At 68.0% G+C, this 47,933-nt stretch carries 47 protein-coding genes and 2 pseudogenes; 17 read left to right on the top strand and 32 right to left on the bottom strand.

Annotated features, from left to right (window positions below; genetic code table 11):
* Positions 1-211 precede the first annotated feature (211 nt).
* From AWC19_RS27825 to AWC19_RS27835, 3 genes and pseudogenes are all read right to left on the bottom strand, one after another.
* Entirely contained in the window at positions 212-859 is a 648-nt protein-coding gene (locus tag AWC19_RS27825) for a S1 family peptidase (RefSeq protein ID WP_085081290.1), read from the bottom strand.
* 179 nt (positions 860-1,038) lie between these two features.
* Positions 1,039-1,909: pseudogene (locus tag AWC19_RS27830) on the bottom strand (alpha/beta fold hydrolase).
* A gap of 60 nt (positions 1,910-1,969) precedes the next feature.
* On the bottom strand, positions 1,970-2,227 hold the full coding sequence (locus AWC19_RS27835; protein WP_142281454.1) for a hypothetical protein: 258 nt from the start codon (positions 2,225-2,227) through the stop codon (positions 1,970-1,972).
* Between the two features lie 132 nt (positions 2,228-2,359).
* Here AWC19_RS27835 and AWC19_RS27840 point away from each other — a divergent pair, with 132 nt between their 5' ends.
* Complete coding sequence (locus tag AWC19_RS27840; protein ID WP_085081292.1) at positions 2,360-2,626, top strand: hypothetical protein; 267 nt, start codon at positions 2,360-2,362, stop codon at positions 2,624-2,626.
* Between the two features lie 407 nt (positions 2,627-3,033).
* Positions 3,034-4,593: an LCP family protein gene (locus AWC19_RS27845; RefSeq protein ID WP_085081293.1), complete on the top strand. Its 1,560-nt coding sequence runs from the start codon at positions 3,034-3,036 to the stop codon at positions 4,591-4,593.
* Positions 4,594-4,613: 20 nt separating this feature from the next.
* Here the strand turns inward: AWC19_RS27845 and AWC19_RS27850 are convergent, their stop codons facing one another.
* Positions 4,614-5,405 carry an SDR family NAD(P)-dependent oxidoreductase gene (locus AWC19_RS27850; RefSeq protein WP_085081294.1) on the bottom strand — a complete coding sequence of 264 codons (792 nt, stop codon included), beginning with the start codon at positions 5,403-5,405 and terminating at the stop codon, positions 4,614-4,616.
* Positions 5,406-5,474: 69 nt separating this feature from the next.
* On the opposite strand from AWC19_RS27850, the gene AWC19_RS27855 reads away from it, so the two are divergent.
* A complete protein-coding gene (locus tag AWC19_RS27855) occupies positions 5,475-6,380 on the top strand; it encodes an NAD(P)-dependent oxidoreductase (protein WP_085081295.1) in 906 nt (301 codons plus the stop codon).
* Here the strand turns inward: AWC19_RS27855 and AWC19_RS27860 are convergent.
* Positions 6,363-7,193, bottom strand: coding sequence for an SDR family oxidoreductase (locus AWC19_RS27860; protein ID WP_085081331.1), 831 nt, complete (start codon positions 7,191-7,193; stop codon positions 6,363-6,365). The two genes, AWC19_RS27855 and AWC19_RS27860, sit on opposite strands and share 18 nt — an antisense overlap.
* 194 nt (positions 7,194-7,387) lie before the next feature.
* On the bottom strand, positions 7,388-8,311 hold the full coding sequence (locus tag AWC19_RS27865; RefSeq protein WP_085081296.1) for an enoyl-CoA hydratase: 924 nt from the start codon (positions 8,309-8,311) through the stop codon (positions 7,388-7,390).
* A gap of 127 nt (positions 8,312-8,438) precedes the next feature.
* Between AWC19_RS27865 and AWC19_RS29490 the strand changes: the two genes are divergently transcribed.
* The 3 genes from AWC19_RS29490 (at position 8,439) to AWC19_RS27875 (ending at position 10,745) form a co-directional block, all read left to right on the top strand.
* Positions 8,439-8,603 (top strand): hypothetical protein, encoded by a 165-nt coding sequence (locus tag AWC19_RS29490; protein ID WP_139830586.1) that lies wholly within the window; start codon positions 8,439-8,441, stop codon positions 8,601-8,603.
* Entirely contained in the window at positions 8,604-10,097 is a 1,494-nt protein-coding gene (locus AWC19_RS27870; RefSeq protein ID WP_085081297.1) for an alpha,alpha-trehalose-phosphate synthase (UDP-forming), read from the top strand.
* 69 nt (positions 10,098-10,166) lie between these two features.
* On the top strand, positions 10,167-10,745 hold the full coding sequence (locus AWC19_RS27875; RefSeq protein ID WP_085081298.1) for a hypothetical protein: 579 nt from the start codon (positions 10,167-10,169) through the stop codon (positions 10,743-10,745).
* Positions 10,746-10,748: 3 nt separating this feature from the next.
* Here the strand turns inward: AWC19_RS27875 and AWC19_RS27880 are convergent.
* The 12 genes and pseudogenes from AWC19_RS27880 to AWC19_RS27935 form a co-directional block, all read right to left on the bottom strand.
* Positions 10,749-11,241, bottom strand: a pseudogene (locus AWC19_RS27880) (mammalian cell entry protein).
* Positions 11,242-11,991: a mammalian cell entry protein gene (locus AWC19_RS27885; RefSeq protein ID WP_085081299.1), complete on the bottom strand. Its 750-nt coding sequence runs from the start codon at positions 11,989-11,991 to the stop codon at positions 11,242-11,244.
* On the bottom strand, positions 11,991-13,712 hold the full coding sequence (locus tag AWC19_RS27890; protein ID WP_085081300.1) for a virulence factor Mce family protein: 1,722 nt from the start codon (positions 13,710-13,712) through the stop codon (positions 11,991-11,993). The genes AWC19_RS27885 and AWC19_RS27890 overlap by 1 nt, the downstream gene beginning before the upstream one ends.
* Before the next feature lie 10 nt (positions 13,713-13,722).
* Positions 13,723-14,886, bottom strand: coding sequence for a virulence factor Mce family protein (locus AWC19_RS27895; RefSeq protein WP_085081301.1), 1,164 nt, complete (start codon positions 14,884-14,886; stop codon positions 13,723-13,725).
* Positions 14,883-16,337, bottom strand: coding sequence for a virulence factor Mce family protein (locus AWC19_RS27900; protein ID WP_085081302.1), 1,455 nt, complete (start codon positions 16,335-16,337; stop codon positions 14,883-14,885). The genes AWC19_RS27895 and AWC19_RS27900 overlap by 4 nt, the downstream gene beginning before the upstream one ends.
* Positions 16,334-17,398, bottom strand: a complete 1,065-nt coding sequence (locus tag AWC19_RS27905; RefSeq protein ID WP_085081303.1) for a virulence factor Mce family protein — start codon at positions 17,396-17,398, stop codon at positions 16,334-16,336. The genes AWC19_RS27900 and AWC19_RS27905 overlap by 4 nt, the downstream gene beginning before the upstream one ends.
* Positions 17,388-18,440 (bottom strand): MCE family protein, encoded by a 1,053-nt coding sequence (locus tag AWC19_RS27910; protein WP_085081304.1) that lies wholly within the window; start codon positions 18,438-18,440, stop codon positions 17,388-17,390. The genes AWC19_RS27905 and AWC19_RS27910 overlap by 11 nt, the downstream gene beginning before the upstream one ends.
* On the bottom strand, positions 18,440-19,642 hold the full coding sequence (locus tag AWC19_RS27915; protein WP_085081305.1) for an MCE family protein: 1,203 nt from the start codon (positions 19,640-19,642) through the stop codon (positions 18,440-18,442). Before AWC19_RS27915 ends, AWC19_RS27910 begins: the two co-directional genes overlap by 1 nt.
* 17 nt (positions 19,643-19,659) lie before the next feature.
* Positions 19,660-20,502 (bottom strand): MlaE family ABC transporter permease, encoded by an 843-nt coding sequence (locus tag AWC19_RS27920; protein ID WP_085081306.1) that lies wholly within the window; start codon positions 20,500-20,502, stop codon positions 19,660-19,662.
* Positions 20,503-20,509: 7 nt separating this feature from the next.
* Entirely contained in the window at positions 20,510-21,274 is a 765-nt protein-coding gene (locus tag AWC19_RS27925) for an MlaE family ABC transporter permease (protein WP_085081307.1), read from the bottom strand.
* A gap of 236 nt (positions 21,275-21,510) precedes the next feature.
* Positions 21,511-22,428: a 3-oxoacyl-ACP reductase gene (locus tag AWC19_RS27930; protein ID WP_085081308.1), complete on the bottom strand. Its 918-nt coding sequence runs from the start codon at positions 22,426-22,428 to the stop codon at positions 21,511-21,513.
* A gap of 23 nt (positions 22,429-22,451) precedes the next feature.
* Positions 22,452-22,643: a ferredoxin gene (locus tag AWC19_RS27935; protein WP_085081332.1), complete on the bottom strand. Its 192-nt coding sequence runs from the start codon at positions 22,641-22,643 to the stop codon at positions 22,452-22,454.
* 201 nt (positions 22,644-22,844) lie between these two features.
* Between AWC19_RS27935 and AWC19_RS27940 the strand changes: the two genes are divergently transcribed.
* From AWC19_RS27940 to AWC19_RS27955, 4 genes are read left to right on the top strand one after another with little or no spacing between them, the layout of a single operon-like run.
* Positions 22,845-24,026, top strand: coding sequence for an acyl-CoA dehydrogenase (locus tag AWC19_RS27940; RefSeq protein WP_085081309.1), 1,182 nt, complete (start codon positions 22,845-22,847; stop codon positions 24,024-24,026).
* A 24-nt stretch (positions 24,027-24,050) separates the two neighbouring features.
* Entirely contained in the window at positions 24,051-25,157 is a 1,107-nt protein-coding gene (locus AWC19_RS27945; protein WP_085081310.1) for an acyl-CoA dehydrogenase family protein, read from the top strand.
* A gap of 30 nt (positions 25,158-25,187) precedes the next feature.
* A complete protein-coding gene (gene fadD17, locus AWC19_RS27950) occupies positions 25,188-26,693 on the top strand; it encodes a long-chain-fatty-acid--CoA ligase FadD17 (protein ID WP_085081333.1) in 1,506 nt (501 codons plus the stop codon).
* A gap of 53 nt (positions 26,694-26,746) precedes the next feature.
* Complete coding sequence (locus AWC19_RS27955) at positions 26,747-27,382, top strand: hypothetical protein (protein WP_245849380.1); 636 nt, start codon at positions 26,747-26,749, stop codon at positions 27,380-27,382.
* Here the strand turns inward: AWC19_RS27955 and AWC19_RS27960 are convergent.
* From AWC19_RS27960 to AWC19_RS27975, 4 genes are read right to left on the bottom strand one after another with little or no spacing between them, the layout of a single operon-like run.
* The gene (locus AWC19_RS27960) at positions 27,368-28,918 is read right to left on the bottom strand and encodes an acetolactate synthase large subunit (RefSeq protein ID WP_085081312.1); all 1,551 of its coding nucleotides are present in this window, start codon (positions 28,916-28,918) and stop codon (positions 27,368-27,370) included. The genes AWC19_RS27955 and AWC19_RS27960 overlap by 15 nt on opposite strands.
* Entirely contained in the window at positions 28,915-29,760 is an 846-nt protein-coding gene (locus tag AWC19_RS27965) for an amidohydrolase family protein (RefSeq protein ID WP_085081313.1), read from the bottom strand. The genes AWC19_RS27960 and AWC19_RS27965 overlap by 4 nt, the downstream gene beginning before the upstream one ends.
* A 57-nt stretch (positions 29,761-29,817) precedes the next feature.
* Complete coding sequence (locus tag AWC19_RS27970; protein WP_085081314.1) at positions 29,818-30,591, bottom strand: fructosamine kinase family protein; 774 nt, start codon at positions 30,589-30,591, stop codon at positions 29,818-29,820.
* Between the two features lie 4 nt (positions 30,592-30,595).
* A complete protein-coding gene (locus AWC19_RS27975) occupies positions 30,596-32,239 on the bottom strand; it encodes an acyl-CoA synthetase (protein WP_085081315.1) in 1,644 nt (547 codons plus the stop codon).
* A gap of 61 nt (positions 32,240-32,300) precedes the next feature.
* Here AWC19_RS27975 and AWC19_RS27980 point away from each other — a divergent pair, with 61 nt between their 5' ends.
* A complete protein-coding gene (locus AWC19_RS27980) occupies positions 32,301-33,113 on the top strand; it encodes a crotonase/enoyl-CoA hydratase family protein (protein ID WP_085081316.1) in 813 nt (270 codons plus the stop codon).
* 71 nt (positions 33,114-33,184) lie between these two features.
* Here the strand turns inward: AWC19_RS27980 and AWC19_RS27985 are convergent, their stop codons facing one another.
* The 4 genes from AWC19_RS27985 to AWC19_RS28000 all read right to left on the bottom strand — a co-directional run bounded on the left by AWC19_RS27985 (position 33,185) and on the right by AWC19_RS28000 (position 37,153).
* Positions 33,185-34,024 (bottom strand): hypothetical protein, encoded by an 840-nt coding sequence (locus tag AWC19_RS27985; RefSeq protein ID WP_085081334.1) that lies wholly within the window; start codon positions 34,022-34,024, stop codon positions 33,185-33,187.
* A 132-nt stretch (positions 34,025-34,156) separates the two neighbouring features.
* Positions 34,157-35,350 (bottom strand): cytochrome P450, encoded by a 1,194-nt coding sequence (locus AWC19_RS27990; protein ID WP_142281456.1) that lies wholly within the window; start codon positions 35,348-35,350, stop codon positions 34,157-34,159.
* Positions 35,351-35,361: 11 nt separating this feature from the next.
* Complete coding sequence (locus AWC19_RS27995) at positions 35,362-36,078, bottom strand: acetoacetate decarboxylase family protein (RefSeq protein ID WP_085081318.1); 717 nt, start codon at positions 36,076-36,078, stop codon at positions 35,362-35,364.
* A gap of 43 nt (positions 36,079-36,121) precedes the next feature.
* Complete coding sequence (locus AWC19_RS28000; RefSeq protein ID WP_085081319.1) at positions 36,122-37,153, bottom strand: LLM class F420-dependent oxidoreductase; 1,032 nt, start codon at positions 37,151-37,153, stop codon at positions 36,122-36,124.
* Positions 37,154-37,217: 64 nt separating this feature from the next.
* On the opposite strand from AWC19_RS28000, the gene AWC19_RS28005 reads away from it, so the two are divergent.
* The 4 genes from AWC19_RS28005 to AWC19_RS28020 are packed head-to-tail and all read left to right on the top strand — an operon-like array spanning position 37,218 to position 40,910.
* The gene (locus AWC19_RS28005) at positions 37,218-38,210 is read left to right on the top strand and encodes a Zn-ribbon domain-containing OB-fold protein (protein ID WP_085081320.1); all 993 of its coding nucleotides are present in this window, start codon (positions 37,218-37,220) and stop codon (positions 38,208-38,210) included.
* A gap of 14 nt (positions 38,211-38,224) precedes the next feature.
* Complete coding sequence (locus AWC19_RS28010) at positions 38,225-39,289, top strand: thiolase domain-containing protein (RefSeq protein WP_085081321.1); 1,065 nt, start codon at positions 38,225-38,227, stop codon at positions 39,287-39,289.
* Positions 39,289-40,482 carry a thiolase domain-containing protein gene (locus AWC19_RS28015; protein WP_085081322.1) on the top strand — a complete coding sequence of 398 codons (1,194 nt, stop codon included), beginning with the start codon at positions 39,289-39,291 and terminating at the stop codon, positions 40,480-40,482. Before AWC19_RS28010 ends, AWC19_RS28015 begins: the two co-directional genes overlap by 1 nt.
* On the top strand, positions 40,479-40,910 hold the full coding sequence (locus tag AWC19_RS28020) for a nuclear transport factor 2 family protein (protein WP_085081323.1): 432 nt from the start codon (positions 40,479-40,481) through the stop codon (positions 40,908-40,910). Before AWC19_RS28015 ends, AWC19_RS28020 begins: the two co-directional genes overlap by 4 nt.
* A gap of 95 nt (positions 40,911-41,005) precedes the next feature.
* Here the strand turns inward: AWC19_RS28020 and AWC19_RS28025 are convergent, their stop codons facing one another.
* Complete coding sequence (locus tag AWC19_RS28025; RefSeq protein ID WP_085081324.1) at positions 41,006-41,530, bottom strand: gamma carbonic anhydrase family protein; 525 nt, start codon at positions 41,528-41,530, stop codon at positions 41,006-41,008.
* A gap of 132 nt (positions 41,531-41,662) precedes the next feature.
* Here AWC19_RS28025 and AWC19_RS28030 point away from each other — a divergent pair, with 132 nt between their 5' ends.
* Together AWC19_RS28030 and AWC19_RS28035 are read left to right on the top strand one after the other, a co-directional pair.
* Positions 41,663-42,826, top strand: coding sequence for a 3-ketosteroid-9-alpha-monooxygenase, oxygenase component (locus AWC19_RS28030; protein ID WP_085081325.1), 1,164 nt, complete (start codon positions 41,663-41,665; stop codon positions 42,824-42,826).
* A gap of 5 nt (positions 42,827-42,831) precedes the next feature.
* Entirely contained in the window at positions 42,832-43,290 is a 459-nt protein-coding gene (locus tag AWC19_RS28035) for a hypothetical protein (RefSeq protein ID WP_085081326.1), read from the top strand.
* 36 nt (positions 43,291-43,326) lie between these two features.
* Here the strand turns inward: AWC19_RS28035 and AWC19_RS28040 are convergent, their stop codons facing one another.
* The 5 genes from AWC19_RS28040 to AWC19_RS28060 form a co-directional block, all read right to left on the bottom strand.
* Positions 43,327-44,472: a sulfotransferase family protein gene (locus tag AWC19_RS28040; RefSeq protein WP_085081327.1), complete on the bottom strand. Its 1,146-nt coding sequence runs from the start codon at positions 44,470-44,472 to the stop codon at positions 43,327-43,329.
* Positions 44,472-45,254 (bottom strand): SDR family oxidoreductase, encoded by a 783-nt coding sequence (locus tag AWC19_RS28045; protein ID WP_085081328.1) that lies wholly within the window; start codon positions 45,252-45,254, stop codon positions 44,472-44,474. Before AWC19_RS28045 ends, AWC19_RS28040 begins: the two co-directional genes overlap by 1 nt.
* 2 nt (positions 45,255-45,256) lie before the next feature.
* Positions 45,257-46,396 (bottom strand): hypothetical protein, encoded by a 1,140-nt coding sequence (locus AWC19_RS28050; RefSeq protein WP_085081329.1) that lies wholly within the window; start codon positions 46,394-46,396, stop codon positions 45,257-45,259.
* A 158-nt stretch (positions 46,397-46,554) separates the two neighbouring features.
* The gene (locus AWC19_RS28055; RefSeq protein WP_085081330.1) at positions 46,555-47,076 is read right to left on the bottom strand and encodes a TNT antitoxin family protein; all 522 of its coding nucleotides are present in this window, start codon (positions 47,074-47,076) and stop codon (positions 46,555-46,557) included.
* Positions 47,073-47,699 (bottom strand): TNT domain-containing protein, encoded by a 627-nt coding sequence (locus AWC19_RS28060; protein WP_245849379.1) that lies wholly within the window; start codon positions 47,697-47,699, stop codon positions 47,073-47,075. Before AWC19_RS28060 ends, AWC19_RS28055 begins: the two co-directional genes overlap by 4 nt.
* Positions 47,700-47,933: the final 234 nt, after the last annotated feature.

Consider the following 47,933-nt stretch of genomic DNA (forward strand, 5'->3'; position numbering starts at 1 on the left):
GCCATGTTGCGCACCCGACAGCCCTACAACCCGGCCGGCAGCACCAACGCGGCTTGACAAACGCATTAGGGAGCCTCGTCAACGTAGCCGACCCCGACACCGGCTCCTGAGGGGGCGGACGCTCACAACGCCGCTCCGGCTGGTACCCGGTGCGGCGGCCGGGCAAACGTCGAGTCGCACGCCGCCGCGGGTGTCGTTGTCGGCGAACCAATCAGGGCAGGATGCGCAGGCCCCACCTGCCGAGCAGCGGGCTCACGAGGGCGAAGTAGGTCGTGTTGTCGTCCCCGTCGGGCGACGACATCAACAGCCCGACCGCGCTGACGGTTCCGTCGGGGTTTTTGACGAAGCCCGGGCTGCCGCTGTCGCCGCCCAGGCTGAAGACGCTGGCTTCGACGACGTCGCCCGCCACGTCTTTGACCGCACCGCACGTCTCGCCGGTGACCGCGCCGATCTTGCAGAACGGCATGCCAACCTGAATCTGTGTCGCGCTCAGCACATCTCGGACCGCGTACCGGCCGCCGAGGTCGCCGGAGGGCGCGCCGACGCTCGGGTCGAGGAGGATGATCGCCGCATCCCTCTTGTCGCCTTCGCGCTCGCTGGCGGTGATCCTGCCGAGCGGGACACTGTCCCCGTAGGTCCACTGCGATCCGTCGTGGCCGTCGCAGTGCCCGCTGGTCATCAGGTAGTAACCACCGTCGTTGTCCTGCGCTGCGAATCCGGCTGTGCACGTGCTTCTTTCGTCCTGGACCTTGATACCGGGCGTGACGCCCGGATTGGCCCGCACCGGGCACGCAACCGCCGTGGCGGCCATGACCGCCGCGCCAACCAGCCCCAACCCTCGCCGCCACGGCATGGTCACGCAGCCCCTCTCGTCTTGTGTAGGGCAGCATGGTAACAGCGCCCGGCGCGCGGTTCAGGCCGTCTCCCGACGGCGCTTGGCGGGCCCGGCAGGTTCCTCGGGGATGGCCGGCCTCCCATGGGGCGGCGGAGCCGAATGACGCGCTAGCGCAGTCGAATCCGGCCGGCCGGAGCCGGGGGTCACCCGCGCCCGACGTGACGGGCGAGGAAATCCAGAACGGCCGTGGCAAAGACGTCGTTGCGGTCGCCGGCAACCATGTGGCCCGCGCGCGTCGGCGAACTCGACCTGCGGGAAGCGCGCGAGGAATTCGTCGGCGCGCTCCTGGCTGACGAGGTCACTCATCTGGCCCCGGATCAACAGCATCGGCACGCCGCCGCGCAGGATCGCCTCGACGGCGGCGTGCATGCGATCGGGGTCGGTGACTTCGAACGGCGGGAAAGCCGCGGTCCCGCTGATGAACTGCGGATCCCAATGCCAATACCAGCGATCGCCGCGGCGGCGCAGGTTGGTCGTCAGGCCCTCCAGGTCGGTGGGGCGGGGCCGATGCGGGTTGTACTTTGCGATCGCGTCGGCGACCTCTTCCAGCGAACCGAACCCCGATTCCACCCGGTCGGACATGAAGGCATGGATCCGGTTGGCGCCGGACTGCTCCATGTTCGGGACGATGTCGACCAGGACGACGGCGCTGGCGATGCCCGGCGCCAGCTCCCCGGCGAGCAGCATCGAGGTGAATCCGCCCAGCGACGCGCCGACCAGCACCGGTCGGGGCGGCAGCGTGCGCAGCACTTCTTCGACGTCACGGGCGAAGCTGACGACCCGATAGTCGCCCTCGCTTGACCAGTCGGATTCTCCGTGGCCGCGCAGGTCGATCGTGACGGCCTGCCACCCGCGTTTTGCGACGGCCCCGGCGGCCTTGGCCCACGACCGGCGGGTCTGCCCGCCGCCGTGCAGGAACACCACCGCGCGGGCGTGGGGATCGCCCTGGCGATCGGCGACGATTCGTACGCCGCCGGTCCCCTCGGTCGAAAACGTCTCGGGTGCGGTCGTCATGAGGTGATCGTAAGACGACGCGACCCCGGCGCCCCTCAGCGAACCGATTGCCCCGGCCGGTTACTCACTGCGAAAGAGCCTGGTGATGCGGCGGACGATCCTGCCGAGGGGGCTTCCCTGGCGTTGGGTGTCCTTGATTTTGCCCAGGGTTTGCTTGCCCTTGGCCGCGTACTCGTTGACCGTTTCGTCGCCTTCTTCGGCGCGCATGTCCTCCTCCTCTCGGCCGTGCGGCTGGCGCTCCGGCGGTTCCTCCGGCGTCAGCCGTTCGGGCGTCTCCCCCGGGGATCCGGGCTCCGGCGCCCGCGTCTCGAACATCATCGATCTCCGATCGGCTCCGGGTTGCGTACCCGTCGCGGGCACGCGCGAAAACGGCAGGGTTCCGGCGGCTTGAGCCACAACGAAGTCGGCTGCCACACGGCCCGGGCGCCGGGGGGCGCTTACACTCCGGTGATGCATCCCGTGCGTACGCACCGGTCGATCAGGGCGCCGCTGGTGGCCGCGATCGCGATCCTGCTGACGATCGGGGTCCTCGCGATACCGGTCAAGCAACGGTGCGGGGCGCCAGGCTACTCGTGCGCGACGGCGGTGGATGCGCGCGGCAACGTCCACTACTACTACGAGGTTGAACCGATGGGCGTATATCTCGCCGAAATTTTCACGGGCTCCAATATTCGCCTTTGCTACACGTCGGGCGAGGACGTCGTGAGGGCGAGCTAGCGTCGAAGGCATTGGCGTGCAGCGCGATTGAGCCGGGTGGAGCCGGTTGGTACCGCGTTAGTCACGCGGGGCGCGCAGGGCGCGTCGAATACCGCTCCCGCGGAACGTCATTCGCGTGCCGGCGTGGCGAAGAGTCGACGTTCGATGGCGAAGAGGTCACAAGTTGGATTCGGGGTGGCTGACCAGCGCACGACCGCGCCCGGGAATCGGCCGCAAAATCGCTGGTGGGCGGCGGATCGAGGCGGGTGAAAGCCGGTGCCGCGCCGGGTGAGGCTGCTTACATCAATGGGCTTTATTGGAGGCTTGACAGCAAGCTACCGCATACTTGTCGTCATGCTGCAAGCGACATCACCGCAAACCGCTCGTGCGGCGATGGGTGATGCGCGGGCGATGGGCTGGGGTTTTTGATGGCACGCTCTGGCGGTGCGCATCACCGCCATCGGGCCGTTCGTCAACCGTCGCGCGTACGCAGGGTCTTGGCGCGCGGCTTCATGGCCGTCGTGTCCACGGCGGCCATCCTGATGACCGGCGCCGGCTACTACGTGGCCCACGGCGCGCTGGGCGGCATCACCGTTTCGGACGCGTTGTCGCCGGAGGATCCGCGGTCGAGCGGCGACAGCATGAACATCTTGCTCATCGGCCTGGACTCGCGCAAAGACCAGGACGGCAACGAACTGCCCTGGTCGATCCTGAAGCATCTGCACGCCGGCGATTCGGACGACGGTGGCTACAACACGAACACGCTGATACTCGTGCATATCGGCGCGGACCAGAAGGTGGTCGCGTTCTCGATCCCGCGCGACGACTGGGTGCCGTTCAACGGCGTCCCCGGCTACAACCACATCAAGATCAAGGAGGCGTACGGCCTCACCAAGCAATACGTCGCCAACAAGCTTGCCAATCAAGGGGTCGCGAACCAGAAGGAGCTCGAGACGCGGGGCCGCGAGGCCGGCAGGGCGGCGACCCTGCGCGCGGTGCGCAGCCTGACCGGCGTCCCGATCGACTACTTCGCCGAGATCAACCTGGCGGGGTTCTACGACCTGGCCCAGACCCTGGGCGGCGTCGAGGTGTGTTTGAACCACCCCGTCTACGACTCCTACTCCGGCGCCGACTTTCCCGCCGGGAGGCAGACGCTGGACGCCGCCCAGGCGCTGGCCTTCGTGCGGCAGCGCCACGGCCTGGAAAACGGTGACCTGGACCGCACACACCGCCAGCAGGCGTTCATTTCCTCGGTCATGCAACAACTGCAGGCATCGGGCACGTTCACCGACATCGACAAGCTCAAGGGCCTGATGGCGGTGGCGCGCAAGGACGTGGTGCTGTCGTCGGGTTGGGACGAGGAGCTGATCCAGCGGCTGGGCGCCTTGGCCTCCAGCGGCAACATCGAGTTCCGCACGCTGCCCGTGGTGCGCTACGACAACATCGACGGCCAGGACGTCAACATCATCGACCCCGCCGCGATCAAGGCCGAGGTCGCCGCGGCCATCGGGGCGCCGCCACCGTCGACCACGCCGGCCACCACGGCCGCCAAGCCCAGCCCCTCAACCGTCGTCGACGTGATCAATTCCGGCAGCATGCCCGGGATGGCCGGCGAGGTGTCGCGGGCCCTGAAAAAGCACGGCTACACCGCCGGTCAGGTGCGGGACCGCAATTCGGGTGAGCCGACGACGACCACGATCGCCTACGGCGCCGGCGCGGAGACCGACGCGGTCAACGTGGCCACCCTGCTCGGCCTCGACGCCCCCAAGCAGCCCGACCCCACCCTGGCGCCCGGCCACATCCGGGTGACGTTGGACACCAACTTTTCGATGCCGGCGCCCGACGACAGCACGACGGACGAAACCACGACCACCACCACGACGTCCACCAAGGCCAAGACGTATTACTACAACGGCACCACGACGACGTATCCGACGCCGGATCAGGGGAAGCCGATCGACGGCGGCGGCGTGCCCTGCGTCAACTAGGCGTCGGTTCCGCCGTCAAGCTAGGCGTGGGTGCCGCCGTCGATGCGGATCTCGGTGCCGGTGATGAAGGCGCCGTCCTCCGACACCAGCATGGCGATCACCCCGGCGACCACCGACGGGTCGGCCATCCCGGTGCCGCTGGACTCAACCGTGGTGGGCAGCACCGGCATCAGGCGCGAAAACAGTGACCAGTCGGCGTCTTTCGGAATGTAGCCGCCCGTGGCGTCGGTGATCCCCGACTTGATGCTGCCCGGCGCCACGCACACCGCGCGCAGGCCGTCGCGCGCGTACTCGACCGCCAAGGAATGGGTGAAGGCCTGGATTCCGCCCTTGCTCGCCGCGTAGGCCGCCATATAGGGGTGGGCAAACGACGCCGACGTCGAGCTGAAGTTCACGATTGAGCTGCGCCGGTTCGCCAGCAGCGCCGGCAGCGCCTCCCGCACCACCAGGAAGGTCCCGGTCAGGTTGACCCCGACGATCTGATTCCACAGCTCGAGGCTGGTCTCGTGGGTGTGGGCGGCGCGCAACATCCCGGCGGCGTTGACCAGCGAATCCAGCCCGCCCAGCGTCTGTGCGGCCCGGCGCACGCCGTCGATCACAGAGTCCTCGTTGCCGACGTCCATCGGCACGGTGGTGAGGCGCTCGGCGGCCGTGGCCTTCTCGGCGCGCGCCCGGGTGGCCTCGAGGCCCTCGACGGAGATGTCGGAGGCCACGACGGTGGCGCCCTCATCCAGCAGCCGCAGCGCCGTGGCCTGGCCGATGCCGGAACCGGCGCCAGTCACCAGGCAACGATTGCCTTCGAGTCGCTTCATTGTGCTTGCTCCCGTCGCTAGGCGTGCCCATCATCGTAGGGAGCGGCCCGCGCAAGGCAGGCTGGATGCATGGACATCGGATTCATCGGCCTGGGAAAGATGGGCCGCGGCATGGCCGCAAACCTGATCGAGGCGGGTCACCGCGTCACCGTCTACAACCGCTCCCCCGGCAAGGCCGAGGCCCTCGTGTCGCGGGGCGCGACCGAGGCGGCCACGATCGCCGAGGCGAGCCGCGGCGAGGTCGTGTTCACGATGCTGGCCGACGACGGCGCCGTCGAGGCGGTGACGTTCGGGGACCCCGAGCGCGGGGACGGCATCATCGCGTCGCTGGCGCCGGGCGCCACGCACGTGTCGTCGAGCACGATCAGCGTCGCCCTGTCGGAGCGCCTCGCGGTCGCCCACGCCGCAGCCGGGCAGCGGTACGCCGCGGCGCCGGTGTTCGGCAGGCCCGAAGCCGCCTCGGCGGCAAAGCTTTTCGTCGTCGCGGCGGGTTTGCCGGACGTGCTGCGGCCGCTGTCGTCGTTGTTCGACGCGATCGGGCAGCGGACCTTCGTCGTCTCGGAGCAGCCCCATGCCGCCAACCTGGTGAAGGTGAGCGGCAATTTCTTGTTGGCATCGGCCATCGAAAGCCTCAGCGAGGCAGCCGCTTTGGTCTCCAAGGGCGGCGTCGACAAGCAGCAGTACATCGACATCCTGACCTCGACGCTGTTCACCGCGCCGGCCTATCAGACCTACGGCGGGCTGATCGCGCGCAAGGAATTCGAGCCGGCCGGCATGGCGGCGTCCCTGGGGCTCAAGGATGTCCGGCTGGTGTTGTCCGCCGCCGAGCAGCTGCAGGTGCCCTTGCCCGTGGCCAGCGTGCTGCGCGACCGCTTGCTCACGCTGGTGGCCACCGGCGGCGGGCAGTTGGACTGGTCGGCGCTGGGCATGCTCGCCGACCGCGACGCCGGCTTGGCCTCAGACGACCCCGCGTAGCCCGTCGGCGCCGAACGCGGGTTCCAGCATCGCCGAGAAGTCGGGGCCGCGTCGCAGGATGTGGCCACCGTCGACGTTGATGCACTGCCCGGTGATCCAGCTGGCCGCGTCGGACAGCAGAAAAATCGCCAGGTTGGCGACGTCCTCGACCTCACCGACCCGCGGCAGCGGGGTGCACATCCGGTAGTCCGCGCTCAACTCCGGCGAGTCGGTAACGGGCGCAACGAGATCCGTGCGGATCAGGCCCGGGCGAATGCTGTTGACCCGCACCCACGAGGGGCCGAGCTCGTCGGCGGCCAGCTGCATCATGTGGTCGACCGCGGACTTGGTGACGCCGTACGCGCCGAACCAGCGGTGGGTGTTGCTGGCCGCGATCGAGGAGATGCCGACGAACGAGCCACCGCCGCCGCGGACCAGCTCGCGCGCGGAGTGCTTGAGCACGTACATGGTGCCGTTGACGTTGAGGTCGACGGTGCGCCGCCAGGCCTCCGAGTCGATCTGGGTGATCGGGCCGATGGTCTGCGACCCGCCCGCGCAGTGCACCACGCCGTGCAGCCGGCCGTGCCACGCCGTCGCGGCGTCCACGGCGCGGGCGGCCTCGTCCTCGTTGGTGATGTCGGCGGGCTCGTAGCGGATGGCGCCGTGGGCCTTGAGCGCCTCGATGTCCTCGACGGCGGCAGCGAGCCGGTCGGGGGTGCGGCCGATGATCATGACCGAGGCGCCGGACGCGACCAGCCCGGCGGCGACGCCCTTGCCGATACCGCTGCCGCCGCCCGTGACCAGGTATGTCCGGTTGTCGAACGAAAGGTGCACGCCGCGTCCCTCCACGCCAGAACTGAAACGGGTTCTAGCATAGGCGAGCTGTCACATGCGCCACATCGGCCTCGCGGTGGACGTGGGAGTGTGCGCTGACGGCGCCGAGTGTGCGCTCAGGGTTGAGAGATCGAGATCGCGCCCCGGATGCACGATGAAAGCCCACGTTTCACACTCGAGGGCGTGACCGGGCGCTAGGGGGTGTCGCGGCGGGCGATCTGCGTGGGCTTGGCGTCGCGCCAGTCCTCGACGTCGGGCGGCAGGCCGACCGCGTACCGGTTCTCGTTGTGGGCCGCCCAGTGCGCATGCCCCAGCTCGTGGATGTGGAACGCGTGGCGCAGCGCCTCGGTGAACCCCATCGCGTCGGAGGCGGCGTTGACCGAGTCCTTGACGAGCAGCGCCGCCATCGTGGGCCGGTCGGCGATGCGCCGCGCGAATTCCAGCGTCTTGTCGGCCAGTTCGTCGACCGGGAACACCTTGGACACCATGCCCAGCCGGTACGCCTCGTCGGCGTCGAGCGCATCCCCGGTCAGCAGCAACTCCTTGGCCTTGCGGGGGCCGAATTCCCAAGGGTGGGCGTAGTATTCGACGCCAGGCATCCCCAGGCGCACCGCGACCACGTCGCTGAACTTCGCGTTGTCGGCGGCCACGATCAGGTCGCACGCCCAGATCAGCATCAAGCCGGCGGAGATCGCGTTGCCCTGCACCTGGGCGATGGTGATCTTGCGCAGGTCCCGCCAGCGGCACGTGTTCTGGAAGAAGTAGTGCCACTCCTGCAGGTAGATCTTCTCCGCGATCGGATCGCGGGTGCCGCCGTTGATGCGGAAGCTCGGAAGCTGGCTGCGCTCGGCGATCGCCAACTCCGAGCCCAGGTCGTGGCCCGCGGAGAAATTGCGGCCGCGCGCCGCCAGGATCACCACGCGCACGGTGTCGTCGGCCTCGGCCCGCAAAAACGCCTCGTCAAGCTGGATCAGCAAACCGCGGCTCTGCGCGTTGTGGGCCTCGGGCCGGTTGAGCCAGATCCGCGCGATGCGGCCGTCGTCGAGGGTTTCATAGGTCACCAGCTCCTCGGCGCCGGCGTCGCTGCTGGCCGCGCCCGCTTGTTCGGAGAGTGTCATTTGCGACCGCCTAACCTTGTCGTCAGATCCGCCTCGTTTACACATTAAGGCCTATCTGTAAGCGGGGCCGCGCCGGGTATCGCGGAGACGTCTGCGCGCGAATAGCGGCGTCACCTACAGTTGTGCTATGCCTACCAAATCTGATCCGGGCGAAATCGGCGACGTGGAGCCCCTGGCCGACAGCACGGCGAGCCAGGCCAGGCGGGTCGTCGCCGCGTACGCCAACGACGCCGACGAGTGCCGCGTCTTCTTGTCGATGCTCGGTATCGGACCAGCCAAGCTCGACACCTAAATGGCTTCCAGGGGAGGCCGGTCGTCGACGAAGGCGTCAAAGTCCACAAACTTCGGGAATTCCGACTTCGTGGTGGTGGCCAACCGGCTGCCCGTGGACCTCGAGCGGCTCCCCGACGGCGGCACGGCGTGGAAGCGCAGTCCGGGGGGATTGGTCACGGCGCTGGAGCCGCTGCTGCGCCGCCGGCAGGGGGCGTGGGTCGGATGGCCTGGAGTGGCCGACGACGACGACGAGCTTGACTACCAGCCCGTTTTGCAGGACGACCTGCACCTGCACCCGCTGCGGCTGACCACCGACGACGTCGCCGAGTACTACGAGGGGTTCTCCAACGCCACGCTGTGGCCCCTGTACCACGACGTCATCGTCAAGCCGATCTACCACCGCGAATGGTGGGAGCGCTACGTCGAGGTGAACCGCCGCTTCGCGGAGGCCACGTCGCGCGCCGCCGCCCGCGGCGCCACCGTGTGGGTGCAGGACTACCAGCTGCAGCTGGTGCCGGCGATGCTGCGCGAACTGCGGCCCGACCTGATCATCGGCTTCTTCCTGCACATCCCGTTTCCGCCCGTCGAGCTGTTCATGCAGCTGCCGTGGCGCACCGAGATCGTCGAGGGGCTGCTGGGCGCGGATTTGGTGGGCTTTCATTTGCCCGGCGGCGCCCAGAACTTCCTGTTTTTGTCCCGGCAGCTGATCGGCGTCAACACCTCCCGCGGATCGGTCGGGGTGCGGTCGCGGTTCGGTGAGGTCGAGCTTGCGGCGCGCACCGTTCGGGTCGGCGCGTTTCCCATCTCGATCGACTCCGCCGCGCTCGATCATGCGGCCCGCGACCGCGACATCAGGCGCCGCGCCCGCGAGATTCGCGCCGAGCTGGGCAACCCCCGCAAGGTCCTGCTGGGCGTCGACCGGCTGGACTACACCAAGGGCATCGACGTGCGGCTCAAGGCGTTCTCGGAGTTGCTCGCCGAGGGCCGCGCCAAGCGTGACGACACCGTCCTGATTCAGCTGGCCACGCCGAGCCGCGAACGTGTGGAGAGCTACCAGATCCTGCGCAACGACATCGAACGCGAGGTCGGCCACATCAACGGCGAATACGCGGAGGTCGGCCATCCGGTGGTGCACTACCTGCACCGCCCCGTGCCCCGCGACGAGCTGGTGGCCTTCTTCGTGGCCAGCGACGTCATGCTGGTGACCCCGCTGCGCGACGGGATGAACCTGGTGGCCAAGGAGTACGTCGCCTGCCGCAGCGACCTGGGCGGCGCGCTCGTCTTGAGCGAATTCACCGGCGCCGCAGCCGAACTCAGGCAGGCATACCTGGTCAACCCGCACGACACCGACGGCGTCAAAGACGCGATCGAGGCGGCGCTCAACCAGCCCGCCGAGGAGGGACGCCGACGCATGCGAGCGCTGCGCCGCCAGGTGCTCGCCCACGACGTGGACCGCTGGGCTCGGTCCTTCCTCGACGCGCTCGCCGAGTCGCACCCCCACGACGAAAGCTAGCCGCCTTCGGCCCATGGTGTCGGCGCCGAAACGCTGTGATACTCATTGCAGCAGGGAAGGGAGGCCACCGTGGACGTCCGTCGCGCCATAGCCGCCGGGGCCGGCATCTTCTCGGCCTCTGCCGTCGGAGTCGCGCTGGTGTCGCAGGCCCCGGCGCACGCGATCGGGCCCCCGGCGGACGGCACGTACACGCTGAACGAGGCCGGCGTGTCGGGGGTGACCTGGACGATCAACGCGCTGTGCGATCAGCCGTCCGGCACCCGCAACATGAACGACTACAACGACCCGATCGTGTTCGCGATGAATTGCGCTCTGAACGTGGTGAGCTCGACCCCCGAGAAGATCTCGCTCAAGGACCAGCAGCAGAACTTCACCGGGCGGGCCCGCATGTCGAGCATGCTGTGGACGTTGTCGGTCGACAAGTCCAACGGCGTCGTCTGCCCGGACGGCACCACCGCCCCGTCCAGCGACACCTACGCGTTCAGCGACGAGACGATGACGGGCACCCACACCTCGGTGCACGGCGCGGTCTGCGGCATGCAGCCGTCGATGAGCAAGCAGCCGTTCTCGCTGCAGCAGAGCGGGCCGCCGCCCAGCCCCGTCCAGCGTTATCCGTTGTACTGCAACGCGATTGCGATGTGCTACTGAGCCCTAAATCGGGGTGATGTAGGAGATCAGCCACTGCTTGCCGATCTTTTTGAAGTCCACCCGCAGCCGGCTGCCGTCGTAGATCGGCTGGCGCGACTTGTCGGTCACCGTGCGGTTCATGTAGACCATCACCGACGCCGAATTCCGCTTGGCCGACATCACGCCCACGCCAACGACATTGGCCTGCACGACCACCTCGCGCTTCTTGGCCTCGGGGATGATCTGCGTGTTGGCGCTCTTCTGGAATTCCCGGCGATAGTCCGGGTGTCAGCAGCGGGTACGCGGCCGTGAGGCTGCGCTCGACGGTCTGGTAGTCGTAGGCGAAGACCTCGGGTATCTCCTTGGCGGCCAGCCCCGGCAACGCCGCCCGCGCCGCCGCCTCGCCGCGGGTCTGCACCCGGTCCCAGTAAACCCAGCCCGCGGCGGCGGACAACCCGACGACCGCGGCGACGAGGAGGGAGCCCGTGACGACGAGGAGCCAGCGCCGCCACCTCACCTAGTTGCCCCCGTCCGGATACTTCAGGTCGTAGCCGGTCATCTTGCCCTGCTCATCCTCGTGCACGATGACGCGCAGCCGATACGGCATCGACGGCTTGTTGACCCCGTCGATGTCGGCGACCGTGACCCGCACCGACACCAGCACCGACGCGTTGTCGGTCACCGAGTCGATGCCCTCCAACGCGGCGCCGTTAACGACGGCCTCCGAGGTGGCATTGGTGGAGCGGAACAGGCCCTTGAGGTTCTCGATGTTGTTGTTGGCGCCCAGCATTCCGCGCAGCGGGCCGCTGGTGCCTTCGTAGAACCGGTTCACGCTCTCGTCGATGTTGTCCTGCTTGTAGCTGAACATGTTGACCACCGTCTGCGTGGCGGTGTCGACGAAGCGTTGGTCGCGGGCCTGCTGCGCCTCGGCGTGCCGCTGCTGGACGACGAGCGCGACCAGGCAGCCGGCCAGCGCGCCGACCGCGAGCACGGCGGCGGTGAAGGCGATCCATCCCACCAGGCGGCGGTGCGGCTGCCGTCGCCGCGGCGGCTTGACCGGCTTCAGGCCCGTGGTCGCCGCGGTCTTCTTAGCCGCCTTGGTTTTTGCCGGTGCCGCCGGCGCCTCGGCGGCATCGACCCGCACCGTCGGGGCCTCGCTCGACTCGGCCTTGGCCGGCCCCGCGGCGCGGTACGCCCGCCGACGAACGCGGCGCGTCGCCGTCTGTTGTTGCGTCGTCGTCTGTTCTTGCGGCACTGCCGATCCCATCACATAGGCCTTGGATCAAGCATCAGGTCAACCCAATTCTCGGCGCTGGATGCGCCGGTCGCGCCGGCCGCGAAGATACCAGTGCCGCCGGCCGGGTCGGCGAAGGCTCCGGTCGTTTGGTCATAGGTGGTGTAGGACGGGCCGGCGGCCTGCGGCTGCGGGCCCTGCGGCGGACCCCACGGCTTCTCCGGCCCCGGGCCCGCCGGCGGCGGATTGACGCCCTCCGGCGGCGGCGGTGGCGGCAGCCACTTCGGGTACGGAAGTATCGGCGGCACCGGCGGAACCCCCGGCGGCTGCCAGGAGGTGAACGGCGGCGGCGGCCCGTTGTCGTTGGGCGGCGCCGGGTCGTAGGCCGGCTGATGGGGCGCCGGCCCGGGGCCGGGCACCACTCCGGGTGGAGGCGGGCCCACGATGGGGGTGCCCGGGTCGGGGTCCGCGCCCGGCGGCACGTACGGGAACTTGTTGGGCGGCAAGGTGTTCAGCCCGTTGGTTACCGGCGTGTCGTAGGGCACGGGCGGCCCGCGCCAGGGGTTGCGCCCGAGGGGCACATAGCCCTTCGGGTCACGACACAGCTGGATGGTCGGGGCCCGCTTGCCGGGGAACTCCTGGCACGGGTAGTTGCGGGCGCCCCGCACGGTGCTGGGATCGTTCTGCGCGACCTTGCAGTACATGTCCTTGGGCAGCTCGCGCAGCGTCTCGTCGGCCGGCGTGCGCATCAGCGGCGGCGGCAAAAAGCCGACGGCGCACGGCGGCGGGTCGTTCAGGTCGAGCTTGAAGTCCAGCTTGGCGCCCTCGTCCTGCGGTGCGCCGCCGGCGGCGGTGGTGATGGCGGCGAACAGCGCCGGCAGGACCACCAGCAGCTGCTCGATCGACTTGTGGTAGATGACACCGACCCGGCCCAGATTGGCCAGGCTGGCGGCCAGCGCGGGAAACGACGGGCGAATACCGGAGAACGCCGTGTTGGCCTCATCGGCGGCGCCGGGCGCGCTGGCCAAGGTCTGGCGAAGCTGCGGGTCGGCGTGGCGCACCTCGGAAGTGAAGCGCGCCAGCCCGTCCGAGAGCGACTTGATGTCGGCGCCGGCGCGGATCTGGGCCTGCAGGAACGGTCCCGCCTGGTCGATCAACTGGGAGACCTGCGGATAGTTCACGTTGGCCTCGTCGACCAGCAAGCGGGCCGACTCGATCAGCCGGGCCAGCTCGGGACCCGAACCGTTGGCCGCGATGAACGTCTCGTGCAGCAGCTCGCGGAGCCGCGTGTCACCCAGGCTGTTGACCAGCGCCTCCGCCCGCTTCAGCAGTTCGGCGACGTCCTGGCCGATGCGGGTGTTCTGTCGTTCGATCCGAGACCCGTTGTGCAGCTTGGCCGGCGACGGATTGCCCGGCGGCACCAGGTCGATGTACTGCTCACCGACGGCCGACACGCTCTTGACGGTGGCGGTGACGTTCGACGGGATGACGGTGCCGCTGTTGAGCCGCATCTCGGCGGTGACGCCGTTGGGGTTCAGCCCCACCGACTCCACCCGGCCGACCGCGACCCCACGGTAGGTGACGTTGGCGTTCTTGTACAGCCCGCCACCCGCGACGAAATCGGCGCTGACGCCGTAGGTGCCCAGGCCGAACGTCGCGGGCAGCCGCAGGTAGAAGATGCCCATGATGGACAGCGTGAGGACGGTGATCACCGAGAAGATGACGAGCTGGATCCGAGTCAGTCTGTCGAGCATGCGCCGTCCCCTATCGCCCCTCAGCACCCGAGGCCGTGCCGGGCGGAATCTTGAACGGGTCGGCCGCCTGACCGGACAGGTTGGCCAGTTCGCCGGTCAAGAAGTCGGGCGGGTTGAGGATCTCGTTCATGTGGGCCATGTTGGGATCGAAATACGCTGTGGTGAAAAACGTTTCACCGATTCGGCGCAAGGTGAGGTCGAAGGTGGTGAACACGTTGAGGTAGTCACCGCGCACGGCCTGCTTGATGCCGAAGTTCGGGAAGGGGAACGTCAGCAGCAGCTGCAGCGAGGTGACGAAGTTCTTCCTGTTGTCGTTGAGCGCCTTGACGACCGAGTACAGGCCCTTGAGGTCCTCGGCGAAGTCCACCTTCGTCTTCGCCAGGACATTGGAGGTGACCATGGCCAGCCTCTTGAGCGCGGCGAAGGCGTCGACGATGTGGCCGCGGTTCTTGTTGAGGACGCGGATCGCCTCGGGCAGCGTGTCCAGCGCCCGGCCCAGGTTGTCCTTGTCGCGCGCCAGGGTCGCGGAGAACCGGTTCAGCCCGTCGATCGCGTCGATAATGTCGTTGACCTGTCGGTTGAGGCCGGCCGTCAGCTCCGCCAGCCGTGGGATCAACCCGACGAACTGGTCCTGCCGGCCGGCGACGGCCTGGTACGTCTCGTCGGTGATCTCTTCCAGCGCACCGAGGTTGCCCTTGTTGACGACGACGCCGAGGGCCGACAGCACCTCTTCGGTGGTGGGGTAGCGCCCGGTGCGGGACTCGGGAATCTTCGAGCCGTCGGTCAGCCGGCCGGTCGCCGGCTTGTCCTTCGGGCGCTCCAGGTCGACGTGCATCGAACCGAGCAACGACGTTTGGGCTACCTTTGCCGTCGCGTTGGCCGGCAGCACCACGTTCTTGTCAAGCGTGAGTTTGACTGCGGCGTAAAAGGATCCGTCGGCGCGCTGCTCGGCCGAGATCCCGGCCACGCTGCCGACGGTGACGTCGTCGACCATGACCGGGGAGTTCTGGGGCAGCGTGGCCACGTCGGGCATCTCGACGGTGATCGAGTAGGCGCCCCCGCCGTGCCCGGCGGTGCCGGGCATCGGCAGGGAGTTCAGCCCGCCGAATTGGCAGCCGGCCAGCACCGCGCTGCTCGCGGTTAACACGCCGCCGCGCAACCAGGTTCGCCTCATTGACCGCCCCCCTGCTCCGGCGGTGGCTCCGCCGGCGGGGGGAGGGGAGCCTGGCCCGGCGGCGGGCCCGGAAGGGGTCCGAACGCCGACCCAGGCGGGGGACCCGGCGCGGGACCGGGGCGCGCGCCGGGCGGCGTCGGCCCTGGAGGGGCGCCGGTCTGCGGTGCCGTCGGGACGAGCAGCGCCTGCAGGTCCGCCGGGTTCTCGGGCGCGGGAGGGTGGGCCCCCCGGGCCGGTACCCAGGTCAGCTGCGGGATGGGGGTCGCCGCCTTGGCCTGGGTTTCCGGAGTGTCGTAGATGATTTGGCCCTTGTAGGCGGTGATCGTGTTGAGCGGGTGGAACATCACCGGCGGGTAGTTCACCGCGAGCCGGCGAAGCACCGGGCCCAGCCGCTCGCGGCACAGCTCGGCGCGCTTGAAGTAGTCGGGAGCCCTTGGGCCACCGGCGGTCTCGAAGGTGCCGCCGCAGATGAACTGCACCGGGTTGGCGAACTCGGGTATCGACAGCAGGCCGCTCAGGGTGCCCTGCGCCGGGTCGTAGATGTTGTAGAAGTTGGCGATGCCCGGCCCGGCGACGTGCAGCACCTGCTCGATGTTGTCGCTCTGGTCGCTCAACGTCTGGGTGAGGTCGCTGAGCTTGTTGACGGTGTCGATCAGCGTCGAGTTGTTCTCGTGCAGGAATCCCCGGATGTCCGACAGCGCCTGGTTGAGCGTGCCCAGGGTGTTGTCGAGATGGCGGGAACTGTCGGCGAGGACCTGCGACACCGATGCGACGTTCCCGGCGAATTGCACGATCTGTTCGTTACTGGCCGACAGCGCGTTGACCAAGACCTGCAGGTTCTTCACCGTGCTGAAGATGTCGGTGCGCGAATCCCCCAGCCGCCCCGCGACCTGGGACAGCTCGCGCAGCGCGTTGTGGAACGACTGCCCGTTGCCGTCGAGCGTGTCGGCGGCCTGGTTGATCGCTGCGCCCAGCGGCCCCTGCATCGATCCCGTCGTGGGGCCCAACTGGACGGCCAGCTGGGTCAGCGCCTCCTTGACCTCGTCCCATTCCACCGGAACCGCGGTGCGGGACAGGTCGATGCTGCCGCCGTCGGGCAGCACGGCGCCGCCGGTGTAGGCGGGGGTGAGCTGAACGAACCGCGCCGCCACCAGGTTTGGCGAGATGATGACGGCCCGGGCGTCCTTGGGAATCTTCAGGTCCTTGGGCACCGACATGACGATCTTGACGTCGGAGGGCCGCGGCTGAATGGTCTCGACCTGGCCCACCGGCACGCCCAGCACGCGGACCTGGTCGCCGGGGTAGAGCCCGACGGCGGACGTGAAGTAGCCGGTGATGATGCGCTTGTTGGCCTGGTTGTTGGCCGCGTACACGCCCCCGATCAGCACCACGATCAGCGCGATGAGGAGGGTATAGCGCAGCGCCCTGCTGCCGGCGGTTCGCTCGATCACGGCGACTTCGGCCTGATTATCCAGCGTTCCTGGATCAGCCCGCGCAGGTAGTCGGCCAGGCTGGCCGGCAGCTTGCCGGGCTGGTAGAAGAAGTCGAACACCATCGCGATCATCGGCGCGGGCAACACGGAGAAGACGTTGACGTTGAATCCGGGTCCGGATCCGACGACTTCGCCCAACTCGGTTGCATAGGTGGGCAGCCGTTTGAGCGCCTCGGTGATGTAGTCGCGGCGTTCGTTGAGGGTGTCCAGCACCGAGTTGAGCTTGCCCAGCGCGGGGCCGAACTCCTTGCGGTTGTCGGCGACGAAGCCCGAAATCTGTTGCGCGAGTGGGCCGATGCCCGCGATCAGCTGACCGATCGCGGCGCGCCGCTCGTCGAGCGCGGCGAACAATTGGTTGCCGTCGTCGACGAGCTTGTTGACCTGCTCGGCGCGCTGCGACAACACCGCCGTCACCGACTTGGCGTGTGCCAGCAGGTTTTGCAGGGCCTCGTCACGCCGGTTCAGGGTGCGCGACAGCGACGTCACACCGTCCAGCGCCCGGCACAGCTCGGGCGTGGCGTCGCGCAGCGTGTCGGTGAGCACGTTCAGGGCCTGCTCGAATTGCGGCTTGTCGAGGTTGTTGGCGTTGTTGCCCAGGTCCTCGAGCGCGCCGGCCAGGGTGTAGGGCGTGGTGGTGCGGCTCAGCGGGATGGTGGTGGCCCTGCCGCTGCCGGCCGGGGTCACCGCGATGGAGCGCTCACCCAGGATGGTGTCGGTGCGGATCGCGGCCAGGGACTGGTCGCCGACGGCGACGTGCCGGTCCACGCTGAAGGTCACCTTGGCGCTGTCGCCGGCCAGGCCGACGGACTGCACCTTGCCGACCTTGAAACCCGATACGTAGACGGCGTTTCCGGGCGTGATGCCCCCGGCGTCGCTGAAGTAGGCGTCGTACGTCTTGCCCTGCGGCCAGAAGGGCAGCCCGGCGTAACCGAACGCGACGAGCACCACACAGATCACCAGCACCACGCCGAAGATGCCGGTGCGCAGCGGGTCGCGCTCCCGCCGTGTGTCACTTGACAAAAGAGCACCTCCCCTTGCTCGGGTCCACCGGGCCGCCGAACGGTATCAGGATGTCGCTGCCGGCCGGCCCGTTGATCTTGATCGTGACTGAGCAGAAGTAGATGTTGAAGAACGCGCCGTAGGCGCCCAGCGCCGACAGCCGCAGGTAGTCCTCGCCCAGCTGCTCGATGTCGTTGGCGACCTCGGCCTTGCGGTTGTCCAGCTCGGTGGCCAGCGGGCGGGTGTTCTCCAGAATGCCCTGCAGCGGCCGGCGCGAATTCTTCAGCAGCTCAGTCAGATCCGTCGTCGTCGACGCCAGCGGCGGGATGGCGCCGGCGATCACGTCCTTGTTGTTGGCCAGCCCGTTGATCAGTTGCTGCAGTTGGTCGACGCTGGCCGAGAACTGCGCGCTCTTCTGGTCGACGGTGCCCAGCACCGTGTTGAGGTTGGTGATCACGTCACCGATGAGCTGATCGCGCTGACCCAGCGCCGAGGAGAACGCGCTGGTGTCGGCCAGCACGTTCGACAACGCCCCACCCTGGCCCTGCAGCAGCTGGATGACCGCGTTGCTGATCGTGTTGACCTTGTCGGCGTCCAGGCCCTTGACAAGCGGCTTCAGCCCGCCCAGCAGCGCGTCGAGATCCAATGCGGGCTGGGTGTGTTCGGAGTTGATGGTGGCGCCCGGCGGCAGCTTACGCAGCTCCCCTGGGCCCGACGTGATCTCCAAAAACCGGTCGCCGACCAGGTTTTCGTAGCGGATCACCGCGCGCGTCGACGAATACAGCTGGTAGCGGCGATCGACCCCGAATTTCACGTCGACGGTGTTGTCCGGGTTGAGCTTGATGCCCGACACCTTGCCGACCGGCACGCCGGCGATGCGGACCTTCTGGCCGGCCTTGAGCCGCGAGGCGTTGGTAAACGTTGCGTGGTAAGTGTTTACGGCACCGAACCGGAAGTCGCCGAAAACCACCACCAAGGCCGCGGCCACCAGCAGCATGGCGACCGTGAAGACGCTGACCTTGATCACCATCGACCGGTGCGACGGCATTCCCGCGGCGGCCATCAGAAGTCGTCCCGTTCGGCGAACGCGCCGTGGAACAGGAACTGCAGCGTCGAGGGGGCGTCGAACTGCAGCTCGGTGAACGGCTCGTACGGAACGTTTGCGTTGTCGGTCACCAGGAACGGCGAGCGGAAGAACGACCCGCCCGTCTGCTTGGTCGGGATGTCCGGCAGCCCACGGCAATTGGGGCCGCCGGAGGCGTTGACGACCGGCAGCGACTCCGGATACGTGTACGACGGCGCGCCCAGCACGAAGCTCGACGACGTGAACAGGCCCGCCTTGCGGACACCGAGCAGGGGGGCGAATTCCTTGATGCCGCGGTCGACCCCGGCGAACAGGCAGCCGAACTCCGGCGAATAGTCGTGGGCCACCTTGATCGGGGCCCGCAGCCGGTTGATGGCGTCGATGAGGTTCTGCTCCGCCGGCTGCAGCGTCTCGTCGGCGTTGTTGGCCAGGCCGATGGTGGCCAGCAGCGTGTCGTTGAGGTTGCGCTGCTGGTCGGCGACGGTCTTGTTGATCGTGGGCAGGTTGTCGACGACGGTCGTCAGGTCCGGCGCGGCGTCCGCGTAGTTGTCGGTCACCACGCCGGCCTTGCGGAAGTCCTCCTGCAGGGCGGGCAGCTTCGGATTGGATTGCCGCGTCAACGTATTCAGGCCCGACAGCAGTGAACCGAAGTCGTCGCCGTGGCCGCGCAGGCCCTCGGCCAGCGCGCTCAGCGTCCCGTTCAGTTCCACCGGGTCGACCTTGTGCAGCAGGTCGATGAGCGACTGAAACAAGGTGTTGACTTCCAGCGACACCGCCGAGGCCGCCACGTGCGCGTCGGGGCGCAGCGACGTGCGCGAAGGAGCCTGCGGCGGAAGGAATTCCACCGACTTGGCTCCGAAAATGGTGTTTCCCCCGATGCGCACCGTCGCGTTGGAGGGGACGAAGTGCATCTGATCGCTGTTGATCGACAGCCTCAGCCGTGCCTGATCACCCGAGTAGCTGATGTCGTCGACCTTGCCGATCTGGATGCCGCGGTACTTGACCTTGGCGCCCTTGTCCATCACCAGCCCGGCGCGCGGCGCCGACACCGTGACGGTGTCGGTGGACGCGAAAGCCGCTGTGTACGAAAGGTAAGTCAGCACCGAGAAGGCCACGATCAAACCGGCCAGCAGCAGCGCCGCCAGCCGGACCGAGGTGCGTCGCGATCTCGTGCCTGCCATGTTTCGTCAGGGGCCCCTTACCCGGAGAGGTTGAAGTTACCGGACGCGCCGTACACCGCCAGCGAGATGAACAACGTGATGACGACCACCACGATCAGCGAGGTCCGCACGGCCTGGCCGACGGCGATGCCGACGCCGATCGGGCCGCCGCTGGCGTTGTAGCCGTAATAGGTATGGACGAGCATCACCGCGATCGACATCACGATGGCCTGCAGGAACGACCACAATAGGTCCGACGGTATGAGGAACGTGTTGAAGTAGTGGTCGTAGAGCCCCTTGGACTGCCCGTTGATATAGACCGTCGTGAAGCGGGCGGCGAAGAACGCGGCGAGCACCGACAGCGAGTACAGCGGGATGATCGCGACCAGGCCGGCGATCAGCCTGGTCGACACCAGGTAGGACACCGAGTGGACCGCCATGCACTCGACGGCGTCGATCTCCTCGGCCACCCGCATGGCGCCCAGCTGGGCGGTGGCGCCGGCGCCGATGGTGGCGGCCAGCGCGATGCCCGCGATCACCGGGGCCACGACGCGCACGTTCAAGAACGCCGACAGGAACCCGGTGAGCGCCTCGATGCCGATGTTGCCCAGCGAGGAGTAGCCCTGCACGGCGATGACGCCCCCGGATGCCAGCGTGAGAAACGCCGCGACCCCGACCGTGCCGCCGATCATGACGAGCGCCCCCGCGCCCATTGTCATCTCGGCGATGTTGCGAATCGTCTCTTTGCGGTAGCGGGTGATCGCGTTGGGGATGTAGCGCAGGGTTTCGCCGTAGAACAGCGCCTGCTCGCCGAAGTCGTCGACCGGGCCCTGCATCCGCGACGCGAGGTTGCGTAGCCGGTACGTGAGGTCGTAGCTCATCGGGCGCTCACTTGGCCGTGACCTTCACGCCGATGGCGGTCATCACCACGTTGATGACGAACAGGCAGATGAACGCGTAGACCACGGTTTCGTTGACGGCATTGCCGACGCCCTTGGGCCCGCCCTTGACCGTCAGACCGCGGTAGCAGCCGACCAGCCCGGCCATGACGCCGAACAACAGCGCCTTGACCTCGGCGAGGACCAGCTCCCGCAGCCCGGTGAGCACGGTAAGGCCGTTGATGAAGGCACCGGGATTGACGCCCTGCAAAAAGACCGAGAACACGTAGCCCCCGGACAGGCCGATGGCGCACACCAAGCCGTTGAGCAGCAGCGCCACCACGGTGGACGCCAAGACGCGGGGCACGACCAGCCGTTGGATCGGGTCGATGCCCAGCACGCGCATCGCGTCGATCTCTTCGCGGATGGTGCGGGCGCCCAGGTCCGCGCAGATGGCGGTGGCGCCGGCACCCGCGACCACCAGCACGGTGACCACCGGGCCAAGCTGGGTGATGGTGCCGAACGCGGTGCCGGCGCCGGATAGGTCGGCCGCGCCGATCTCCCGCAACAGGATGTTCAGCGTGAACGCCACCAGCACCGTGAACGGGATGGAGACCAGCAGCGTCGGGACCAGCGAGACGCGCGCGATCATCCAGGTCTGTTCGAGGAACTCACCGAACTGAAACGGCCGTCGAAAACTCGCACGGCCGGTGTCCATCATCATTTCGAAGAAACCGCCGACGGCACGGGCGGGAACCGCCAGTTGTTCTCTCAACGGGGCACCCCCCTCAGCTGCTCGCGGCGAAGTCTGTCTGTCGCCTTTGCGTCGTCTTCGGTCGCATGCGGCTCGCTGTGAGCCGGATCATATTAACTCAGAGAAACTTCACCGTGTCAATGAACAGGATTGCGCTGTCAGAACCGTTAATTTGTCCTGGTCAGAACGGGTCTTTCGTTATCAATCTGACACGTGTTCTACTTGGCTATTCCCCCCCAGAAAGTCGCCTTAAATCGCTATTCCCCCATCAGGCCAACCGCGGAAAAGTTTCGTTCCGGATCTCGTCCAGCAAAGTATTCCCGAAGCGCGCCGCCGAGTTCGGCGGGGTCCCATGCCGGGCCGTCCGCCCGGAATCTGTGCTCGGCGGTCGGCGCGGCCACCAGCGTCACCTGGGGACCGTAAACGATGAAAACCTGACCGTTGACTTCGGCGGCGGCCGGCGACGACAGAAACTTGACCAGGCTCACCACGTGCTCCGGCGACAGCGGGTCGATGCCGCCTTCTGCCATCTCCGGCGCCGCACCGAAGACCTCGGCCGTCATCGCGGTGCGCGCCCGCGGGCAGATCGCGTTCGCGCAGACGCCGTAGCGGCCCAGGGCCCTCGAGGCCGACAGGGTGAGGGCGATGATGCCCGCCTTCGCCGCGCCGTAGTTGGCCTGCCCGACCGGGCCGACGAGGCCGGCCTCCGAGGAGGTGTTGACCAGGCGCCCGAAGATCTTGCCGCCGTCGGACTCCTTGGCCTTGGCGCGCCAGTAGGTGGCGGCGTTGCGGGTGAGCAGGAAATGCCCGCGCAGGTGCACGGCGATGACCTGGTCCCACTCCTCGTCGGACATGTTGAACAGCATGCGGTCGCGGGTGATCCCGGCGTTGTTGACGACGATGTCCAGGCCGCCGAGCCCGTCGGCGGTGGCGACCAGCTCGTCGGCGGTGGCCCGCTGGCTGATGTCGCCGGCGACGGCGACCGCCTTGGATCCCGAGGCGCTGATCTCGTCGATGACGTCGGCGGCGTCCAGCGCCGGGGCGATGTCGTTGACCACGACGGTGGCCCCGAGCCGGGCCAGCCCGAGCGCCTCGGCGCGGCCCAGGCCCGCGGCCGCGCCGGTGACCACCGCGACCTTTCCGGACAGATCGGTCGCGTTTGTGCTGCTAGTCAATTTATGAATACCTCTAGTTTCAGTTAGTCGCTGCGCGTTAGCGCGGCGCGCGGGCACTCCGCGATCGCCTGTTCGACCAGCTGCTCCCGGTCGGAGGGAATCGGATCGATCTTCACGACGGCGTAGTCCTCGTCGTCCAGTTCGAAGATGTCCGGCGCGATTCCCAAGCACACCGCGTTACCCTCGCACCGGTCACGATCCACGATCACTCGCACGGCATCCTCCTCGAGCCTCGCCATCACCCTGAGCACGCGCCCTTTTGGTTTGTAGCTACACCATAGGGCCCCCGCACGTCGGGGGGAACGGTCGCTGGATTCCAAGACTAGAACGTGTTACAACCGGGGAGAAGAACGGGTTGCCGTTGCCGCGGTCGGGCTTGCGACGTGGCTTGTGTCGAGACAGAAGGACGGCTTGCAATGCGCATCAGTTACACCCCTGAACAGGAGGAGCTGCGACGCGAGCTGCGGTCGTACTTCAGCACGCTCATGACGCCGGAGCGCCGCGAGGCGCTGAACTCGGTCGGCGGCGAGATCGGCGTCGGCAACGTGTACCGCGAGACCGTCGCGCAGATGGGCAAGGACGGGTGGCTGACCCTGAACTGGCCCAAGGAATACGGCGGCCAGGACCGCTCCCCCATGGATTCGCTGATCTTCACCGACGAGGCGGCCATCGCCGGCGCGCCGGTGCCGTTTTTGACGATCAACAGCGTGGCGCCGACGATCATGGCCTACGGCACCGACGAGCAAAAGAAGTTCTTTCTGCCCAAGATCGCGGCCGGCGACCTGCACTTCTCGATCGGCTACTCCGAGCCCGGCGCCGGCACCGACCTGGCCAACCTGCGCACCACCGCCGTCCGCGACGGCGACGACTACGTGATCAACGGCCAGAAGATGTGGACCAGCCTGATCCAGTACGCCGACTACGTCTGGCTGGCGGTCCGCACCAACAGCGAGGCCAAGAAGCACCGCGGCATCTCGGTGCTGATCGTGCCGACGACCGCCGAGGGCTTCTCCTGGACACCGGTGCACACCATGGCCGGCCCCGACACCAGCGCCACCTATTACTCCGATGTACGCGTCCCGGTGAGCAACCGGGTCGGCGAGGAGAACGGCGGCTGGAAGCTGGTGACCAACCAGCTCAACCACGAGCGGGTCGCCCTGGTCTCGCCTGCGCCGATCTTCGTGTGCCTGCGCGAAGTTCGGGAGTGGGCGCAAAACACCAAGGATCCCAGCGGGGCCCGGCTCATCGACTCCGAGTGGGTGCAGCTCAACCTGGCCCGCGTGCACGCCAAGGCCGAAGTGCTCAAGCTGATCAACTGGGAGCTGGCCTCGGCGCACAGCGACTCCCTGGGGCCGGCCGACGCGTCGGCGGCCAAGGTGTTCGGCACCGAGTTGGCCACCGAGGCCTACCGCCTGTTGATGGAGGTGCTGGGCACGGCGGCGACGGTGCGCCAAGACTCCCCCGGCGCGCTGCTGCGCGGCCGCGTCGAGCGGATGCACCGCGCCTGCCTGATCCTGACCTTCGGGGGCGGCACCAACGAGGTGCAGCGCGACATCATCGGGATGGTGGCGCTGGGCCTACCCCGCGCCAACCGCTGAAGCTTTTGCGATTAAGGAACTTTCATGGACTTCACGACAACCGAAGCGGCCCAAGACCTCGGCGGGTTGGTCGACACCATCGTCGACGCGGTGTGCACGCCCGAACACCAGCGCGAGTTGGATGCGCTCGAGCAGCGGTTCGACCGCCAGCTGTGGGACAAGCTCATCGAGGCCGACATCTTGACCAGCGCGGCGCCGTCGGCCCTGGGCGGCGACGGCTTCGGCGTCCTCGAGCAGGTGGCGATCCTGGTGGCGCTGGGCCACCAGCTGGCCGCGGTGCCGTACCTGGAGTCGGTGATGCTGGGCGCCGGGGCGCTGGCGAGGTTCGGCTCGGAGCAACTGCAGCTGGAGTGGGGCGCGCCGGCGGTGCGGGGCGAAAAGATCCTCACCGTCGCCCTCGACGGTGAAATGGGCGAGGGGCCGGTGCAGGCGGTCGGCGGTGAACAGGGCTACCGGCTGACCGGCACCCCCACCCAGGTGGGGTTCGGGCCGGTGGCCGACGCCTTTCTAATCCCGGCCGAAACCGATTCCGGCACGGCCGTTTTCGTGGTGGCCGCTTCCGACCCCGGCGTCTCGGTGGGCGCGATGCAGACCACGGGGCTGGGCAGCGTCGGACACCTGACGCTGGACGGCGTCGCGGTGGATGCGGGGCGCCGGGTCGGCGACGGCACGGACGGCATCGTGGCCGTGTGGCTCGAGACGCTTTCGACCCTCGGGCGCAGCGCCTTCCAGCTCGGGGTCCTCGAGCGGGGCCTGCAGCTGACCGCCCAATACGCGCGCGAGCGCGAGCAGTTCGACCGTCCGATCGGCAGCTTCCAGGCGGTGGCGCAGCGGCTGGCCGACGGCTACATCGACGTCAAGGCGCTGCGGCTCACGCTGACCCAGGCGGCCTGGCGGGTGTCGGAGGACATCCCCGCCGAGATCGACGTGGCCAGCGCGGCGTTCTGGGCCGCCGACGCCGGGCACCGGGTGGCGCACACCGTCGTGCACGTGCACGGCGGCGTCGGCGTCGACACCGATCACCCGGTGCACCGGTACTTCCTGGCCGCCAAGGAGATCGAGTTCGCGCTGCGCGGGGCCACCGGGCAGCTGCGCCGGATCGGCCGCGAGCTGGCGGAAACCCCGGCCTAGTCTCGCGGGCCCTTGAACGCGCCATTCAACCTGCCGCCCGATCCGACGGTCACCAAGCTGCTGGCGCCACTGGCCGAGATCGACGACCGGGGCGTCCATTTCGAAGGCTCGTTCACCAGTTGGCGCGATCACATCCGCCACGGCGCGGCCATCGCGGCGGCCCTGCGCTCGCGCCTGGACCCCTCGAAGCCCCCGCACGTCGGGGTGCTGCTGGAAAACACCCCCTTCTTCTCGGCGATGCTGGTGGCGGCGGGGATGTCCGGGATCGTCCCGGTCGGGCTCAACCCGGTGCGCCGCGGCGACGCGCTGGCCCGCGACATCGCCCACGCCGACTGCCAAGTCGTGCTTGCCGACACGAATTCGGCTGCGTCGCTTGGCGATATCCCGCACGTCAACGTCGACGACGCCTCGTGGGGCTCGGAGGTGGCCGCACACCGCGGCGCCCCGCCGTCGTTCCGGGCGGCGTCGGCTTCCGATTTGTTCATGCTGATCTTCACCTCGGGCACCAGCGGTGAGCCGAAGGCGGTGAAGTGCAGCCACGGCAAGGTCGCGATCGCCGGCCTGACCATGACGCAGCGATTCGACCTCGGCCCCTCCGACGTCTGTTACGTGTCGATGCCGCTGTTTCACTCCAACGCCGTGCTGGTCGGCTGGGCGGTGGCCGCGGCGTGCCGGGGTTCGATGGTGTTGCGGCGCAAGTTCTCCGCAACGGGCTTTCTGGTCGACGTGCGCCGCTACGGCGCCACCTACGCCAACTATGTGGGCAAGCCGTTGTCGTATGTGCTCGCCACGCCCGAGCGGCCCGACGACGCCGACAACCCGCTGCGCGCGGTGTACGGCAACGAGGGCGTCCCCGACGACATCGAGCGCTTTGGCCGCAGGTTCGGCTGCGTGGTCCAGGACGGATTCGGCTCTACCGAGGGCGGGATCGCGATCGCCCGCACCCCGGACACGCCGCCGGGCGCGTTGGGCCCGCTGCCCGAGGGGGTCGAGATCGTCGACCCCGACAGCGGCGAGCCGTGCCCGGTGGGGGTGGTCGGCGAGCTGGTGAACACCGCCGGCCCGGGCCGCTTCGAGGGGTACTACAACGACCCCGCCGCCGAGGCGGAGCGGATGGCCGGCGGCGTGTACCACAGCGGCGACCTGGCCTACCGCGACGCGGATGGCTACGCGTATTTCGCCGGACGCCTGGGCGATTGGATGCGGGTCGACGGCGAGAACCTGGGCGCCGCCCCGATCGAGCGGGTCCTGCTGCGCTATCCCGACGCCGCCGAGGTGGCGGTGTACGCGGTGCCCGACCCGGTCGTCGGCGACCAGGTGATGGCCGCGCTGGTGCTGGCGCCCGGCGCGGAGTTCGACGCCGAAAAGTTCCGCGCCTTCCTGGCCGAGCAGCCCGACCTGGGGCCCAAGCAGTGGCCGTCGTACGTGCGGGTCAGCGCCGAGCTGCCGCGGACGGTGACGTTCAAGGTCCTCAAGCGCCAGTTGTCGGCGCAGGGTGTGGACTGCGAAGATCCGGTGTGGCCAATTCGCCGGTAGCTGCGAGCTTCGAGGAGCTGGCGGCCGACGTCGCGCCGGGCGCGACCGTCGGCATGGCGATCGCCCGACCGGATGGGACCGAACCGGTTGCCCTGGGCCGCTGGTCGTCCGGGGTGGCGTGGTCGACGATCAAGGTGCCATTGGCCCTCGCGGCGTTGCGGCGCGACCCGGCGCGTGCCGAGCGGCTGGTTTTGACGGCGATCACGTCGTCCGACAACCAGGCGTCGGAGCGTCTGTGGTCTTTGTTGGGTTCGCCCGGTGCAGCGGCGCGGCAGGTGCAGGCCGTCATCGAGGAGTGCGGGGACGCCGAGACCGTGGTCGAATCGCGGCGACTGCGCCGCGGCTACACCGCGTTCGGCCAGACACGGTGGACTTTGTGCCGGCAGGCGGGTTTCGCCGCCCGGCTACCGACGCTCGAGGATGCGGCGCCGGTCGTCGCGCTGATGCGAGACCTCACCCCCGCCCAGCGCTGGGGGCTGGCCGCGAAAGGCTTTGCCGCCAAAGGTGGTTGGGGCCCCGGGGTGCGCGGCGACTATTTGGTCCGCCAATTCGGCGTCGTGCCAACGCCGTCGGGCAGCGTGGGCGTGGCGCTGGCCGCGCAGGCGCACGCGTTCGAGGGCGGGGTCTGCACGCTCGATGCGATGGCGGACTGGCTCGTCGCCCACCTGCCGGCGCTAACCGAGCAGTGACGGCACCACCGCGTCGATCAGGTGCGGGCCGGGTTCGGCGAACGCGGCCCGCAGGGCGTCGGCGAATTCCTCGGCGGTGCTGACGCGCCGCGCCGGAACGCCCATGCCCTCGGCGATCCTGACGAAATCCATGGCGGGCCTGGACAAGTCGAGGAGGTCCTGCGCCTTGGGGCCGGGGGCCGATCCGGCGCCGACGCGTTGCAGCTCGACCCGCAGGATGTCGTAGGCGCCGTTGTCGTAGACCACGGTGGTGACGTCGAGGTTCTCGCGCGCCTGGGTCCACAACCCGGAAATGGTGTACATCGCCGACCCGTCGGACTCCAGGCACAGCACCGGACGATCGGGCGCGGCGACCGCGGCGCCCACCGCGGCGGGGATGCCATAGCCGATCGCACCGCCGGTCAGCGTCAGCCAGTCGTGCGCCGGTGCGCCGGCGGTGGCCTGCGGCAGCAGCAGCCCGGAGGTGTTGGCCTCGTCGACGACGATCGCCCGTTCGGGCAGCAGCGCCCCGATCACGTCGGCCGCCGACGCGGACGTCAGCGCGCCCGTCGGCAGCTGCGGGCGCGACGCCGGCGCCACCGGCGCTTCGGTGCCGGGCGCGAGCTCGTCGGCTAGCGCGACGAGGGCCGCCGCGGCGCCTGGGTTTCCGGCGAGGGTGTGCACGTCGCAGCCCGCCGGCACCAGGTCGCTGGGGATGCCCGGGTAGGCGAAGAACGACACCGGCGACTTGGCACCCGCGAGCACCAGGTGCTTGGCGCCGTCGAGTTGGGCCGCGGCGGCCTCGGCGAAGTACGCGAGCCGCTCGACGGGGGGTACGCCCGCGCCGCGCTCCAGCCGCGTCGGGAACGTCTCGCACAACACCCGGGCGCCGGTGGCCTGCGCGATGCGCGCGGCCGCCGCCAGGCCGTCGCGGCGAGTGGCGTCGCCACCGACCATCAGGACCGTCGGCTCCCCCGAGCGCAATGCCCCCTTTACCTCCGGCGCATCGGATTGTTGGGCTTGGGCCGCATCGGTTTTCGGCGTGTCGGCGGGTTTGGCGCCGTCGGACCAGGACACGTCGGCGGGAAGGATCAGCGTGGCGATCTGCGAGCCGGACCGGCTCGCGGCGATCGCGTCGGCGGCGTCGGCCGCGACGGCGGCGCTGTCATGGCTGCGGCGCAGCCAACCCGAGACGGTTCCCGCCAGCGCGTCAATGTCGGATTCCAGTGGGGCGTCGTACTTTTTGTGATAGGTGGCGTGGTCGCCGACCACGACGACCATTGGCACCCGGGCGCGCCGGGCGTTGTGCAGGTTGGCCAGGCCGTTACCCAGCCCGGGGCCCAGGTGCAGCAGCACCGCGGCCGGGCGATCGGCGATGCGGGCGTAGCCGTCGGCCGCCCCGGTGGCCACCCCCTCGAAAAGCGCCAGCACGCCCCGCATTTGGGGAACGGCGTCCAGCGCGGCCACGAAGTGCATCTCCGACGTGCCCGGGTTCGAGAAGCACACGTCGACGCCGCCGTCGACCAGGGTGTTGATCAGGGCCTGGGCGCCGTTCACGGCGTCGCCTCCTTCGCTGGTAGGCCGGCTGGTAGGCCGAAAACGCGTTTCGCGTTGTCGTGGAGGAAGTCTCGGCGGGCCTCGTCACCGAGGCCGATGTCGTCGAGCCCCGCCAGGGCGTGCGCGTGCGTCATCATCGGGTAGTTGGTGCCGAACAACACCTTCCGTTGTCCGGTACCGGTTTTCATGAAGCTGACGAGCTCTCGGGGCAGCCGCTGGATCGTGTAGGCCGAGGTGTCGATGTAGACGTTCTCGTGCTTGCGGGCCACCGCGACCATCTCCTCCGTCCACGGGTAGCCGACGTGGCCGCACACGATGACCAGCTCGGGAAAGTCGAGGGCCACCTGGTCGATGTAGGGGATCGGTCGCCCGGTCTCCGAGGGTCGCAGCGGGCCGGTGTGGCCGACCTGGGTGCAAAACGGCACCCCGGATTCCACGCATTCGGCGAACAGCGGGTAGTAGCGGCGATCGGTGGGCGGCGCGTCCCACAGCCACGGCACCACCCGCAGGCCCACGAATCCTTCCCCGATGCGGCGCCGCAGCTCGCGGACCGCCGGCATCGGGCGGTCGAGGTCGACGGTGGCCAGGCCGGCGAACCGGTCGGGGCGGGACGCCACCCATTCGGCGACCTCGTCGTTGGAGATCAGGTCCTGGCCGTGGGGGCCGCGCCACGCGCTGAGCAGGCCGACGCCGACGCCGGCGGCGTCCATGGACTCGATCGTGGCGTCGATCGGGATGTCGGTGTCCGGGATCGACCCGCCCGTCCAGCGCCGCAGCGAGGCCAAGAAGTCGCTGCGCAAAAACCGCGGCGTCGGGTGCTGCATCCACACGTCGATCGTCATCGCGCTTCGACACTAGCCCGTTGGGTCGGCAAGGCTTAGGCGCGGCCAGCGCGGCGCTTAGGCGGCCAGCGCGGCGCGGGCCGCGGCGTCGGCCTGCCGCGCGTACCCGCCGCCGAACAGCACCACGTGCGCCAGCAGCGGGAACAGCTGGTGCAGCCCGATACGGTTGCGCCACCCCGGCCGTAGCGGCCGCACCCGCTGGTAGCCGGCGAGGACCGCGTCGAGGTGCGGGCAGCCGAACAGCGCGAGCATCGCCAGGTCGGTCTCGCGGTGACCGCCGTGTGCGGCCGGGTCGATCAGCACCACCCCGTCGGGCGTCCACATCACGTTGCCGCTCCACAGGTCGCCGTGCAGCCGGGCGGGCGGGTCGTCGTCATCGGAGTCGAAGTCACCGGCCCGGCAACGCGCGGCGACGGAGTCGATCGCGGCGCGGGTCGAAGCGTCGAGCCGCGCCGCCGCGAGCTCGGCCATCGGGGCCAGCCGCTCGTCGGCGTAAAAGTCGCCCCAGCGGCGGTGCGTGTGCAGCGACATCGGCAACGGCTGCGCGAGCGGCCCGAAGAACCCGGGTCCGTCCCACCCGTCGGGCCCGGCGCCGAACGCGTCCGCTCCCGCGTCGTGCGTGACGGCCAGCTGGCCCCCGAACGCGTGGGCGGCCTGCGGGGTCGGGTTGACCGAGTCGAGTCGCCGCAGGGTGAGGCCGGTCGCGTCGGCGCGGACCACCTGCGCGCAGGGCACACCGCCGTCGACGCCGGACAACCAGCGCAACCCCGCCGCTTCCCACGCGAAGTAGCCGGCGGGGGCGCCCGGGTGGTGTTTGACGAAGTCGGTCACGCAGTCAGGTCGTCACGCGGCTGGCATGCACGTCGTCGGCCGGCCGGGCCTCGGTCTGCTCCTTCGCCCAGCGGTAGTCGGGTTTGCCTGCGGGCGAACGCTTCACCTCGTCGACCAGCCAAAGGCTGCGCGGCACTTTGTATCCCGCGATCTCCGAGCGCACGAAGCTGTCCAGCTCGGCGAGCGTCGGCCGGCACCCCGGGCGGGGCTGCACGACGGCCGCCACGCACTGGCCGTACCGCGCATCGGGCACCCCCACCACCAGGGCGTCGAAGACATCGGGATGACCCTTCAGCGCCGCCTCGACCTCTTCGGGGTAGATCTTTTCCCCGCCGCTGTTGATCGACACCGAACCGCGGCCGAGCATCGTGACGGTGCCGTCCTCCTCGACCAGGGCCCAGTCACCCGGAATGGCATACCGCACACCGTTGATGGTCCGGAACGTCTCGGCGGTCTTCTTCTCGTCCTTGTAGTAGCCGACCGGGATGTTGCCCTTCTTAGCGATGAAGCCCCGCACGCCCGAACCCGGCTTGACCTCGTTACCGTCCTCGTCGAGCACGACGGTGCGGTGGTCGATGGTCACGCGCGGGCCGCCGCCGTGCGGCGCGCCCGCGGCCACGATGCTGGTGCCGCCGAACCCGGTCTCCGACGAACCGATCGAGTCCGTGATGACGCGGTTGGGCAGCAGCTCGAGGAGCTTCTCCTTGATGCTCGGCGAGAACAGCGCCGCGGTGCTGGCCAGCAGGTACAGCGACGACAGGTCGTAGTCGTTGTTCTTGTCGAGCGCGTCGAGCAGCGGACGGGCCATGGCGTCGCCGGTGAAGAACAGCAGGTTCACCTTGTGCTTGTGGATCGTGCGCCACACCTCGTCGGCGTTGAATTCCGGTGCCAGCACGGTGGTTTGGCCCGAGAAGATCGACATCCAGGTCGCCGACTGGGTGGCGCCGTGGATCATCGGCGGTATCGGGTAGCGCACCATCGGCGGGTTGGCGGCCGCGGCCTTGGCCAGGTCGTACTCGTCCTTGACGAATTCGCCTGTGGCGAAGTCGGTTCCGCCGAACAGCACCCGGTAGATGTCCTCGTGGCGCCACATCACGCCCTTGGGGAAGCCGGTGGTGCCCCCCGTGTAGAGGAGGTAGATGTCGTCGGCGCTGCGCTCGCCGAAGTCGCGTTCGGGGGATCCCTGAGCGACGGCGGAGTAGAACTCGACGCCGCCGTAGCGCTGGAAGTCGTTGTCGGAGCCGTCCTCGACGACGAGGACCGTCTTGACGCCGGGCGTGTCCGGCAGCACGTTGGCGACCCGGTCGGAGTACTGCCGCTCGTGCACCAGCGCGACCATGTCGGAGTTGTCGAACAGGTAGCGCAGCTCGCCCTCGACGTAGCGGTAGTTGACGTTCACCAGGATCGCGCCGGCCTTGACGATGCCCAGCATCGCGATGACGATCTCAATGCGGTTGCGGCAGTACAGCCCGACCTTGTCGTCCTTGCCCACGCCCTGGTCCATCAGGTAGTGCGCCAGGCGGTTGGCCTTCTCCTCGAGTTGGGCGTAGGTCAGCTTCTCGTCGCCGCAGATCAGGGCGACACGGTCAGGCACAGCGTCGATGGCGTGCTCGGCGAGGTCGGCGATGTTCAAGGCCACGGTGACCAAATTAGAACGTGTTACATTTCTTGACAAGCTCACCCCCAACGTCGACCGAAAGGCGGTAGCCGTGGCCCAGACCTCAGCTAACGAACAGACGGGGCCCGACGCCCTCGTGGAGCAGCGTGGTCACACCCTGATCGTCACGCTCAACCGGCCACACGCCCGCAACGCGCTGAGCACCGAAATGATGGAAATCATGGTGCAGGCATGGGACCGCGTCGACAACGACCCCGACATCCGCTGCTGCATCCTCACCGGGGCCGGCGGCTACTTCTGCGCGGGCATGGACTTGAAGACAGCAACCAAGAAGCCCCCGGGCGATTCGTTCAAGGACGGCAGCTACGACCCGTCACGGATCGACGCTTTGCTGAAGGGGCGCCGGCTGACCAAGCCGCTGATCGCGGCGGTCGAGGGACCGGCCATCGCCGGCGGCACCGAGATCCTGCAGGGCACCGACATCCGCGTCGCCGGCGAGAGCGCCAAGTTCGGCATCTCCGAGGCCAAGTGGAGCCTCTACCCCATGGGGGGCTCGGCCGTGCGACTGGTGCGCCAGATCCCCTACACCGTCGCGTGCGACCTGTTGCTGACCGGCCGGCACATCACCGCCGCCGAGGCCAAGGAGATCGGCCTGATCGGGCACGTCGTTCCCGACGGGCAGGCGCTGACCAAGGCGCTCGAGATCGCCGAGATCATCGAGAACAACGGCCCGCTGGCCGTGCAGGCGATCCTGCGGGCGATCCGGGAGACCGAGGGCATGCACGAAAACGACGCCTTCAAGATCGACACCCAGATCGGCATCAAGGTGTTCCTGTCCGACGACGCCAAGGAAGGGCCGCGCGCGTTCGCCGAGAAGCGCAAGCCCAACTTCCAGAACCGCTAGGGGTACGCGGCGCCTTCATTGCGCCGAACGTGCTCTGAGGGTGGGATTTTCGCGATTTTCTCACCCTCAGATCACGTTCGGCGAGCCCACGCCGCCGCCAACCGTCCGAGGATGCCGCCCCGCGTGTCCCCGGCTGTCACGCGGATAGCGATCCACCCGAGTTCGGGTAACGCCTCATAACGCTCGATGTCCTTGCGGAACTGCCGGGGATCCGTCCAGTGCTGGGGCCCTTCGTATTCCAGTGCGATTTTGACGTCGTCCCAACCCATGTCGACAACCGCGACCAGCTCACCGTATTCGCCGTGGATCGGAAGCTGGGTCTGCGGCGGGGGATAACCCGCCTCGATGACCAGCAGCCGCAGCCACGTCTCGCGCGGTGACTCGGCGCCGGGGTCGACAAGTGTCAACGCTCGCCTCGCCCGCCTGATGTTGCGGTGGCCTTTGTAGCGGTCCGCGATCATTTCGGCGTCGGCGGCCTTCAGTCCGGTCGCCCGGGCAAGGGCGTCGATCGCCGCGACGGCTTTGCCGACGGTATTGCGGCAGGCGATGTCGAACGCCGTACGGGCTGGCGTCGTCGCGGAAACGCCGCCGATGAGCTGGATCTCGTCGTCGGCGACGGTGTCCAACCAGGTGCGGATGCCGGCCGGCGGACGACGGTGTTGGTACAGCAACTGAGCCGGCGCCTGGTGGTCTACCCATTTGGCGCCGTGCAGCGCGGACGCGGAATGCCCCGCGACCACGCCGCGCCGCCGCGACCACAGCCACGCGGCGCGGGCCCGGGTCGCGGCGGTGAGGTCGGTGTCGGGTGGGATGTAAACGTCCGGGTGCAGCGCGACGAATCGGCTACGCAACTGGTGCCGCGTCAGGGCACCCGATTTGATGGCCTCGCTTCCGATGAACGCCTCTCCCATGAGGGGCAGTGTGGCGCGCGGCACCGACATCCCCGCCGAACGTGCTCTCAGTGCGCGATTTTGGCAGAATTGCCGCCCTCAGAGCACGTTCGGCGTGGGGGTTACGGGCGCGAGGTTACGGTCGCGAGGACGTCAGGCGCCCACGGGCGCGGTGGGCGTGAACACCACCGGCATCTTCTCCAGGCCGCTGACGAAGTTCGCCGGGCGCAACGGCAGCTCCGCATCCGACGCGAGTCGCAGGTCGGGGAGCCGCTGCAGCAGGCGGGTTTGCATGATCGACAGCTCGAGGCGGGCCAGCTGGTTGCCGAGGCAGAAGTGCGTCCCGAAGCCGAACGCGAGGTGGTTGTTGGGGTAGCGCTCGATGTCGAAGCTCTCGGGATCCTTGAAGACCTTCTCGTCGAAGTTCGCCGACTCGAAGAGCAAAATCATCTTTTCGCCCTGGCGCAACGGGGTGCCGTGGAACTCGGTGTCGGCGGTGACCGTGCGGGCCATGTTCTTCACCGGCGCGGTCCAGCGCAGCATCTCTTCGATCGCGTTGGGCAGCAATCCGAGGTCGTCGACCAGGCGCCGGTGCTGATCGGGGTGCAGCAGCAGCTGCCGCGTCCCGCCGGACAGCGTGTGGCGCGTGGTCTCGTCGCCCCCGATCAGCAGCAGCAGGACCTCGGTGACGATCTGGTGGTCCTCCAGGCTCGACCCCTCGACCTCCGCGTGCACCAGGACGCTGACCAGGTCGTCGGTCGGCTCGGTCTTGCGCGCGGTGATCATGCCCATCATGTATTCGCTGTAGGCGGCGAAGGCATCCATGGTGATCTGGAAATCCTCTTGCGCCGCAGTGCTGCTCAAGAAGCTGACCAGATCGTCGGACCACTTGAGGAACATCTTGCGTTCCTCGGGCCGCACGCCGAGCATGTCGCCGATCACCGCCATCGGCAGCGGCGCGGCCAGGTCCCAGACGAAGTCGCACTCGCCGCGCTCGCACACCGCGTCGATCAGCGTGTCGCACAGCGAGACGATCTTGGCCTCTTGGTCTTTCACGCGCTTGCGGGTGAAGCCGGAGTTGACGAGCTTGCGGCGCAACAGATGTTGCGGGTCATCCATCTCGATCATCATCTCGACGCCGTCTTGGTCGGGTCGGATGCCGCCGGCGTTGGAGAACAGTTCGGGGTTGCGCTCGGCGTCGATCACGGCCTGATACGTCGACGCGGCGGCCAGCCCGTTGCGGTCCCGGAACACCGGCTCGTGCTCGCGCATCCAGCGGTAGACGCTACGCGAGTCCCCCGCGTAGAACGCGCCGTCGGTCAGGTCGACGTCCGGCCTGGTCTGCAAACTGGTCGAAGTCATGAGATCTCCTGGGCATCGCCGAATGTCATTTGCACGTTATCAACCGAGCTGGACACCATCGCGCGTTTCGGAAGGCCCAGCGAGGCAAGCTCTTTCGCATAGGGGTGGTCGCCCAGCCGGATCCGGGCCCCACCGAATCGGGTGCGCACACCGGCGAGCGTGTGCTCGAAGGAGGTCTCGCGGGTGACGCCGTCGCGGTGCGAGTAGGTGCGCTGCTGTTGGTGGCGCGGCGTCAGCGAGAACGGCAGGCCGCGGCCGAACTCCATGTCGATCACGAATTGCCCGTCAACGGTCAAAGCGAAGCCGAACTGGCGGCCCTCCCGAACGGCGAAGTCCGCCATGACTTTCGGGTAGCCCCAGATCTTGGTGCCCGCCTCCAGCGTGAACGGCTGGTCGACGGGAAGGTGGTGGATGAACGCGCCGGCCGACCGCAGGGCGCGCGGCCCCTTGGCGTTCGACCCGGGCGGGTTGACCATCACACTGGTGCCGAACTCGTGGTACTCGCCCAGGTCGCCGTCGAGGTAGTGCATCAGCATCAGGACCACGATCGCGCGCCCCGGCAGGTAACGGCAGACCCGCAGGCCGCTGTAGCCGATCATCCGCTGCGCAGCGTCGGCGTCGACGGAGAACATCGCCATGTGCTGCTTCGCCTTGCGAATCCGCACCGGCATCGTCAGTACCGTGCCCGCGATGGTGTGCTGCGAGGCTGTCATCCGGCCAATCTAGAACGCGTTCTACTGCTCCGGCAAGAGCCGCCTAGATCAGCGCGGCGACCTCGCGGACCTGCTGCGCCGACCGGCCGGACACCACCATCATGGTGACGCCGGCGGCCTCCCACACCTTGATTTGCTTACGGACGTAGTCCACGTCGCCGACGATCGCGGCGTCGTCGACGAGTTCGTCGGGGATGATTTTCGCCGCCTCGTCCTTGCGGTTCGACCGAAACAGCTTGGTGACCTCGTCGACCACCTCGGCGTAGCCCATCCGGCGGTAGACGTCGGCGTGGAAGTTGGTGTCCTCGGCGCCCATGCCGCCCATGTAGAGGGCAAGGTAGGGCTTCATGGCCGCGAACGCGGCGCTGCGGTCGTCGGTGATGACGATGTTGGCCGTCGCGCAGATTTCGAAGTCCTCGCGGCTGCGGCGCGCGCCGGGCCGGGCGAAGCCCTCGTCGAGCCATTCGTTGTAGGTGTCGGCCATCCGCGGCGTGTAGAAGATCGGCAGCCACCCGTCGCAGATCTCGGCGGCCAGCGCGACGTTCTTGGGCCCCTCGGCGCCCAGCATGATCGGGATGTCGGCGCGCAACGGGTGGGTGATCGGCTTCAAGGCCTTGCCCAGGCCGGTGGTGCCCTCCCCGGTCAGCGGCAGCGGGTAGTGCGGCCCGGGGCTGGTCACCGGCGCTTCCCGGGCCCACACCTGCCGCAGGATGTCGATGTATTCACGGGTGCGGGCCAGCGGCTTGGGGAACCGCTGTCCGTACCAGCCCTCGACCACCTGCGGACCCGACACCCCCAGCCCCAGGATGTGCCGGCCGCCGGACAGGTGATCCAGCGTCAGCGCCGCCATCGCGCACGCCGTCGGGGTGCGCGCCGACAGCTGCACGACCGACGTGCCCAGCCGCACCCGCCGCGTCGACGACCCCCACCAGGCCAGCGGCGTGTAGGCGTCGGAGCCCCACGCCTCGGCGGTGAACACGGCGTCGAACCCGGCGTCCTCGGCCGCGGCGACGAGTTCGGCGGCATTTTCCGGCGGTTGTGCGCCCCAATACCCCAGCTGCAAGCCCAGCTTCATAGCCTCCGCCTCTCTAGGCGACCCGATGTTGAAAGCGTTCTTAGAACCTGTTCTACTCGAAGGCGTGACAACCAGTTCGAGCAGCCCATCCCTGATCGATCACCGTGAGCCACCACTTTCCGCGCCACTGACGTTGTCCTTCGACTACACCCGTTCGGTCGGCCCCACGCTTGGCCAGTTCTTCACCGCCTTGCGTGAACGCCGCATCCTGGGGGTGCGGGGATCGGACGGCCGGGTGCACGTCCCTCCGGCGGAATATGACCCGGTCACCTACGAGCCGCTGGGCGAGATGGTACCGGTGTCGGCCGTCGGCACCGTCGTGTCCTGGACCTGGCAGCCCGAGCCGCTGGAGGGCCAGCCGCTGGACCGGCCCTTCGCGTGGGCGCTGATCAAGCTGGACGGCGCCGACACCCCGCTGATGCACGCGGTGGACGCCGGCGGACCCGACGCGATCCGCACCGGCGCGCGGGTGCACGTGCACTGGGCCGACGAGACCGTCGGCGCCATCACCGACATCGCCTACTTCGAGCTGGGCGAGGACGCCGAAACGGTCCCCGAACCCTCGGGTGACCGGGAGCCGGTCACCATGATCGTCACGCCGATCTCGCTGACGATCCAGCACACCGCGTCGCACGAGGAGAGCGCCTACCTGCGGGCCATCGCCGAGGGCCGGTTGCTCGGCGCGCGCACCGGCAAGGACGGCAAGGTGTACTTCCCGCCGCACGGCGCCGACCCGGCCACCGGCCAGCCCACCACCGAGTTCGTCGAGCTACCCGACAAGGGCACGGTGACGACGTTCGCGATCATCAACATCCCGTTTCAAGGGCAGCGCATCAAGCCGCCGTACGTGGCGGCCTATGTGTTGCTCGACGGCGCCGACATCCCGTTCTTGCACCTGGTCGCCGACGTGGACGCGCACGACGTGCGGATGGGGATGCGGGTCGAAGCGGTGTGGAAGCCCAAGGACCAGTGGGGTTTTGGCATCGACAACATCGAGTACTTCCGGCCCACCGGGGAACCCGACGCCGACTACGACACCTACAAGCACCACCTGTAAAGGGCCTATTCGCAATGAGCGCTCGCAACGTGGCGGTCGTCGGCTTCGCCCACGCACCGCATGTCCGCCGCACCGACGGCACCACCAACGGCGTCGAGATGTTGATGCCGTGCTTCGCCGAGCTGTATGAGGATCTCGGCATCACGAAGGCCGACATCGGCTTCTGGTGCTCCGGGTCATCCGATTACCTTGCCGGCCGGGCCTTTTCGTTTATCTCGGCGATCGACTCGATCGGCGCCGTCCCGCCGATCAACGAGTCGCACGTCGAGATGGACGCCGCCTGGGCCCTCTATGAGGCCTACATCAAGATCCTGGCCGGCGAGGTCGACACCGCGTTGGTGTACGGCTTCGGTAAGTCCTCGGCCGGAACGCTGCGCCGCGTGCTGTCGCGGCAGACCGACCCCTACACCGTCGCGCCGCTGTGGCCGGATTCGGTGTCGATCGCCGGGCTGCAGGCCCGCATCGGGCTCGACACCGGCAAGTGGGACGAAATGCAAATGGCCCGAGTCGCGTTCGACTCGTTTCAGCAAGCCAAACGGGTCGACTCCGTCGAGCCCCCGGTCGGCCTGGACGAGTTGCTCGAGCGGCCGTTCTTCGCCGACCCGCTGCGCCGCCACGACATCGCCCCCATCACCGATGGCGCCGCCGCGATCGTGCTGGCGGCCGACGACCGGGCCCGCGAGTTGCGGGAAAACCCGGCCTGGATCACCGGTCTCGAGCATCGCATCGAAACCCCCGTGCTGGGCGCGCGCGACCTCACCGAGTCGCCGTCGACCACGGCGGCGACCAAGGCGGCCACCGGCGGACACGTCCGCAACCTCGACGTAGCCGAGATTCACGCACCCTTCACTCACCAACATCTGATCCTCGCGGAGGCCATCCGCATACCCGGGGCGACGAAGGTCAATCCCTCCGGCGGAGCCCTGGCGGCCAACCCCATGTTTGCCGCCGGGCTCGAGCGGATCGGCTTTGCCGCACAACACATCTGGAACGGTTCGGCCGAGCGGGTGCTGGCGCACGCCACCAGCGGCCCCGCCCTGCAGCAGAACCTGGTCGCGGTCATGGAAGGAAGGAACTGATGGCCGGTTCGGGTGCACAGCTCGCCGCGGTACTGGGTACCGGGCAGACCAAGTATGTCGCCAAGCGCCAAGACGTTTCGATGAACGGCCTGGTGCGCGAGGCGATCGACCGGGCGCTGGCCGACTCCGGGTCGACGTTCGACGACATCGACGCGCTGGTGGTGGGCAAGGCGCCCGACTTCTTCGAGGGCGTCATGATGCCGGAGCTGTTCATGGCCGACGCCATGGGCGCCACCGGCAAGCCCCTGATCCGCGTGCACACCGCGGGCTCGGTCGGCGGGTCGACCGGGGTGGTGGCCGCCAGCCTGGTGCAGTCCGGCAAGTACCGGCGCGTGCTGGCCATGGCCTGGGAGAAGCAGTCTGAGTCGAACGCCATGTGGGCGTTGTCGATTCCGATCCCGTTCATCAAGCCGGTCGGCGCGGGCGCGGGTGGCTATTTCGCCCCGCACGTGCGCTCCTACATCCGCCGGTCGGGCGCACCGCTGAACATCGGCGCCATGGTCGCGGTCAAGGACCGGCTCAACGGGGCCCGCAACCCGCTGGCCCACCTGCACCAGCCCGACATCACCGTGGACAAGGTGATGCAGTCGCCGATGCTGTGGGACCCCATCCGTTACGACGAGACCTGCCCGTCGTCGGACGGCGCCTGCGCGGTGGTGATCGGCAGCGAGGAGATCGCCGACGCGCAGCTGGCACAGGGCAATCCGGTGGCCTGGATCCATGCCACCGCGCTGCGCACCGAGCCGTTGCAGTTCGCCGGGCGCGACCAGGTCAACCCGCAGGCGGGCCGCGACGCCGCCGCCGCGCTGTGGCAGGCCGCCGGCATCACCAGCCCGATCGACGAGATCGACGCCGCCGAAATCTACGTGCCGTTCTCCTGGTTCGAACCGATGTGGTTGGAAAACCTCGGGTTTGCCCCCGAGGGCGAGGGCTGGAAACTCACCGAGGCCGGCGAGACCGCCATCGGCGGGCGGCTTCCGGTGAACCCGTCGGGCGGCGTGCTGTCGTCGAACCCGATCGGCGCGTCGGGCTTGATCCGCTTCGCCGAGGCGGCGATCCAGGTGATGGGCAAGGGCGGCGACCACCAGGTTCCCGGCGCGCGAAAGGCGTTGGGGCATGCCTACGGTGGCGGTTCGCAGTACTACTCCATGTGGGTGGTCGGCGCCGACAAGCCCGAGAAGGTGCCCGCATGACGACCGCGCACAACGAAACCAAGTCCCCGGCGCACGAGGCCGGGCGCCGCTCCCGCGAGGCCGTCATCGCCCGCGACAAGGAGGCGTGGCTTTCGGTGTTCGCCGACGACGCCATCGTGGAGGACCCCGTCGGGCCGTCGCCCTTCGACCCCGAGGGCAAGGGACACCGCGGCCGCGACGCGATCTCGGCGTTCTGGGACAAGGCCATCGCCCCCACCGACAAGATCGAGTTCGTCTTCGCCGACACCTACCAGTGCGGCAACGAGGAGGCCAACGTCGGCCACATCCTGATCACGACGGGCGATTACCAGATCACCGCCGAGGGAGTGTTCACCTACAAGGCCGACGACGAGGGCCAGCTGCTCGCCCTGCGCGCCTACTGGGAATTGGACACGGCGGCCGCGAGCGCCAAGAAGGTCGAGGGCTAAAAGTTCCGGCCCGACAGTGAAATCCACGACGCGACACGCCGATTGAGCGTCGCAGGGTTCACGGTCGGCCCGCTTCTCGTGGGCAAGGCGCTGCCCTAGAGCGGCTCGAGCCCGGCCATGTGCCGCTGCGCCAGATCGCGGTACGCCTGCGGGTTGACATCGATCCACATTTCGGCGCCCGTCCCGGCGACCGGGCCCTTCACCTGAGCCGGCGCGCCGACCGCGAGCACCCCGCCGGGGATTTGGGTGCCGGCCGTCACCAACGAGTGCGCGGCCACCAGGCTGCGCGCCCCGATCACCGCGCCGTCGAGGACCGTGGCGTGGTTGGCGATCAAGGCCTCGGGCCCGACGTGGGCCCCGTGTATGACGCACAGGTGGGCCACCGTCGCGCCGGGGCCGATGTCCACCGGAATGCCGGGCGGCGCGTGCAGCACCGACCCGTCCTGGACGTTGGCGCCCTCGCGCACCACGATCGGCCCGTAGTCGCCGCGCAGCACGGCGTTGAACCATACCGACGCGCCCGCCTCCACGGTGACGTCGCCGATCAACGTCGCGGTCGGGGCCACGAACGCGGTGGGATCGATGCGCGGCGACCGACCCTCGAAAGCAAACAGCGGCATCGTCTAGATATACCCCGAGCACCGGTGCGCCACTGAAATGCCGCGAATATGCCTGGCCAGGCGGCCCTTCGTTGCGCCCGCCGGGCCCAAAACTGTAACGTGTTCTAATTAGAGACAAGCTGGAGGTGACAGGTGAGTACCGACACCAACGCGGCCGAAATCCGGGAAATCGATTCCGGCACCCTGCCTACGAGGTACGCGCGCGGCTGGCACTGCCTCGGCGTCGCGAAGGACTTCCGAGACGGAAAGCCGCACACCGTGCAGGCCTTCGGGACCAAACTGGTGGTCTTCGCCGACTCCCACGGGGACATCAACGTGCTCGACGGCTACTGCCGGCACATGGGCGGCGACCTGTCCATGGGCACCATCAAGGGCGACGAGGTGGCGTGCCCCTTCCACGACTGGCGCTGGGGCGGCGACGGCCGGTGCAAGCTGGTGCCGTACGCCAAGCGCACCCCCAAGACCGCGCGCACCCGGTCGTGGACCACCGATGTGCGTAACGGGTTGCTCTTCGTCTGGCACGACCACGAGGGCAATCCGCCCGACCCCGCGGTGCGGATCCCCGAGATTCCAGAGGCCAGCAGCGACGAGTGGACCGACTGGCGGTGGAACAGCATCCTCATCGAGGGATCCAACTGCCGCGACATCATCGACAACGTCACCGACATGGCGCACTTTTTCTACATCCATTTCGGGTTGCCGACGTACTTCAAGAACGTCTTCGAGGGCCACATCGCCTCGCAGTATTTGCACAACGTGGGCCGGCCCGACGTCAACGACATGGGCACCTCCTACGGTGAGGCGCACCTGGATTCGGAGGCGTCCTATTTCGGGCCGTCGTTCATGATCAACTGGCTGCACAACCGCTACGGCGACTACAAGGCCGAGTCGATCCTGATCAACTGCCACTACCCGGTCACCCAGAACTCGTTCGTGCTGCAGTGGGGCGTCATCGTCGAAAAGCCCAAGGGCATGGACGAAGAGATGACCGACAAGCTGTCGCGGGCCTTCACCGAGGGCGTGAGCAAGGGCTTCCTGCAGGACGTCGAGATCTGGAAGCACAAGGCCCGAATCGACAACCCGCTGCTGGTCGAGGAGGACGGCGCGGTCTACCAGTTGCGTCGCTGGTACGAACAGTTCTATGTCGACGTCGCCGACATCAAGCCCGAAATGGTGGAACGCTTCGAGATCGAGGTGGATACCACGCGCGCCAACGAGTATTGGCACGCCGAGGTTCAACAGAACCTCCAGGCCCGGGAGGCCGCGTCCGAGGACGTGCCCGCCGAGCAACACTGACCGGCATGGCTTCGCCCGGTGATCAAACGGTTCCCGACGTCGATCGGTTGGTCCGGTCGATGCTGTTGCTGCACGGTGACCACCACGGCGACGACGCGGCCCCGCGGGGCTCGGGCGGCGCGGGTGCCGGTTTGGCCTCCGGGCCAAGGGATTTCGCGAGCGACCCGCGGCGCGCCGCCGCGGTGCGGGAGGCCACCCGCGCGGACCGGGAACGCTATTTGACCTCCGGCCTGCGGCCCGTGGACTGCCGGTTCTGCCACGTCACGGTCGCCGTCCGCAGGTTGGGCCCCGGGCACACCGCGGTGCAGTGGAGCACCGAAGCGTCGCGGCGCTGCGCGTACTTCACCGAGGTGCGTGAGTCCGGCGGCGACCCCGCACGCACCAAGTCCTGCCCGCGGCTGAGCGACAGCATCGAGCACGCCGTCGCCGAAGGCTACCTGGACCACCCCGACGACGCGGAGTGACTCAACGCCGTTGCGGCAGCGCAGCGAATCGACGGCTCACAGCCCGGCGAACCGCTCCTTGACCGCCTGCTCGGTCAGCCCGTAATCGCCAAGCGAATACGTGTGCTTGGGCGCCCGCGGACCGGACGTGCTTTCGGCGTGGCTCTTTTCCATCGCGGCCCGCGCCTCGTCGGTCAGCGTCAGCCCGAAGTGCCGATAGATGTCGGCGACGGTGCCCAACGGGTCGGCGATCAGGTCGCGGTAGTCTACGTCGTAGAACTGGGACGGGTCATATTTGGCGCGGGCGGCGTTGAACCGCTGCAGCCCCCGCGACCACGTTTCCATTGCGTCGGCGCCGATTTGGGCGCCGACGAACGTCGTCGACCAACCCTGCGCGGTGTGCTGCGCCAGCGAGCACATCGATGCCATGATCGTCTCGACCGGCCGGTGCGTCTGGATCACCAGCGCGTCGGGATAGGTCGCCATCAAGGCGTCCAGCGCGAACAGGTGGCTCGGATTCTTCAGGACCCACCGTTTGTCGGTGTCGTTGAGGCCGATCAGCTGCAGGTTCTTGCGGTGCCGGCGATACGGCGGCGTCCAGTCCTGCTCCGCCAACCACTTCGCGTAAGTCGGCAGGTGCGAAAGGGTTTCGTAGGACACCGAGTGCAGCGACTGTCGCAACAGCTGCCAGCATTCCTCCAGCTCGTAGGCCGCCATGAAATGCAGGCCCGTGTAGTCGGGGTTTTCCCGGTGATGCCGGTTGAGCTGGTCGTCGAGCTGGCGATACAGCGGGTGCGAGTCCCAGGTGTCGCGCGGCGGCCGCGGCTGCGGGAACTCGGCCAGCCACATGTGCAGCCCCTGATGCGCGGGGTCGGCGCCGAGCAGCCGGTGCAGCGCCGTGGTGCCGGTGCGCACCAGGCCGGTGACGAAGATCGGCCGTTCGATGACGACGTCGGCGTGCTGGGGGTATTGCTTCCACGCCGACTCGGACAGCAACCGCGCCACCAGCGCACCCCGCAGAAAGAACCGATTCATCTTGCTGCCCAACACCGTAAGGTTCGCCTCGCGGCGGTAGGAGTCGAGCAACACCTCGAGCGCTTCGAGGTAGTTGTCGTCGTCTGAGCCGAAGTCGTCGAGGCCGGTCAGCTTGCTGGCCGACGCGTGCAATTCTTCGACGGTGCCGACGTCGGTGCGATCGGTCATCAGTGGTGGTACTCCCCGCAGTTGACGTCCAAAGTCTGACCGGTGATGCCGCTCGACAGATCACTGGCCAAAAAAAGGATCGCCGAGGCCACCTCGTCCTCGGTCGGCAGGCGCTTGAGGTCGGAGTTCGCGGCGGTGGCCGCATAGATCTGCTCCACCGTCGTGCCATACTTGCCCGCCTGGTGTTCGAAGTAACCCTGCAATGTGTCGCCCCAGATATACCCAGGCGCAACCGAATTGACTCGGATCCCCTTCTCGCCGAGCTCGGTGGCCAGCGACTGCGACATGGCCAGCAACGCCGACTTGGCCATCTTGTACGCACCGTATTTGGCCTGCGAATGCCGCAGCACCATCGAGTTGACGTTGACGATCGACCCCGACGACGCCTCCAGCGCCGGCGTCAAAGCTTGGATCAGGCGCAGCGCCCCCAGCGCACTGAGCTCGATCGCGTCGCGGATGTGCTGAAACGACGTGCCCGCCAGCGGCTTCATCGACGGCACCCGGAACGCGTTGTTGACCAAGACGTCGACCTTGCCGTAGGTGGCCGTCGCCGTTTCGACAAGGTAGGCGACCTCGTCGTCGTCGGTGATGTCGGCGCGCACCGCCAACGCTTTGCGCCCGGTGTCGTTGACCTGTTTGGCGACCGCCTCCAGCCGGTCCAGGCTGCGCGCCGCCAACGCCAGGTCCGCACCCTCGCGCGCGCACCGGTGGGCCAGCGTGGTCCCGAGCCCGGGCCCCACGCCACTGATGACAACGACCTTGCCCTCGAGCATCCCTGCCATGGTCACCCCAACATCCTGGTCGCGATCTGCCGTTGCCGCAACGCGATTCGCTCACGCCACTGGTCCTCGGAGATCTTGTTGTGCTCGAAATACGGCAGCGCGGCCGGCACCGCATCGAAGTCGACGACCTCGACGGTGGGCCCGTCGGCCTCGCTGAGCTCGCGGGACACCCGCTGCCAGCGGAACTGCATATAGCCGCGGCGATGGCCCAGCGTCTCGACCCAGTTCGTCACGCCGGGGTTTTGGTCGGCGACCACGATGCGCACCTTTCCGTCCGGATCGGCTTGCGCCTGAGTGTTGTTCAGCGAGGTCTGGTGGTTGATGTAGTCCAGCGAGATGTACCACAAGCTGCCCAGCTGGAAGCCGAGATACGGAGCGTCGGAGACCGGGATGGTGATCACCATCGCCTGATCGGGTCGCAACTCGAAATGCCCGGCCGACGAGTACTGGGTCGAAAGGCCGCCAGGCGTCAGCCGGGGCGCGACCATGGTGTTGACCGGGATGTTGAGGTAGAACCACTTCGGGAACTCCAGCCAGGTCTTGATGCGGTTCACCAGTTGCTTACCCGCAGTGGCGTAACGCTTTTCGATCGTCTGGCGGGTAAGCGGCGGCGGCGCGGTGCCGGCGGTGTCCAGGCGCGAGATCGACAGCGTGCCGCGCTGCGCCGACCAGTCACCGTACACCTCGCGAATCACCAACTGGCCCACGCTGTTTGGCCGGAATCGCCACTCGAAGCTGCCGTCGGCTGCGATCTCGAGCTCGCGGTCGTCGAACGCCGCCTGGCTGACGGGCACGTTGTCGTCGGTGTACTCACCGCCGAGCAGCTGGAAGCTCAGGTCGGTGGTCGTGCCGCGCCTGCCGCTCACGACGTAGTCGTGGCCGGGCTGCACGCGGGTGCCGAAGTAAAGCGTGTCGGGGTTGTCGAGGCCCATCTTGGTGAACGGCCCGGTGCCCGACTGCAGGAAGGGATGGTCGCGCTCGTAGTCGAAGGCCAGGTGGATGCAGCCCGAGATGCAGCCAGCCAGGTACTGGAGCCCTTCGAGCAGGTCGGCTTCCGTCTCGATGTGCGGCGCGGCGGCGACGAGCTTTTCGGCCTCGGCGATCGCTTCTGTGAGCGGGCCAGAAAGGGAATCTGCGGACACGCCTAGACGCTAGAACGTGTTCTACTTTTTAGTCAATGGCGAACGTTCCCGCGCGTCGTCGGCGGCGTTTACCGACTTGAGAAACTAGTGGCTCACTTCGGATTGGGTGTTGCAGAGGGGCTCGCTGTAGCGAATTTAAGTAAGGTTTGTCGTTTGATTTAAGCTGACAGCCGCGCGAACAATGGCTTACCCTCGGGGTCGAGGAAGGAATTTTTAATAGCGTCGGTCGACGCGTCTATATAATGCGATAGTTCGACCAGGCGATCATCTGCAGCAACTGCCAACATCGACCCAGCAGAATCTATGAGGCCATCGCGCTCTTCCCCAGCGAGGACTGTTGTCCCTATGGTATAGCCATCTTTTATTTCATTACGCATAAATGGTTTACGGATACGCGGCAGGCCGCGGGACTTGCGGACCGAGCCACCGAAATGACCATAGAGATACTTTTCCAGCAGGCCAGATGTAAGTGCAGCCAAGTGGAAATGCTCGTCACCCATGCGGTCGGAGGATGTAATCACATAATAGCCTTCGGCCAGACCGATGAAATAACGTCTTTCTCCGCCCGTATTCCAGAGTAAGGCGCGGCCGTCATCGGTCCGCGATCCCTGGGTTAGCTCAAGTCCACCGGTCCGAACCCATGCTTGTAGGTCCGCGGAAAGGTCGATTACCTGCTTCATCGCTCCGTCAGCACCGTTCCCATCAGCTCCTCGACGGTTCTGGGCTCACCTTTCGCGTCCAGGATTTGGACCTGTAGTGACCCGCCCGGTTGGCCGAGTCCGGGTGCTACCTCTGATATTTCGATGGTCCAGTCACTGGGCAGCGCGCTCAGCCTGTAACTATTATATGGCCCCGCAAGCGAACTAGTGTGGAGGGCCCGCTGTTCCCAAGAGGCAGCTTGCCCGTTTTCCATGACCGCTAAATACGTTCCTTCCTCATCGCCGATTCGGTCGAGTAATGAACCATAATCTCGAATGAAGCACCTTAGGTCAGAATAAGCGACCCTTGTGCCTAGTACCGCGCCGGAGTTGCCGGGAAAATTATACCAGTGCTGGCCTTGCGGGCCGACTTTGTTAAACCGCTGTTCGTATTCCGTTTGAGAATAGGCGTGCCCGTGTGAGTCGCGCCCGAACGGCGCTTTGGGATCATCCATCAGCCTTCTCACATCCGCATCTATATGACTCAAGTCCGCGGGGTTGTCAGGATAGCTCCAATGTTCCGGCAAAGGTTCACCGTAGTGCAGATCGGTGGGCTTATCCGGCAATCGGTCCCACCCGTCGCCCGAGCGCTCGTCTGAATGCACCGGGTCTTCACGCCCGCTGTGTGGATCGCCATGCCCCGACCCGGGCGGACCGTCGTTTGGTGACGCTCCATCCGAGCCGCCCCCCGGCGACCTGCCATCGCCAGGCCCACGCGGACCGCCGCCGTCGCCGCCGCCCGGGCGACCGCCGGAGGAGCCGCCGCCACCGGCCCCACGCGGAGCGCCACCATGCGGTGGCTTTCCGCCCGGCGGTCCTCCCGCAGAGCCTCCGTGGCC

Origin of the sequence: Mycobacterium palustre (assembly GCF_002101785.1) — a bacterium.
In the GTDB taxonomy this organism is placed as follows: Bacteria; Actinomycetota; Actinomycetes; order Mycobacteriales; family Mycobacteriaceae; genus Mycobacterium; species Mycobacterium palustre.

Bases quoted from the DNA above. Each gene is read 5' to 3' on its own strand.
- AWC19_RS27835 (WP_142281454.1), bottom strand. From the start codon at position 2,227: ATGATGTTCGAGACGCGGGCGCCGGAGCCCGGATCCCCGGGGGAGACG.
- AWC19_RS27840 (WP_085081292.1), top strand. From the start codon at position 2,360: ATGCATCCCGTGCGTACGCACCGGTCGATCAGGGCGCCGCTGGTGGCC.
- AWC19_RS27845 (WP_085081293.1), top strand. From the start codon at position 3,034: ATGGCACGCTCTGGCGGTGCGCATCACCGCCATCGGGCCGTTCGTCAA.
- AWC19_RS27850 (WP_085081294.1), bottom strand. From the start codon at position 5,405: ATGAAGCGACTCGAAGGCAATCGTTGCCTGGTGACTGGCGCCGGTTCC.
- AWC19_RS27855 (WP_085081295.1), top strand. From the start codon at position 5,475: ATGGACATCGGATTCATCGGCCTGGGAAAGATGGGCCGCGGCATGGCC.
- AWC19_RS27865 (WP_085081296.1), bottom strand. From the start codon at position 8,311: ATGACACTCTCCGAACAAGCGGGCGCGGCCAGCAGCGACGCCGGCGCC.
- AWC19_RS29490 (WP_139830586.1), top strand. From the start codon at position 8,439: ATGCCTACCAAATCTGATCCGGGCGAAATCGGCGACGTGGAGCCCCTG.
- AWC19_RS27870 (WP_085081297.1), top strand. From the start codon at position 8,604: ATGGCTTCCAGGGGAGGCCGGTCGTCGACGAAGGCGTCAAAGTCCACA.
- AWC19_RS27885 (WP_085081299.1), bottom strand. From the start codon at position 11,991: ATGGGATCGGCAGTGCCGCAAGAACAGACGACGACGCAACAACAGACG.
- AWC19_RS27890 (WP_085081300.1), bottom strand. From the start codon at position 13,712: ATGCTCGACAGACTGACTCGGATCCAGCTCGTCATCTTCTCGGTGATC.
- AWC19_RS27895 (WP_085081301.1), bottom strand. From the start codon at position 14,886: ATGAGGCGAACCTGGTTGCGCGGCGGCGTGTTAACCGCGAGCAGCGCG.
- AWC19_RS27910 (WP_085081304.1), bottom strand. From the start codon at position 18,440: ATGGCCGCCGCGGGAATGCCGTCGCACCGGTCGATGGTGATCAAGGTC.
- AWC19_RS27915 (WP_085081305.1), bottom strand. From the start codon at position 19,642: ATGGCAGGCACGAGATCGCGACGCACCTCGGTCCGGCTGGCGGCGCTG.
- AWC19_RS27920 (WP_085081306.1), bottom strand. From the start codon at position 20,502: ATGAGCTACGACCTCACGTACCGGCTACGCAACCTCGCGTCGCGGATG.
- AWC19_RS27940 (WP_085081309.1), top strand. From the start codon at position 22,845: ATGCGCATCAGTTACACCCCTGAACAGGAGGAGCTGCGACGCGAGCTG.
- AWC19_RS27945 (WP_085081310.1), top strand. From the start codon at position 24,051: ATGGACTTCACGACAACCGAAGCGGCCCAAGACCTCGGCGGGTTGGTC.
- AWC19_RS27955 (WP_245849380.1), top strand. From the start codon at position 26,747: ATGGCGATCGCCCGACCGGATGGGACCGAACCGGTTGCCCTGGGCCGC.
- AWC19_RS27965 (WP_085081313.1), bottom strand. From the start codon at position 29,760: ATGACGATCGACGTGTGGATGCAGCACCCGACGCCGCGGTTTTTGCGC.
- AWC19_RS27985 (WP_085081334.1), bottom strand. From the start codon at position 34,024: ATGGGAGAGGCGTTCATCGGAAGCGAGGCCATCAAATCGGGTGCCCTG.
- AWC19_RS27995 (WP_085081318.1), bottom strand. From the start codon at position 36,078: ATGACAGCCTCGCAGCACACCATCGCGGGCACGGTACTGACGATGCCG.
- AWC19_RS28000 (WP_085081319.1), bottom strand. From the start codon at position 37,153: ATGAAGCTGGGCTTGCAGCTGGGGTATTGGGGCGCACAACCGCCGGAA.
- AWC19_RS28010 (WP_085081321.1), top strand. From the start codon at position 38,225: ATGAGCGCTCGCAACGTGGCGGTCGTCGGCTTCGCCCACGCACCGCAT.
- AWC19_RS28015 (WP_085081322.1), top strand. From the start codon at position 39,289: ATGGCCGGTTCGGGTGCACAGCTCGCCGCGGTACTGGGTACCGGGCAG.
- AWC19_RS28020 (WP_085081323.1), top strand. From the start codon at position 40,479: ATGACGACCGCGCACAACGAAACCAAGTCCCCGGCGCACGAGGCCGGG.
- AWC19_RS28025 (WP_085081324.1), bottom strand. From the start codon at position 41,530: ATGCCGCTGTTTGCTTTCGAGGGTCGGTCGCCGCGCATCGATCCCACC.
- AWC19_RS28035 (WP_085081326.1), top strand. From the start codon at position 42,832: ATGGCTTCGCCCGGTGATCAAACGGTTCCCGACGTCGATCGGTTGGTC.
- AWC19_RS28040 (WP_085081327.1), bottom strand. From the start codon at position 44,472: ATGACCGATCGCACCGACGTCGGCACCGTCGAAGAATTGCACGCGTCG.
- AWC19_RS28045 (WP_085081328.1), bottom strand. From the start codon at position 45,254: ATGGCAGGGATGCTCGAGGGCAAGGTCGTTGTCATCAGTGGCGTGGGG.
- AWC19_RS28055 (WP_085081330.1), bottom strand. From the start codon at position 47,076: ATGAAGCAGGTAATCGACCTTTCCGCGGACCTACAAGCATGGGTTCGG.